The sequence below is a fragment of the Marinomonas sp. ABL3_031 genome, from assembly GCF_056161265.1.
On sequence record NZ_JBSWYU010000003.1, the window covers coordinates 1 to 57,671 of the forward strand.

General features: G+C 43.2%; 60 protein-coding genes (1 of these 60 running past the window's edge). 10 read left to right on the forward strand and 50 right to left on the reverse strand.

Going from position 1 to position 57,671, the window contains the following annotated elements; all coding sequences use genetic code 11:
* From ACXAH2_RS04430 to ACXAH2_RS04470, 9 genes are all read right to left on the reverse strand, one after another.
* Positions 1–218: hypothetical protein (locus ACXAH2_RS04430; protein WP_475076967.1), on the reverse strand; the 218-nt coding region annotated here is incomplete at its 3' end.
* A 110-nt stretch (positions 219–328) separates the two neighbouring features.
* On the reverse strand, positions 329–2,008 hold the full coding sequence (locus tag ACXAH2_RS04435) for a ShlB/FhaC/HecB family hemolysin secretion/activation protein (RefSeq protein WP_475076968.1): 1,680 nt from the start codon (positions 2,006–2,008) through the stop codon (positions 329–331).
* Between the two features lie 244 nt (positions 2,009–2,252).
* On the reverse strand, positions 2,253–3,701 hold the full coding sequence (locus ACXAH2_RS04440; protein WP_475076969.1) for a hypothetical protein: 1,449 nt from the start codon (positions 3,699–3,701) through the stop codon (positions 2,253–2,255).
* 193 nt (positions 3,702–3,894) lie between these two features.
* Entirely contained in the window at positions 3,895–6,528 is a 2,634-nt protein-coding gene (gene pepN / locus ACXAH2_RS04445) for an aminopeptidase N (RefSeq protein WP_475076970.1), read from the reverse strand.
* 10 nt (positions 6,529–6,538) lie between these two features.
* Positions 6,539–7,363, reverse strand: a complete 825-nt coding sequence (locus tag ACXAH2_RS04450) for a DUF2797 domain-containing protein (RefSeq protein ID WP_475076971.1) — start codon at positions 7,361–7,363, stop codon at positions 6,539–6,541.
* Entirely contained in the window at positions 7,363–7,644 is a 282-nt protein-coding gene (locus ACXAH2_RS04455; RefSeq protein WP_475076972.1) for a YeaC family protein, read from the reverse strand. The genes ACXAH2_RS04450 and ACXAH2_RS04455 overlap by 1 nt, the downstream gene beginning before the upstream one ends.
* Before the next feature lie 77 nt (positions 7,645–7,721).
* On the reverse strand, positions 7,722–8,594 hold the full coding sequence (locus ACXAH2_RS04460) for a rhomboid family intramembrane serine protease (RefSeq protein ID WP_475076973.1): 873 nt from the start codon (positions 8,592–8,594) through the stop codon (positions 7,722–7,724).
* Between the two features lie 49 nt (positions 8,595–8,643).
* On the reverse strand, positions 8,644–9,525 hold the full coding sequence (locus ACXAH2_RS04465; protein WP_475076974.1) for an NAD(+) kinase: 882 nt from the start codon (positions 9,523–9,525) through the stop codon (positions 8,644–8,646).
* A 162-nt stretch (positions 9,526–9,687) separates the two neighbouring features.
* On the reverse strand, positions 9,688–10,551 hold the full coding sequence (locus tag ACXAH2_RS04470) for a 1-aminocyclopropane-1-carboxylate deaminase/D-cysteine desulfhydrase (RefSeq protein WP_475076975.1): 864 nt from the start codon (positions 10,549–10,551) through the stop codon (positions 9,688–9,690).
* 224 nt (positions 10,552–10,775) lie between these two features.
* Here ACXAH2_RS04470 and ACXAH2_RS04475 point away from each other — a divergent pair, with 224 nt between their 5' ends.
* The gene (locus ACXAH2_RS04475) at positions 10,776–11,516 is read left to right on the forward strand and encodes a spermidine synthase (RefSeq protein ID WP_475076976.1); all 741 of its coding nucleotides are present in this window, start codon (positions 10,776–10,778) and stop codon (positions 11,514–11,516) included.
* Between the two features lie 126 nt (positions 11,517–11,642).
* Here the strand turns inward: ACXAH2_RS04475 and pgm are convergent, their stop codons facing one another.
* Both pgm and ACXAH2_RS04485 read right to left on the reverse strand, forming a co-directional pair.
* On the reverse strand, positions 11,643–13,286 hold the full coding sequence (gene pgm, locus ACXAH2_RS04480) for a phosphoglucomutase (alpha-D-glucose-1,6-bisphosphate-dependent) (protein ID WP_475076977.1): 1,644 nt from the start codon (positions 13,284–13,286) through the stop codon (positions 11,643–11,645).
* A 135-nt stretch (positions 13,287–13,421) separates the two neighbouring features.
* Positions 13,422–14,546 (reverse strand): beta-ketoacyl-ACP synthase III, encoded by a 1,125-nt coding sequence (locus tag ACXAH2_RS04485; RefSeq protein WP_475076978.1) that lies wholly within the window; start codon positions 14,544–14,546, stop codon positions 13,422–13,424.
* 198 nt (positions 14,547–14,744) lie between these two features.
* Here ACXAH2_RS04485 and ACXAH2_RS04490 point away from each other — a divergent pair, with 198 nt between their 5' ends.
* Positions 14,745–15,896, forward strand: a complete 1,152-nt coding sequence (locus ACXAH2_RS04490) for a patatin-like phospholipase family protein (protein WP_475076979.1) — start codon at positions 14,745–14,747, stop codon at positions 15,894–15,896.
* A 29-nt stretch (positions 15,897–15,925) separates the two neighbouring features.
* Here ACXAH2_RS04490 and murI read toward each other — a convergent pair whose 3' ends face one another.
* Genes murI through ACXAH2_RS04530 form a run of 8 tightly spaced genes read right to left on the reverse strand, consistent with a single transcriptional unit; the run spans position 15,926 to position 22,541 of the window.
* Entirely contained in the window at positions 15,926–16,726 is an 801-nt protein-coding gene (gene murI / locus ACXAH2_RS04495; protein ID WP_475076980.1) for a glutamate racemase, read from the reverse strand.
* The gene (murB, locus tag ACXAH2_RS04500) at positions 16,723–17,790 is read right to left on the reverse strand and encodes a UDP-N-acetylmuramate dehydrogenase (protein WP_475076981.1); all 1,068 of its coding nucleotides are present in this window, start codon (positions 17,788–17,790) and stop codon (positions 16,723–16,725) included. The genes murI and murB overlap by 4 nt, the downstream gene beginning before the upstream one ends.
* Before the next feature lie 26 nt (positions 17,791–17,816).
* Positions 17,817–18,299 (reverse strand): low molecular weight protein-tyrosine-phosphatase, encoded by a 483-nt coding sequence (locus tag ACXAH2_RS04505; protein WP_475076982.1) that lies wholly within the window; start codon positions 18,297–18,299, stop codon positions 17,817–17,819.
* Positions 18,296–18,493 (reverse strand): Trm112 family protein, encoded by a 198-nt coding sequence (locus ACXAH2_RS04510; RefSeq protein WP_475076983.1) that lies wholly within the window; start codon positions 18,491–18,493, stop codon positions 18,296–18,298. The genes ACXAH2_RS04505 and ACXAH2_RS04510 overlap by 4 nt, the downstream gene beginning before the upstream one ends.
* A gap of 22 nt (positions 18,494–18,515) precedes the next feature.
* Complete coding sequence (lpxK, locus tag ACXAH2_RS04515; RefSeq protein ID WP_475076984.1) at positions 18,516–19,538, reverse strand: tetraacyldisaccharide 4'-kinase; 1,023 nt, start codon at positions 19,536–19,538, stop codon at positions 18,516–18,518.
* Positions 19,535–19,957: an ExbD/TolR family protein gene (locus tag ACXAH2_RS04520; protein WP_475076985.1), complete on the reverse strand. Its 423-nt coding sequence runs from the start codon at positions 19,955–19,957 to the stop codon at positions 19,535–19,537. Before ACXAH2_RS04520 ends, lpxK begins: the two co-directional genes overlap by 4 nt.
* Complete coding sequence (locus ACXAH2_RS04525) at positions 19,954–20,580, reverse strand: MotA/TolQ/ExbB proton channel family protein (protein WP_475076986.1); 627 nt, start codon at positions 20,578–20,580, stop codon at positions 19,954–19,956. The genes ACXAH2_RS04520 and ACXAH2_RS04525 overlap by 4 nt, the downstream gene beginning before the upstream one ends.
* Positions 20,581–20,606: 26 nt before the next feature.
* A complete protein-coding gene (locus ACXAH2_RS04530) occupies positions 20,607–22,541 on the reverse strand; it encodes a ComEC/Rec2 family competence protein (RefSeq protein ID WP_475076987.1) in 1,935 nt (644 codons plus the stop codon).
* A gap of 44 nt (positions 22,542–22,585) precedes the next feature.
* Here ACXAH2_RS04530 and ACXAH2_RS04535 point away from each other — a divergent pair, with 44 nt between their 5' ends.
* On the forward strand, positions 22,586–23,098 hold the full coding sequence (locus ACXAH2_RS04535) for a DUF2062 domain-containing protein (protein WP_475076988.1): 513 nt from the start codon (positions 22,586–22,588) through the stop codon (positions 23,096–23,098).
* A gap of 118 nt (positions 23,099–23,216) precedes the next feature.
* Here ACXAH2_RS04535 and ACXAH2_RS04540 read toward each other — a convergent pair whose 3' ends face one another.
* From ACXAH2_RS04540 to dapA, 5 genes are all read right to left on the reverse strand, one after another.
* Positions 23,217–23,900: an ABC transporter ATP-binding protein gene (locus ACXAH2_RS04540; RefSeq protein ID WP_475076989.1), complete on the reverse strand. Its 684-nt coding sequence runs from the start codon at positions 23,898–23,900 to the stop codon at positions 23,217–23,219.
* Positions 23,893–25,137 carry a lipoprotein-releasing ABC transporter permease subunit gene (locus ACXAH2_RS04545; protein ID WP_475076990.1) on the reverse strand — a complete coding sequence of 415 codons (1,245 nt, stop codon included), beginning with the start codon at positions 25,135–25,137 and terminating at the stop codon, positions 23,893–23,895. The genes ACXAH2_RS04540 and ACXAH2_RS04545 overlap by 8 nt, the downstream gene beginning before the upstream one ends.
* A gap of 62 nt (positions 25,138–25,199) precedes the next feature.
* A complete protein-coding gene (purC, locus tag ACXAH2_RS04550) occupies positions 25,200–25,916 on the reverse strand; it encodes a phosphoribosylaminoimidazolesuccinocarboxamide synthase (protein WP_475076991.1) in 717 nt (238 codons plus the stop codon).
* 40 nt (positions 25,917–25,956) lie between these two features.
* The gene (locus ACXAH2_RS04555; RefSeq protein ID WP_475076992.1) at positions 25,957–27,039 is read right to left on the reverse strand and encodes a hypothetical protein; all 1,083 of its coding nucleotides are present in this window, start codon (positions 27,037–27,039) and stop codon (positions 25,957–25,959) included.
* Positions 27,036–27,917, reverse strand: a complete 882-nt coding sequence (gene dapA, locus ACXAH2_RS04560; RefSeq protein ID WP_475076993.1) for a 4-hydroxy-tetrahydrodipicolinate synthase — start codon at positions 27,915–27,917, stop codon at positions 27,036–27,038. The genes ACXAH2_RS04555 and dapA overlap by 4 nt, the downstream gene beginning before the upstream one ends.
* A 175-nt stretch (positions 27,918–28,092) precedes the next feature.
* Between dapA and bcp the strand changes: the two genes are divergently transcribed.
* Entirely contained in the window at positions 28,093–28,542 is a 450-nt protein-coding gene (gene bcp / locus ACXAH2_RS04565) for a thioredoxin-dependent thiol peroxidase (RefSeq protein WP_475076994.1), read from the forward strand.
* Positions 28,543–28,604: 62 nt separating this feature from the next.
* On the opposite strand, the gene ACXAH2_RS04570 is transcribed toward bcp, so the two are convergent.
* A complete protein-coding gene (locus ACXAH2_RS04570) occupies positions 28,605–29,585 on the reverse strand; it encodes an aldo/keto reductase (RefSeq protein ID WP_475076995.1) in 981 nt (326 codons plus the stop codon).
* A gap of 146 nt (positions 29,586–29,731) precedes the next feature.
* Here ACXAH2_RS04570 and ACXAH2_RS04575 point away from each other — a divergent pair, with 146 nt between their 5' ends.
* Complete coding sequence (locus ACXAH2_RS04575; protein WP_475077279.1) at positions 29,732–30,526, forward strand: AEC family transporter; 795 nt, start codon at positions 29,732–29,734, stop codon at positions 30,524–30,526.
* A gap of 65 nt (positions 30,527–30,591) precedes the next feature.
* Here the strand turns inward: ACXAH2_RS04575 and queF are convergent, their stop codons facing one another.
* Genes queF through ACXAH2_RS04590 form a run of 3 tightly spaced genes read right to left on the reverse strand, consistent with a single transcriptional unit; the run spans position 30,592 to position 33,110 of the window.
* Entirely contained in the window at positions 30,592–31,410 is an 819-nt protein-coding gene (queF, locus tag ACXAH2_RS04580) for an NADPH-dependent 7-cyano-7-deazaguanine reductase QueF (RefSeq protein WP_475076996.1), read from the reverse strand.
* 8 nt (positions 31,411–31,418) lie between these two features.
* Positions 31,419–32,192, reverse strand: coding sequence for an ABC transporter permease (locus ACXAH2_RS04585; RefSeq protein ID WP_475076997.1), 774 nt, complete (start codon positions 32,190–32,192; stop codon positions 31,419–31,421).
* Positions 32,193–32,195: 3 nt separating this feature from the next.
* A complete protein-coding gene (locus ACXAH2_RS04590; RefSeq protein WP_475076998.1) occupies positions 32,196–33,110 on the reverse strand; it encodes an ABC transporter ATP-binding protein in 915 nt (304 codons plus the stop codon).
* 60 nt (positions 33,111–33,170) lie between these two features.
* Between ACXAH2_RS04590 and ACXAH2_RS04595 the strand changes: the two genes are divergently transcribed.
* Complete coding sequence (locus ACXAH2_RS04595; RefSeq protein WP_475076999.1) at positions 33,171–33,578, forward strand: PA2817 family protein; 408 nt, start codon at positions 33,171–33,173, stop codon at positions 33,576–33,578.
* Between the two features lie 88 nt (positions 33,579–33,666).
* Here ACXAH2_RS04595 and fabF read toward each other — a convergent pair whose 3' ends face one another.
* The 7 genes from fabF to ACXAH2_RS04630 all read right to left on the reverse strand — a co-directional run bounded on the left by fabF (position 33,667) and on the right by ACXAH2_RS04630 (position 38,784).
* Positions 33,667–34,905, reverse strand: a complete 1,239-nt coding sequence (gene fabF, locus ACXAH2_RS04600) for a beta-ketoacyl-ACP synthase II (RefSeq protein WP_475077000.1) — start codon at positions 34,903–34,905, stop codon at positions 33,667–33,669.
* A 104-nt stretch (positions 34,906–35,009) separates the two neighbouring features.
* Positions 35,010–35,243 carry an acyl carrier protein gene (gene acpP / locus ACXAH2_RS04605; protein WP_067017871.1) on the reverse strand — a complete coding sequence of 78 codons (234 nt, stop codon included), beginning with the start codon at positions 35,241–35,243 and terminating at the stop codon, positions 35,010–35,012.
* A gap of 131 nt (positions 35,244–35,374) precedes the next feature.
* On the reverse strand, positions 35,375–36,109 hold the full coding sequence (gene fabG, locus ACXAH2_RS04610; RefSeq protein WP_475077001.1) for a 3-oxoacyl-ACP reductase FabG: 735 nt from the start codon (positions 36,107–36,109) through the stop codon (positions 35,375–35,377).
* Between the two features lie 56 nt (positions 36,110–36,165).
* Positions 36,166–37,089: an ACP S-malonyltransferase gene (gene fabD, locus ACXAH2_RS04615; RefSeq protein WP_475077002.1), complete on the reverse strand. Its 924-nt coding sequence runs from the start codon at positions 37,087–37,089 to the stop codon at positions 36,166–36,168.
* Complete coding sequence (locus ACXAH2_RS04620) at positions 37,086–38,033, reverse strand: fatty acid synthesis protein (RefSeq protein ID WP_475077003.1); 948 nt, start codon at positions 38,031–38,033, stop codon at positions 37,086–37,088. The genes fabD and ACXAH2_RS04620 overlap by 4 nt, the downstream gene beginning before the upstream one ends.
* Positions 38,034–38,044: 11 nt before the next feature.
* A complete protein-coding gene (gene rpmF / locus ACXAH2_RS04625; protein WP_353668312.1) occupies positions 38,045–38,224 on the reverse strand; it encodes a 50S ribosomal protein L32 in 180 nt (59 codons plus the stop codon).
* Between the two features lie 11 nt (positions 38,225–38,235).
* Positions 38,236–38,784 carry a YceD family protein gene (locus ACXAH2_RS04630; RefSeq protein WP_475077004.1) on the reverse strand — a complete coding sequence of 183 codons (549 nt, stop codon included), beginning with the start codon at positions 38,782–38,784 and terminating at the stop codon, positions 38,236–38,238.
* Between the two features lie 117 nt (positions 38,785–38,901).
* On the opposite strand from ACXAH2_RS04630, the gene ACXAH2_RS04635 reads away from it, so the two are divergent.
* The gene (locus ACXAH2_RS04635) at positions 38,902–39,525 is read left to right on the forward strand and encodes a Maf family protein (RefSeq protein WP_475077005.1); all 624 of its coding nucleotides are present in this window, start codon (positions 38,902–38,904) and stop codon (positions 39,523–39,525) included.
* On the opposite strand, the gene ACXAH2_RS04640 is transcribed toward ACXAH2_RS04635, so the two are convergent.
* From ACXAH2_RS04640 to dinG, 9 genes are all read right to left on the reverse strand, one after another.
* Complete coding sequence (locus tag ACXAH2_RS04640) at positions 39,488–40,417, reverse strand: patatin-like phospholipase family protein (RefSeq protein WP_475077006.1); 930 nt, start codon at positions 40,415–40,417, stop codon at positions 39,488–39,490. The two genes, ACXAH2_RS04635 and ACXAH2_RS04640, sit on opposite strands and share 38 nt — an antisense overlap.
* Positions 40,418–40,432: 15 nt before the next feature.
* Positions 40,433–41,215 carry a DUF4892 domain-containing protein gene (locus tag ACXAH2_RS04645; protein WP_475077007.1) on the reverse strand — a complete coding sequence of 261 codons (783 nt, stop codon included), beginning with the start codon at positions 41,213–41,215 and terminating at the stop codon, positions 40,433–40,435.
* 33 nt (positions 41,216–41,248) lie between these two features.
* Positions 41,249–42,112: an alpha/beta fold hydrolase gene (locus tag ACXAH2_RS04650; RefSeq protein ID WP_475077008.1), complete on the reverse strand. Its 864-nt coding sequence runs from the start codon at positions 42,110–42,112 to the stop codon at positions 41,249–41,251.
* Between the two features lie 35 nt (positions 42,113–42,147).
* Entirely contained in the window at positions 42,148–42,624 is a 477-nt protein-coding gene (sixA, locus tag ACXAH2_RS04655; RefSeq protein ID WP_475077009.1) for a phosphohistidine phosphatase SixA, read from the reverse strand.
* Positions 42,614–42,898 (reverse strand): DUF4389 domain-containing protein, encoded by a 285-nt coding sequence (locus ACXAH2_RS04660; RefSeq protein ID WP_475077010.1) that lies wholly within the window; start codon positions 42,896–42,898, stop codon positions 42,614–42,616. The genes sixA and ACXAH2_RS04660 overlap by 11 nt, the downstream gene beginning before the upstream one ends.
* Complete coding sequence (locus tag ACXAH2_RS04665; RefSeq protein ID WP_475077011.1) at positions 42,891–43,919, reverse strand: NAD(P)H-dependent glycerol-3-phosphate dehydrogenase; 1,029 nt, start codon at positions 43,917–43,919, stop codon at positions 42,891–42,893. The genes ACXAH2_RS04660 and ACXAH2_RS04665 overlap by 8 nt, the downstream gene beginning before the upstream one ends.
* 26 nt (positions 43,920–43,945) lie before the next feature.
* Positions 43,946–45,367: a protein adenylyltransferase SelO gene (locus ACXAH2_RS04670; RefSeq protein WP_475077012.1), complete on the reverse strand. Its 1,422-nt coding sequence runs from the start codon at positions 45,365–45,367 to the stop codon at positions 43,946–43,948.
* Positions 45,368–45,391: 24 nt separating this feature from the next.
* Complete coding sequence (locus ACXAH2_RS04675) at positions 45,392–46,723, reverse strand: DEAD/DEAH box helicase (RefSeq protein ID WP_475077013.1); 1,332 nt, start codon at positions 46,721–46,723, stop codon at positions 45,392–45,394.
* Between the two features lie 131 nt (positions 46,724–46,854).
* The gene (gene dinG / locus ACXAH2_RS04680) at positions 46,855–48,978 is read right to left on the reverse strand and encodes an ATP-dependent DNA helicase DinG (RefSeq protein WP_475077014.1); all 2,124 of its coding nucleotides are present in this window, start codon (positions 48,976–48,978) and stop codon (positions 46,855–46,857) included.
* Between the two features lie 70 nt (positions 48,979–49,048).
* Between dinG and lexA the strand changes: the two genes are divergently transcribed.
* Complete coding sequence (gene lexA, locus ACXAH2_RS04685; protein WP_475077015.1) at positions 49,049–49,672, forward strand: transcriptional repressor LexA; 624 nt, start codon at positions 49,049–49,051, stop codon at positions 49,670–49,672.
* An 80-nt stretch (positions 49,673–49,752) separates the two neighbouring features.
* On the opposite strand, the gene ACXAH2_RS04690 is transcribed toward lexA, so the two are convergent.
* Genes ACXAH2_RS04690 through topA form a run of 3 tightly spaced genes read right to left on the reverse strand, consistent with a single transcriptional unit; the run spans position 49,753 to position 53,115 of the window.
* Positions 49,753–50,016 carry a hypothetical protein gene (locus tag ACXAH2_RS04690; protein ID WP_475077016.1) on the reverse strand — a complete coding sequence of 88 codons (264 nt, stop codon included), beginning with the start codon at positions 50,014–50,016 and terminating at the stop codon, positions 49,753–49,755.
* Between the two features lies 1 nt (position 50,017).
* The gene (locus ACXAH2_RS04695) at positions 50,018–50,485 is read right to left on the reverse strand and encodes a DUF6586 family protein (protein ID WP_475077017.1); all 468 of its coding nucleotides are present in this window, start codon (positions 50,483–50,485) and stop codon (positions 50,018–50,020) included.
* Positions 50,482–53,115 (reverse strand): type I DNA topoisomerase, encoded by a 2,634-nt coding sequence (gene topA, locus ACXAH2_RS04700; RefSeq protein WP_475077018.1) that lies wholly within the window; start codon positions 53,113–53,115, stop codon positions 50,482–50,484. The genes ACXAH2_RS04695 and topA overlap by 4 nt, the downstream gene beginning before the upstream one ends.
* Before the next feature lie 187 nt (positions 53,116–53,302).
* Between topA and ACXAH2_RS04705 the strand changes: the two genes are divergently transcribed.
* Positions 53,303–54,067, forward strand: coding sequence for a DNA topoisomerase I (locus tag ACXAH2_RS04705; RefSeq protein WP_475077019.1), 765 nt, complete (start codon positions 53,303–53,305; stop codon positions 54,065–54,067).
* 1 nt (position 54,068) lies between these two features.
* Here ACXAH2_RS04705 and ACXAH2_RS04710 read toward each other — a convergent pair whose 3' ends face one another.
* Positions 54,069–54,566 (reverse strand): hypothetical protein, encoded by a 498-nt coding sequence (locus tag ACXAH2_RS04710; protein WP_475077020.1) that lies wholly within the window; start codon positions 54,564–54,566, stop codon positions 54,069–54,071.
* Positions 54,567–54,630: 64 nt separating this feature from the next.
* Here ACXAH2_RS04710 and ACXAH2_RS04715 point away from each other — a divergent pair, with 64 nt between their 5' ends.
* On the forward strand, positions 54,631–55,062 hold the full coding sequence (locus ACXAH2_RS04715) for a universal stress protein (RefSeq protein ID WP_475077021.1): 432 nt from the start codon (positions 54,631–54,633) through the stop codon (positions 55,060–55,062).
* Positions 55,063–55,148: 86 nt separating this feature from the next.
* On the opposite strand, the gene cysS is transcribed toward ACXAH2_RS04715, so the two are convergent.
* Positions 55,149–56,531 (reverse strand): cysteine--tRNA ligase, encoded by a 1,383-nt coding sequence (cysS, locus tag ACXAH2_RS04720; protein WP_475077022.1) that lies wholly within the window; start codon positions 56,529–56,531, stop codon positions 55,149–55,151.
* Between the two features lie 5 nt (positions 56,532–56,536).
* Positions 56,537–57,671 carry the 3' portion of a glutamine--tRNA ligase/YqeY domain fusion protein gene (locus ACXAH2_RS04725; protein ID WP_475077023.1) on the reverse strand. The gene runs 539 nt beyond the window's last position, so only the last 1,135 of its 1,674 coding nucleotides appear in the window; its start codon lies off the right edge, out of view; its stop codon occupies positions 56,537–56,539.

Sequence of the window (57,671 nt, forward strand, 5' to 3'; positions counted from 1 at the left end):
GCCAACAACACCCCCGGCGCGGACAAATAGGCCGACAACATAATCTGCGCTATGTATTTTTGATGGCGACGACAAGGGGCCAAAAGAGAAATGGGGGATGAAGAATGCGCCGGTTTGATTGGCTGTACAGAATACGATAACACCGAATTCGTCGGCTTTTTATGCCATAGAGCAATAGCAGAAAAATAAGATTGGATGGATCGCAATAAGGTCAACATTCGACTCTTCCCTAAGTTTTTGTTTACTTCAATAGTTAAACAACAATGGCTTTAATGCCTGTTGAATCAAAAGCATTATGTATCCATTGATATTCGTGTTTTTTCCCAACTCAAAATTGAGCAGATATCATGACACTCACTTTATAATCATGGGCTTCAGCATAAGGGCCATATTCAATAAAGGGTTCTGAAACAGAGAGATCATAATTCATTCCCATAAACTCACCTTTCATCCCAAGAGTAAGTCCCATCAAGGTGCGACTGGATTCTTCTTCCGCACCGTCCCCAAAGACTTGCCCAATATCCACACCGAAATAAGGAGAATAGGATGATCCCAATATCTCCAAAGGTAGGGTTAAGTCATTCTTCAACCGCCAACCGTGTTCGGCACTTAACGACTCATCACTGTCAAACCCTCGAACGGTGTAACGTCCGCCGTTGGAAAACCAATCCAACGAGTAAATGGCCGTCTCCGCATACTGAGCAAACAAGCGCCCGGTATAATTCATGGATTGCCCGAACAGACTAAAAGGACTGTTCAAGGAAACGGATAATGAGTAAAAACGGTAATCTGGCTGTGCTGAATCTTCCTCGGCCTCATCATCCACCTCATCGGCTCCCATTTTTCCCGCAAGTCCTTGCTGAACATCCATGGAAACATCAAATATGTTACGACCAATAAAACGGCGATAGCTCAACCCTAAAGACAATTCGGTTAAATTGCGCCGCTGCTGTTCTAACTCGACATCCTCCATATAGCTGCGCCTTCTTCTGGTTTTTAACGCACCATTAAACGCCAGCTTGCCTTTATTATTTCGAGTCAGTACATAAGTTAAGCTCAATGTATCATCCCGACTGTTGCCACTTAGCTCAAAGATTCTCACATCCCCTTCAGTTATTTGGCGATAATCCGAACGACTGATTGAATAGCCCCACAATCCATAGCCCCAAGGCAAATTCCAAGAAAAAGATTCACTGTTTGACTCGCCTATGGCTTCTCCTCTCGCGGCAGACAAAGAGACATTGAATGCATCTTGGGCGCCAACAAAATTATCTACGGTGGCATTAAACGACAGCGGATATTTACCGGTCGATGCACCACCACTGTCGTCTACCGAGGTACTTATTGACCAAGGTTTTGTCTGTTTCAATTCCGCTACCAAAATACTAGCGTTAGGATAAGTACCTGGTTCAATCTTAAATTCCACCTGCTGGGACTGAAGACGACTCAACTGCTCAACCGCTTGTTCCATGTCCCGTAAATTTAGGACTTTACCCTCTTTTATGGGCAAAGCATTGCGCCAAAAAAAGCGGTAATTTTCTGGAAAGACAATGCGCTCAACCACACCTTCTGAAACAACAATAGTTAACTTATGGTCGGCAATGTTCTGCTCCGGTAAAACGGCCTTGGACGTCACAAAACCTTCCGATAAAAGTTTTTGATTAATCAAACGTACATAGGCCTGAATGGTTTGAAAGCCAACACATTCCCCTATGTATTTTTGTCCTTGAGACAAGGCCCAGTCTGATAGCAAGCCCTCTATTTCAATATGATCAATAACAAAACAAACATCTTCGTCATCCTGCTCTGCTGGATATTGAGGCTCGGGAAGTTGCAGAGGCTGCTCCGCTTCTTTAAGACTCCTATTCAAAGCTTCTTCAGTGGCTTTGTCTCTAAGACGCCAATCTGTCTGATTACGAATCGTGTCTTCTTGTGCAGCAAAGGAAAAATTAGAAAAGCATGATAAACACAATGCACATGAGTAAGTAACGAAATTCCTTTTTAGCACTTAAATTTCCATACAAATTACTTAAATTTACACTAGACTACTTAAAAGAAATCCAGATAACAATCACTTTTTGCCAGTAATTTCAAATTAAAAAGTGAAACAATCAGCATAAAGCCAATATTTATTTATAAAACAATATTTTATAAAATTTCTTTTGGCAAAAAAAAAAGCCAACTCTCGTTAGAGAGTTGGCTAAAGATGTGTAACCTAAGAATAAAAGTCTACTTAAGTCAATTTAACTCACTTATGCAGGCGCTTTTCCTTTGCCAATACGGCCAATTAAGAAACCACCAAGCAAACCAAGCAAAATGGCGATGGTCCAATAGCCGTATTTTTCAAATAAGTTGGTATTAATTAAGGCTAAACTCTGACTGTCTTGGTACACCAATCTTTGTAGAGTTTGATTTTTAAAACTCATTTGTTGTCGTATCAAGAGGTTCATTTCCGCTTCAGGCTTTTCGTTTAAGCCAGCCAAACGCCAACGCCATTGTAGTTGTCCTGCTTGTACGTTGGCTCTGACTTTGGCATTACTGATCATTTGGATTTCGCTATCAGTGATCAATTCTGCTTCGTAACTTTGCCCTAATACTGGTTGGGCAACAATGGCAGTAACCAGTATTTCAAAGGTGTCGTTTAACGCCATTTCACTCGGCAGTTGCCAATTCACAGTGCGGATTGTCGAGGTTAGCTGCAAATCCAATGATTGACTTTCTGCTTGTAAAGAAATGGTGTCATTTTCTAACACACCAAGGTCATTTTTAAGTTTTGCTAAAGCAGCATTAAGGTCCGTCACTTGCTGATTTTTCTCATTCAAACTGGCTTGCACAGTCGCCAACTCTTGAGCAAGGCCGGTATTGTTTGCTTGCGCAGTGGCTAATTTTTGATCCATTGCCAACCAGCGAGCTTCCAAGTCGGCATGACCATCAATGGCCCCTTCTAAGGCTATAACTTGTGATCGATAATCCGCTAATGCCCTTTCCTGCTGACGAATTTTTTCTTGATAACCGCTAATACTCGTCTGTAGAGATGAAATCTGTTTGGCTTGTACTTGCTCTAAAATATTGGAGTCTGACGGGGCAGCAGACAACTCATTATATTCTTCTCTAAGGGATTGATGTTCTTCACGAGCAGCCGCTAATTGACTCGCTAGGACACTATTTTGCTGACGCAATTGTGACACTTGCTGCTGTAAGGTGCGTTTTTCATCCAATGCCGAAAGGTAGTTTTGCTGCCATTCTTCATTTTGACTGGATTGGCTTGCTAACTTTATCAATTGGCCATTCAGCGCCGTATTCTCTGAGGCTAACGCCTGAATGTTGTCTTTTAGCTGATTATTTTCAAGCTGCAATGCTTGATATTGATCTTCTAAATCAGTTCGCTGCGCCTTTTCATTCTCCAGTGCCATCAAGATTTCTGCATTGCTTTCGGAGGACTGTAACCCGGCTATCTGTCGGTCTTTTTCGTCCAATAAACTGCTAAGTCGCTGTAATTCTGCTTCATTGTCCGCCAGCGTTTGGTTAAGACGCAATATTTCTGAATTGGATTGAGATGAGGATGTTTGGGAAGGATTGGAAACTTGGCTCGACACTTCTTCACTGCTGGCTTGGTCACTCGTACTGGTACTTTGACTGCTGCACCCTGATAACAATACGCCAATGGCAACCGGAACCCATAACGCCGTACGTGCTTTCATTATTCGCTCCTACACTCTTTAGGTTATTTAACCCAATCGATACACAAGGTGTGTTAAACCTTATGCCAGATTTAAGTATAGAATGCAAAAAAGACGTAAAGAGCATTATTGCAAAAAGTATAAAAAAGCCAGTCAGTTAATGCAGGATACAATACTGACTGGCTTTTTATCTGATAAAGCTGTCCTATAAAGACTAAGCGAGGCTTTTTGAAATCACTTCGTAAACGTCTTTGGATAAATCTTCCGACATAATACGTTCGAGTTCAGCTTTCATTTTTGCGCTCAATTCCGGTGCCATTTTCTTCCAACGAGTTAATGGTGTACAAAGACGCGAGGCAATTTGCGGATTGCGCTTATCCAACACCAATATCTGATCGGCTAGGAAGCGGTAACCACTACCGTCAAGATGGTGGAAAGCGGCAATATTTTGACCAAATCCCCCCAAAAGTGAACGCACTTTATTGGGGTTTTTAAGGTCAAATGCTTGGTGTTCCATGAGCGCAGAAACGTTAGCAATAGCACCTTCCTGCTCTCGGCTAGCGCACAACATTAGCCATTTATTAACGACCAAAGGCTCATTACGCCATTGCTGGTAAAAAGCATCCAACATGCTATCGGCTTTGTCATGACCATGATTCACAGCAATCGACAAGGCAGCAAATTGGTCTGTCATGTTATCCGCCGATTCAAACTGAGCAACAATAGCGTGTTTTGCGGCATCATCGCCACTTTCTAACCAATAAGACAAGGCAAGATTTTTCAATGAACGACTGGCAATGTCTTTCGCTTCGGCCTGATAAGGGCCGGTAATTTGATGCTCTTGATAGGCTTGTGCAAACTCAGCTTGCAAGGCTTCTGCAATTTGCTGCTTCAAGTATTGACGAGCTTGTTTGATGGCATTCGGGTGAATTACCTCAGCCAATTCGGACAAATACGCCTGACTTGGCAGGTTTAAGATTAAAGCCACCATGGCTGGATCCAAACTCGCATCTTCTAATAAGGCTTTGTAGCCTTCAACCAAGTTGGAACGTAAAGACAGGGCTTCCCCTGCCACGGCTTGCTCAATCAAACTATTGAGTTCATTTACCGCGAGTTGTTGCCCTGCGTTCCAACGATTGAAACCGTCTTGATCAGCAGACAAGAGCAATAAAAGATCCGCAGCAGTATAATCATAAGACAGTTTCACCGGCGCCGAGAAACCTCTTAACAGAGAAGGTACAGGTTTGCTCTCAACTTGGGAGAATTCAAATACCTGTTCGGCATCCGTTAATTCAAGTAAATGTTCATCCGCTGACTGACCATTCAATTCAGCGACTAATGCTTTACCAGATTGATCCAATAAGCCCACGCGCACAGGAATGTGCAAAGGCAACTTGGTTGGTTGGCCTGGGGTGGCTGGCGTCTCTTGCTGCAAGGTCAGACGATAGGTTTGCTTTTGCCCATCGTATTCGCCTGTCACACGAATGTGCGGCGTGCCTGCTTGCGAGTACCAACGTTTAAATTGCGTCAGATCCACTCCGGATGCATCTTGCATGGCAGCGACGAAATCATCGCAAGTCACCGCTTGGCCGTCGTGACGCTCAAAGTACAAATCTGAGCCTTTGCGGAAGTTTTCTGCGCCAAGCAAGGTATGAATCATGCGCACTATCTCTGCGCCCTTCTCATACACGGTTAAGGTGTAAAAGTTGGAGATTTCAATAAAAGAGGCTGGACGAACAGGATGCGCCATGGGGCCTGCGTCCTCGGCAAATTGCGCGGTTTTCAAGAAAGACACGTCTTCTACACGTTTTACCGTAGCAGAATGCATATCCGCTGAGAAACTTTGGTCACGGAATACGGTAAAGCCTTCTTTCAAACTTAACTGAAACCAATCACGACAGGTCACGCGGTTGCCAGACCAGTTATGAAAGTATTCATGCGCCACAATGGCTTCAACACGCAAATAGGTATCGTCCGTGGTGGTTTTAGGACTGGCTAACAGACAAGAGGAATTAAAGATATTCAAGCCCTTGTTTTCCATTGCCCCCATATTGAAGTCATCCACTGCCACTATCATAAAGATATCGAGATCATACTCTCGGCCGTACACTTCTTCGTCCCAACGCATGGATCGCTTCAAGGCTTCCATTGCGTAATCCACTTTATCTATGTTGTGTGCTTCGGTGAAAATCTGCAGTGTGACTTCACGCTGACTCTGGGTCACAAAGGTGTCGTTTTTGACTTGCAAGTCACCTGCTACGAGAGCAAACAAGTAGGCTGGCTTCGGGAAGGGATCGTGCCATACCACAGAAGTTTTACCGTCTTCTTGAATGTCACGGGAAATTTCATTGCCGTTAGACAGCATGACTGGGTATTTTTCCGCGTCAGCTATAATCCGCGTGGTAAACACGGACATCACATCAGGACGATCTAGATAATAGGTGATATGACGGAAGCCTTCGGCTTCACACTGAGTGCAGAACATAGCAGAAGAACGATACAGCCCTTCTAAACGTGTGTTGTTTTGCGGCTCAATCAGGGTTTCACAGGTCAACACAAAACAGTCCGCTGTGGCGGTGATAATAAGCTGGTTGTCCACCAGCTGATATTCACCAGATGGCAGTACATAATCGTCCATGGCTAGCGCCACCAATTTCACTTCTTCACCACCATCCAGTACCAGAGGAGCGGTATTTTCTTTTGAGTCTGGATTGCGTCGCATGTGCAACTTGGATGTCACCACAGTTGTGGCTTCGTCTAACTCAAAGGTTAATTCCGTCTTATCAATTAAAAATGGAGGGACTTTGTAGTCTTTCAGATAAATCGCTGACGGTTGACTCTCTTTCATAATCGCTCTCCTAAAAACTGAGACTGGCTTGGTAACCTGTGTATTTGCGTAAATTGATGACACCTGTGTCGAGGATCAAATACTGACCTTTAATACCCATTAACACCCCTTCAATGGTGGGCGTTTTTTCCGCATTCAAACTGGTGATCTTGGTGGGGTATTCCAACACAGGGTAGGTGAATTCATGAGTATGATTTTGATCGGATAAATCGATAATGGCCTGCAGTCCGAATTCTTGCTGCAGGGCGTCTAAGCCTTCGTATAGCTGGCCAATCAAACGCTCTTGCTCTGCTTCAAGGTCCAACACCAAATCAGAACCTTTTAGCATGTTACGCCAGTTGGTTTTATCCGCCACTAGTGATTTAAATAGGGTTTCCACTAGCCCGGATAAACGACGATTCTCAACACGGAAAATAGGTCTGGCTTGCGTCGCGCCTTGGTCTATCCAACGAATGGGTAATTGATCGCCACGTGTAATACCCACTTTCAGAGCAGATGAGTTCGCCAAGTAAACATAATGGCTTTGCATACAATATTGCTCTGCCCATTCCGGCTCGCGACAGGTTCCCAAATGAAAGTGGCATTTTTCCGGACTCATGATGCAGGTGTCGCATGCGGCCAGCTTACGAAAACAGTTAAAGCAATAACCTTGGCTGAATGACTTTTTGGTTTTCTTGTGACAATGAATACAATGAATGTCACCACTAAAATCCAAGCGTATTTTTTGCCCTAATAAATCATTCATTTGCTGGATTTGATCGTTTAAATTGAGTTGGTATTGAACCTTGCCTTCAATGGACTCAACCTTCATTTTGCGAATTTGACCTTGCAGCATTAAGACTGGCCTTCTGCCGAATCATCCACCCATTTGATGGTTTCATGCTCATTGGTCGATTGCTTGCTATCACAACCTTGATGAACTTGAGTATCAATGTAACCCACACGCTGATCTGCCGATTTGTTGCTGTAGTCATAGGTAATCACAGCTTGCAAACACAATTCTTTTTGCTCTGCTGTTAGACGTACACCATTTGGCCACTTACCGAGCTCTACCGCCTGCTTCAGGCTGGCGTAAACTTCGGGCGACATATTGTCGATCATTTCTTTGAAATTCATCTTAATACTCTTCATGAAATAGCAAGCTAATGTTATAAAATATCCAGCTAAGGCTAATGGACATACACTTGATGTCATTAAACTTTTGGTGTGTGCCCTTTGGTGGCGGTCAATTTGGTCATTATGTAAAAACAAAGGCATAACACCAGCCCTGACAAGAGTCCAATAGTATAGGCAGTATTGGCAATACGACCTAAACCAATCGCCTCTGGTAATGAAGTATAACCAAAGGCAAGCCAAATCATGAAGAAGGCCATCAAGGTTTTATTCACCATCACAGGAAAGGCAGGCAAAAGTATTGGTAATAACCACGCAAACCCAATCAAGCCATACACAACGCCCGATAAGCCACCAAAAACGGGATAACCACTAAAATAATACTGCAATAAATTACTGGCGATCGCGGTGACCAAAATACAAACCAGCCATACCAACTTGCCAAGTAAATATTCTAACTTGCGGCCAATCTCCCATACCCAAAGGCTATTAAAGACGATATGCATCATGCTGAAATGCAATAAGGCTGGTGTAAATACACGCCACCACTGCCCCGCACTTAATACATCCGCAAGTGTCTGGAAATACAAATGACCATTAACCACCTGAAAAGGGCTAATAGTAAACCAGCTGACAACAGCCAGGTTACTCCCCAATTCCGTGATAACAGATACCAACACACTCATTAATAACAAAATAAGGGTTAACGGCGCCGCTTTCAGCTGGGCAGATAAAGGAGGACGTGTCGTTTGATGTCTGGGATTTTCTTCGGGTCTAATAGTGGAATTTTGCAGTAATGAAGGGTCTTCTTTCCAAATTGAAATGAGTTGTTGCACTGTCGCTTGTTGTGATGGGTCCAATAGCCACAACTCTTGCGCTCCCTGATTCACCACTATTTGATGAGCGACCTTGTGGTGCCATAAAGCATTCGCTAATAGTTGGGGATCTTCCATGGATTCAAATCGATATACAAATAGCATGTAGGTTTAACGCTAGCCCTTGTTATTGACGGTAACCAGATTGCCAGCCAAGCTTATCTCGGCAGACATTATAAAAATCATGATCTTTCGGGTGTATCATACGAATCCCCCCCTGCTTCTTGGTTATGTGAATTTCATCCCCAGGGGCAGCGGTTATATTCAATTGCCCATCACAACTTACGCTTGGATAAGTTAAATTGGATTCACACACTACGATACGAATCTTCGCATTGGCATCGATGACAATAGGACGGTTACTTAAGGTATGTGGGTGCATTGGCACCAAGACTAATGCGTCCAACTTAGGCAACATAATTGGGCCGCCTGCCGACAAAGCATAAGCCGTAGATCCTGTCGGTGTTGCCACAATCAAACCATCGGATTTTTGGTTCATAACGAATTGATCATCAATGAACAAATCAAAACGAATCATACGTGCCGATTTGCCAGGGTGAAGCACCAAATCATTCAGGGCAATACCGTCGCCACTGGGACGATTTTGACGTTTAATTTTGGCTTCTATCATGAAGCGTTTCTCTTCGTGATATTCACCCGCCAAAATCGGATCCAGCTCTTGTTGTAAATGCTGTGGGGAAATATCCGTTAAGAAACCAAGTGTCCCCCGGTTAATACCCAAAACGGGGATGTCATAATGGCAAATGGCTCTGGCGGCACCAAGAAAACTGCCATCGCCACCGACCACCATGACCATGTCACAGTGATCGCCTAATTCTTTAAGTGGCGCCTGTGAAACTTTAATACCAGGCAGCATGGCTGCAAGCTGACTTTCGAGAACGGGCTGAATCTCTTTTTCTGCAAGGTAATCCATTAACTTCTTAACGGTATCCAGAATTTGAGATTTATCCAATCGAGCAATAATACCAACACGTTTAAAAAGACTCATGGGGCCTTCTCTATCCACCTTTAAATGACAACCAATATTATGAAGTCTATTAATAACTTAGAATACGGCTTAAACAGTACCTACATAATTTGCGAACTTTAACATGAACGCAGGATCGACGCCATGTAAGCGCAAGATTATAACGTTTGTAAACGCTTCTTTTTATTCATTATCATTCACAAAAGGGTTACCTTCTTGTGGATAGCCGCGCCATCCTTGCATGCCACCCGTATGGATCAACAAGGTTTTTTGGTGAGGCCAACTGCCAGTCAACATAGCTTGATACATGGCATAAAGACTCTTACATGTGTATATAGGGTCTAACATAACGTCGGGGTTAACCTGCGCAAAGTTGCGCAAAAAAGACGTTAATGCCGCAGAGTGTTTAGCATAGCCACCTTGATGGCAATCACTATGAAAAACCATGGATTGATATTGACCAGCAGGGTTCACAATCTTCGCCATCTCTATGATATTAGAGGCGTGTTGTTGTGCTCCTTTTAACGCGCTAAACACATGCAAGTGAGGACACGCTGTGGATGCTAAAAAACCCGTTGCCGTCGTTCCTGTTCCAGCAGACAGGGCCCAAGCATCATAACCTTGTGCATTATTGGCAATCTCTTGCGCCCAGTCCATGCACCCCATCGCCCCCAATTTTCCACCACCACCTTCTGGCACCCAATAGATATTTGGGTACTGCTCCGTTATCTGTTTTACCACCGTTGCTTGTAAGCCCAGACGATAATCTTGACGAGTTGAAGGCCACAACAAGGCACCTTGTTTTACCGCATCTTGTAAGGTGGGCGTTAAATGAGGCTGCAATTCCCCACGTACCACCAACAAAGCTTGCTCATTTCGATCAGCAAGGGTTGCAGCAACAGCATGTAGATGATTCGAAAATGGGCCACCAAACGTACCAATATGCTTTGCACCTAATGCTTTTGCCGCTTTAAGATGATGCTTTAGCTTATGCCACTTATTACCCGGAGCGCTCACATGCTCTAAGTCCCCACGATAAATATGCAACTGATAAGTCTCATTTAAGGGTTTAGCCTTTGTTAAATTGAGATTAAGAACTTGAACCTGTGACACACTCTACCTAATAGGTTGGTAAATTTATCGCTATTATACTCATTTACTACATTTAACTCATTTTTTAGCCCTGAATTCTGCTAGCATAGCCACCAATTTTAACAGCCGTGAAAGAGTGTTCATGAAGACTAGATGGCTGATACTTTTCGAGGAAATCCATGAGCCAATATAATCTTCTTCACGACAGCAGTGATGAATTCGGCCCTATTCGTGTGTTTGATGATGGTCAATTCCGTATTTTATCTTTTGCTGATGGCGACGAACAAAGTCGAATGCGTCTCTCCACACCACACATTCTTCAGCATGAATACACCCAAGCCATGATGCTGTCGCTATTATTTTGCCAACCTAAGCGTATCTGTCTATTAGGATTGGGCGGTGGCACATTAATTCATGCTTTGTATCACGCCATTGCTGGCGTTCATATACATGCGGTGGAGCTCAGACAAGAAGTATTAGACGCTGCCGAGATGTATTTTAAATTACCCAAAAGCAAGCGTATTAGTTTAGCGCTGGACAATGCCGTTGATCACATTGCCACGGGGTTAGATCGTAAAGTCGATTTATTACTCACTGACATTTACAACACGCAGGGCATGGACATTAGCGTATTGGCACCAAGTTTTATTGCCGATTGCGCCAATAACATCAAAGAAAAAGGCTGTTTAGTATTAAATTGCTGGCTTGATCAAAAACATAACGATGAACTCACTAGGTTAATCAAACAACATTTCGGTTACGTGAGCGCCTTGGATACGGGGACGGGAAATTGGGTCATTATTGCTCTTAAAAAAGCACCAGATCAAACCGGCAAAGCACTCAAAAATACCGCCCAAAAACTCAGTCATGAATTGGGCTTCTCACTTAGTAAATGGCTGACCAGACTCATAGAGTTATAATCAAAAACCAAGCAGCAACTCATGGTTCATTCGTTGATATCAAGTCAGCTGACATCAAGCAACAGAAAAGCCAGCCGATCACGGCTGGCTTTGATGATTCAGCGCTCTATTAGTAACACTTATCTATCACTGGCCAAGAACGCTATCAACCAAGGCTTTAGCCTCTTGCTCCAGTTCCGCAAGGTGCTGCTCCGAAATAAAGCTTTCTAGATAAATCTTGTAGACGTTTTCAGTACCAGATGGACGCGCCGCAAACCAACCATTGGCCGTGCAGACTTTTAGGCCACCAATCGCCGCATCGTTTCCAGGTGCGTGGGTTAACACCGCCGTGATGTCTTCTCCTGCTAAAGACATTTGTTTAACATTATCCGCCTGTAACGCAGCCAACAAACGTTTTTGCGCAGGGGTTGCTGCCACATCAATGCGTTTGTAGTAAGGCTTGCCATACCGCGCCACTTGCGCTTCATACAGACTCTGCGGATCTTTACCCGTTACCGCTAAAATTTCTGCTGCCAATAACGCCATAATGATGCCGTCTTTGTCTGTCGTCCAAACACTGGCATCTTTACGTAAGAAGGATGCTCCGGCACTTTCTTCACCACCAAATCCCATGATGCCTTGATACATGCCTTCTACATACCACTTGAAGCCCACCGGCACCTCACACAAAGTTTTGTCTAAGCCCTTTACCACACGATCAATCATGCCACTGGACACTAGGGTTTTACCAAACATAGTCTCTGCAGGCCAATTGGGTCTGTGCTGAGACAAATATTCGATGGCAACCGCTAAATAGGCATTTGGGTTCATCAAGCCTGACTGAGCGCAGACAATGCCATGACGATCATAGTCTGGATCATTGCCGACTGCGATATCAAAGTCGTCTTTCAGTGCCAGAAGTGAGCTCATTGAATAAGGTGATGAGCAATCCATTCGAATGCGACCATCTTTATCTAATGGTACAAAACGAAAGGTCGGATCTACTTCTGTATTGACCACACTAATGTCTAAACCGTATTTTTCCGCAATGGGCTGCCAGTAATGGATTCCAGAGCCCCCCATTGGATCCACACCAATACGAATCTTCGCTTTGGCAATGGCTTGCATATCGATGACATTTTCTAGGTCATCAACATAATGAGAAATATAGTCAAAGTCTTCGATTAAATCGGATTGATTCACCTCAGCTTGTTGAGCCAACTTCACTTCTTGCAAGCCTGCCGCTAATAAGTCATTCGCACGATTGGCTACCCAATCCGTAATGTCTTTGTCGGCTGGACCGCCTTTGATGGAATTGTATTTTATGCCCCCATCTTCTGGAGGATTATGCGAAGGGGTGATCACGATACCATCACTTAATGCAGATGCTGTTGCGTTGTGGGTTAACACTGCATGAGAAACCACTGGTGTTGGTGTAAAACCACCGCCCGCTTGCACACGAACCTTAACATTATTTGCTACTAAAACACTTAATACCGTGTGGAACGCCGCCTCAGACAAAGCGTGAGTGTCTTTCGCTAAATACACAGGACCTGTGATATTCTGCTTCAACCGATACTCTGCAATTGCCTGTGTAATGGCCAATATGTGATCTTGATTGAATGTGTTGTGTAAAGCGCTACCACGATGACCTGACGTACCAAAGCTAACTTTTTCATCTGGATGCTTCGCAACGTCTGGTTTATTGAGATAGTAGGCTGTCATGAGTTGCGGTAAATTCACCAAAGAATCGTGATGTGCAAGCTGTCCTGCTTGGGGATGAATTGCCATATTTAGTGAGTCCTATTGAATGTATTTACAATAAAGTCTCGCCTAAAATCATCAAACTTTCAATGAGTTATCTCAAGAGTTAAATGGGCTTAACAGATCAAGAATGTCCTCTATTAAAGCCCAAACGCTCCGTTTTTAACGTTTCTTCAAAATTAGACTACCAATAGAATAACCTGCACCAAACGAGCAAATTACTCCTATGTCTCCCGCTTTAAGATCTTCATGATATTTTGCAAAAGCGATAATGGAACCCGCTGACGCTGTATTTGCATATTCATCCAGTACCACAGGCGCCTCTTCCAATGTGGCATCACGACCTAATAAACGCTTGCTGATGAGTAAGTTCATATTGATGTTAGCCTGATGTAACCACCAGCGTTTCAGTTGCGATACTTGGATGCCTTCACTGTGCAAATGACTTTCAATGTGATCGGCGGCCATAGGGCAAACTTCTTTAAAGACTTTGCGACCATTTTGATGAAACAGCTTATCTGCACCATAAGGATCTTCGTCTGTGACTCGGGTCAGATAACCAAAATTCGAACGAATATTATTAGAGTAAGAGGTCACACATTTGGTGCCCAGTACTGCAAAGGAATGCTCAGATTGACAGGTTTCAGCTAACTCAACCACCGTTGCGGTCGCCACATCACCAAAAATAAAATGGGAATCACGATCCATATAATTCACTTGCGCTGAAGTCAGTTCAGGGTTGATGACTAACACGCCTTTTGCTGTACCCGCTTTTACCGCATCCACTGCACGTTGCAAACCGAAAGTGGCAGCCGAACAAGCCACCAACATATCAAAGGCAAAACCGTCAATTCCTAGGGCAGCTTGAACTTCGATGGCAATAGCAGGGTAAGAGCGCTGAGTATAGGCACAAGATACAATGACCATATCAATATCTTGCGGGGTTTTGTTGGCCGCTGTTAATGCTTTTTCTGCCGCTGCAATGGCCATCTCAGCTTGATGAGAAACCACATCGTCACCACGAGGTGCCAGCAAAGGTCGCATTCGATCAATGTCTAACGCCCCTTCTTTCGAGTAGATATATCGACTTTTAATACCGGATGCTTTTTCAATAAAAGCAGCACTGGATAAGGGTTTGGCTTCCATTTCACCCTGTTCAATCGCTTCGGCATGGGTCGCGTTATATTTTTCCGCCCAGGCGTTATAGCTATCGACGAGTTCTTCATTGGTAATGGAATGAGCAGGAGTCCATAAACCAACTCCGCTAATGACAACAGAAGAATTCATTTCATTCGTCCTTTTTATTGTTATGTTAATAAAGAAAGTATAGGAGAGATTGTGAACGACAAACGCTTCTCAGTCTATAAAAAAGTAATATCATCAATTAGATGAAATAAACACCAAGCATAATGCTCATGGCATTTTGATAAAATTTTAGCCATACTCAAGTGTAATTGATTCCTTTCATTAAAAGTTGATGGCGGTATGGATCAAATAACCAATCAAAATGCTCTGATCTTATCAGGTGGCGGTGCGCGAGCAGCCTACCAAGTTGGTGTGCTGTCTGCCATGGGTAAAATGCTGCCGAAAAAAACTCCTCTGCCCTTTCCCATTCTCTGTGGTACTTCCGCAGGTGCACTCAATTCCACCATGTTGGCCTGTTATGCTGATAATTTTTCCAAAGCGGTTTCCACACTGGCTTTTGTATGGCGCCATTTAAGCCCAGAGCAAATTTACACCCTAGGACGTTGGCCCTTAGCGACTTCCGTCACCAAAACTCTGTTGTCTTTGTTTCATTTACACAATCACTCTGCCTCCATGGCCATCATGGACAATCAGCCGTTACGAGAATTGCTTAGCAAACACTTGGATTTTTCGCGCATTCAGCAGGCGATTGATAACAAATTGGTCTCGGCTTTAGCTGTCACGGCAATGAGTTACAGTACAGGCGAATCCACCACTTTTTTTCAAGGTAATAAGATACCGCAAAATTGGCAAGGGCATCGTCGTAAAGGGGTGAGAGCGGAATTAGGTGTCGAGCATTTATTAGCATCCAGTGCGATTCCGGTGATTTTTCCAGCCCATAAAATTGCCAGTCATTATTATGGGGATGGCGCCATCCGCCAAAAATCCGCTATTTATCCGGCATTAAAATTGGGGGCTAATAAGCTGTTTATCGTTGGGGTAAGTGGTAATCGCAGTCCGCGTAAATGGGCATTACAGAAAAATACGTTAGCCAACAGCGCCCCCAGTATGGCACAGATCTTAGGTCAGCTATTAAACAGCGCTTTTATTGACAATCTTGAAGACGACATCAATCAACTGGAATTGATGAATGCATTAATACGAGATCTGCCTGATGACAAAAAACAAAAATATTCAGACCTTCCCACAGAAACCTTGATCATCTCACCCTCAGAAGAACTCAATGAAATAGCCCATCATTATTTGTACACTTTGCCAAAAAACATTCGTGTTCTATTAAAGTCTGTGGGCGGATCCACAACGGAAAAAGTCAGTTCAGCCGCCAGTTATCTACTTTTTACACCGCAATACTGCCGAGCATTAATGGCGTTAGGTTATCAAGATGCCATGTGGGAGAAAGATAAGATTTTAGCTTTTCTAATGGATGATTAAGCCAGTCAAAACAGGTGTTTACATCTTTCTTATATACTGACTGTGCGCTCGCCTTCTATCCTGCTTTGTTGGTTCACCCAAGTTCGTAAACGCTGCGCTCCTGCCAAAGACAAGCTACTGCATAAAGTAATTTGTCCTTGCTCTGATCCCCCCACTGGCTCAATAAACTCTGGATAAGCCGCTACCAAGCGCCTTATTAATTGTGAAGAAACCCCTTCACTTGGTTCAATAATGTCACAATCCGCTCCCAAATACTCTGCAAACATATGCCGCACCAAAGGGTAATGGGTACAAGCAAGCACCAATGTGTCTACCTCATCTTTAAGCATTTGCTGACACAATGACGCCACCGTATGTTGAATAGTCGCTTGTGTTTCAGGCCAGCCATCAATGTCAAACGCCAAGCTTGCACTGGACACAATTTGTACTTTACTGTCCGCCTGCCAAAGACGGATAAGATCTTTCAATCGACGACTATTCGCGGTGACAGGTGTCGCTAATACAGCAACATGGCGCTTTTTGCCAAGGCGAAAAGCGGGTTTCACTGCAGGTTCAACGCCAATCACGGGCAATTGAGTGTGCGCACGCAATACCTCAATGCCTACTACGGTAGCAGTATTACACGCCACCACAATGGCTTGCACCCCTTCCTTTTCAAAGAATTGAGCAATGTCGATTAAACGCTGCTGTAATGCTTGATCTGTCTTATCACCATAAGGCGCAAAGGCATCGTCCGCTAAATACAAAAGATCCAAGTGCGGTTGTTTTTTTTGAATGGCATTGACTATGGTTAAACCACCAGCTCCCGAGTCCATGATGCCTATTTTCAACTCTGTGATTCCTCAGACGTTTGATTGGTATACCACTCGGGTAACAAGACAGGTTCTCTTTCCAAACAGATCCCATATTTGTGTTGAATCGCTCTTTGAATCTCTGCTTCAAGGGTCAATAAGGCTTCTGCTTTATTCGCTTCATGGTTTACCAGTACTAAAGCTTGCTTTTCATAAACCCCCACGCCCTGCTGACTTTTACCTTTAAAGCCAGCCTGATCTATCAGCCAACCCGCCGCCAACTTAAAGTCATCCCCATGAGGGAAAGACACTAAATCAGGAAACGCTTGTTTGAGCCTAGTATGCTGTTCGGCACTGATGATTGGGTTTTTAAAAAAACTGCCTGCATTGGCAATGACTTGTGGATCTGGCAGCTTACTGGCGCGAACACGACATACGGCATCGAATACTTTTCGCAAACTCGGTTCACCTTCAATCTGGCTGTGCAATCCACCATAGGATAAACAAAGTTCACCGCGTTTTTTTAAATTGAGTTCCACTCCTGTGATGAAATATTGCTTTTTCCATTTGCCTTTGAAATGGCTGTCTCGATAAGCAAAGCCACATTCTTTAGCATTAATCCAAAAAACATCTAATGTCTGTCGATCTATCACTTGAACTCGCGCTAAGACATCTTTGATTTCGATGCCATACGCACCGATATTTTGTACCGGAGCCGCACCAACCGTACCAGGTATCAAAGCTAGATTCTCAATGCCAAACCAATTATTTTCTACTGAATAAGTGACGACACGGTGCCAATTTTCTCCTGCACCCAACACCAAATGCACCTGGTTGTATTTGCCTTCAATGACTTGCTTACCCTTGATGCAGTTGATCAAGACCAGTCCCTTGATGTCACTGCGAAGCAACAAATTACTACCACCACCCAGCATGGTGACTGACAACCGCTCTTGTTGTGCCCAACTAAGCAGCGGTTTTAATTCATCCAAGCTATGGACTTCAGCAAAAAATTCGGCCTGATAATCGAAACGAAAAGTATTATATGCCTTAAGGGAGACTTGATGAGAAATGGCGTTAGGTAAAGGACGAGAAGTTTGCATTGGCTTAGCTTGCTGCATTGTCTTGGTTATGAGTCTGTTTGGTTAAGCGTCGCGAGATGATCAAGAAATACCTGACTGATGTCCATTAAATGCTGGCGCATGATGATGAAACCTTGCTCACCACCATAATACGGATCGTCTACTTCTCCATAGGCTTGATCTTCAGTAAATTCACCAAACATGACCACTTTAGCACGACACTTGGCAGGTTTGATCTTCTCCAATTTGCGCAGATTGTCTCGGTCCATTGCCAGTATCCAATCAAACTCATCAAAGTCAGATTCAGACACTTGTCGTGCTCTTTGATCAGTAATATCAATACCAATTTGTTTTAACGCTGCAATAGAACGTGTGTCAGGCGATTTCCCAATATGGTAGGCCGCTGTCCCCGCTGAATCCAGTGTTAAATTCATGCCTCTTTTCGCCGCTTCTGATGCCAAAATCCCTTGTGCCGCAGGTGAACGACAAATGTTACCCAGACAAACGGTTAACACTCGAGTCTCGTTCATTTTTTGCTGCCCGAATCCAAACGTTCATCTGCTGTTAGGGTACGAGCTTCCGTTTCCAATAAAACAGGAATACCGTCACGAATTGGGTAAGCAACCCCGCCCATTTTACTAATAAGCTCAGTGCCCTCTTTGCTAAGGGTTAGACTGGATTTGGTAATGGGGCAAACCAAGATATCAAGTAGAGATTTATTCATAACATGTCTTCTTTAATGCGATTTAATCTTTAATATCATTTAACTTAGCTAAAAAAGCCTGTCTAAAGGCTTCAGATAAATTCAGTGTGACAGGTAAATACCACACGGCTTGATTGTCTATCTCCAAATGGCGACATTTCACAGCATCTTTTTCTGTCATAATGACTGCTCGATCTCTGACAATATCCTTAGCGGTAAAAACATGATGATCCGAGAACCAATGATGCGTGTATCCTTCGGCTGGCAGGCCTAACGATAACAAGGTATGTTCAAAACGTTGCGGATTACCTATCCCAGCCATCACATGCCAATCTTGAGTTTCCATAAAGGCTTGCTGGCAGCTTACACTACGCAGCCCATCTAAAGAAGATAAAGTCGAGCTACTCAAAGAAAAATAATGGATAGACAAGGCCAATTGCTGCAAAGCAGGGGTTAATTGCTCCGTAATGCTTACCACGAAATCTACCGTCTCTAAACGCGAACTTGGTTCCCGCAAAGGCCCTACTGGCAAAAGCTGACCATTGCCTAAACCTCTTTGTGCATCGACCATAGCAATTTCTATATCTCGCGCCATAGCGTAGTGCTGCATCCCATCATCACTGATGATGATGTCAATATCATGGTTCGTCAACAAGGTCTCAATAGCAAGTTTACGCTCTGCAAACACAGCCATAGGGCAACCCGTTCTTTGTACCAGCATAACAGGTTCATCACCCACTTCACTGGCCAAGCTTGCAGAAGTCACAAGGACTGGGGTGTTAAGTTGCACACCGTGACCACGTGAAATCAGGCCAACCCGATACCCTTGTGAGGTCAGCCATTGGCTTAGTGCAATGACCATTGGAGATTTTCCTGTTCCCCCCACACTGATGTTGCCCACAACCACAACAGGCACAGGCGCACGGTATTGATCATTTTTATGCGCGAGAAAATCCTGTCTTTTCTTTTTAACAATGTGTCTCACCAAGGGTTGTAGAGGTCGGAAAACTTGTGTCCAACCTAAACGACGATACCAAGACTTAGTAAAACAACTTTCTAAACTCACTGATTGGTCTCTTTCTGTGCTGTGTGAGCCAATTTAGTAATGCCGAGTTTAGCCGCTGCATCATACACGCGCATGACCATTTCATAGGACGAATTGGCATCGGCGGTAATGATCAAGGGACGAGTATTATCTCCTTGAGTGATCTCTTCTAAACCTTGCACTAAAGTGGCAACATTTTCATTGATAAGAGTTTGGCCATTAATCACATATTGACCGTCAGCAGTAATCACCAGTTCAACCGTTTTGTCTCTATCACTGGCGGGAGCATCCGCAGTAGCCGTTGGCAAATCAATCGTAAGCTCAGTGCTTTGATTGAAGGTGGTGCTGACCATGAAGAAAATCAACAACAAAAAAACTACGTCAATTAATGGCGTTAGATTGATTTGTACGTCGTCTATTTTTTGACGGCGAAATTTCACTGTGCCACTCCTGATTTTTCACGATCACCGTGTAAAGCATCGACTAATTTGGTCGCTTGCTGCTCCATTGTGACCACCAATTCATCGATGCGACGAGCAAAAAAACGATGAAAGATCAAAGCAGGAATGGCCACTCCCAAACCAGCGGCGGTGGTCAGCAAGGCTTCTGAAATACCACCCGCCAATAACGCTGTATTACCAGCACCATTTTCCATTAACACAGAGAAGACCTTGATCATACCCACAACAGTACCCAGTAGACCAAGCAAAGGGGAAATTGCGGCTATGGTTCCCAAGGTATTCATAAAACGCTCAAGTTCGTGGATAACATGACTGGCAGCTTCTTGAACACTTTCTTTCATAGCACTGCGACCGTGTTTAGAAGCAACTAGACCCGCAGCAAAAATTGACGCCAACCCCGTTTTGGATTGCATACTGCGAATATATTCCAACGTCATTTTATCGTCTCGTAGACGCATCATAACATCGGTTAATAAGCCTTTTGGAGCGACACTGTTTTTGCGTAATGTCCAAAATCGTTCGAGGATAATAGCCAGGGTTAAAATCGAACACGCAAGCAGTGGCCACATAAAAAAACCACCAGATTGAATAAAGCTTAACAAGGTCTCTCTCCATATTAGGTTTGTCGCTAATTTAACATACTCTCTAACTTTTCTGCACGCATGCAAGTGTCAGATTTAAAGAGAAAAAATGCATATTGACATCGACTGTGCTTAACACGCAACCTGGTCTCTTCAAAATACAAGAAGAGGCTCTCATTTTGATCAATATCCAACCAATTTATTGATAATCCTGTCCATAAATCTTGCTGATCTGAAACCCGCTCGGTCGGCACAATTAACCAATCGACATCAAGCGCTAAAAGATGCTTAGCAGAATAACTTTGATCGTTTTCAGCCACCAATAATAAGGTATTATCCTTGGTGATCTGATTATCACCTAAAAATAACTGACGTTGTGACTCGTCCAACCATTTCAACGCAAGCCTTTCATCGGCTCTTTCAATAAACCAACCACCATCACTATGAGCGATTTGTACATCGGCTGTATTTTGCCAACCAATTTCATCATAAAACAAAACACACCAAATACAGACTAAGGCCAACCAACCTCGACGTAATGGTGATTGGAAAACCCAAAACATCAAGGTCAATAGCAAAAGCCACTGTGTGACAAAAGTGTATGATGTGACAAAGAAAAGTAAAGGAAACTCAAACGCCAAGCGCTCTAACAAGCCCCATAAAGGCTTCAGCATCCGTTCCAAAACAACATAGAGCCAATCATTGGATAACAATAAAACTTCTATTGATGCCAACAACCCCAACGGAAACCAAACCATGGCTGCAAAAGGTATCAATACAAGATTGATAGCAATGGACGCAACAGAGATGGCTTCTTGCCAACCCAAAATCAATACCATGGAGGCGGTACTGAGCATCAGTTGACTGGCTAGTAAACGGCGCCATTTGAACCTTGCGATAGAATAAAAACCGATTAACAAATACACCATGCTGAACGAAAGCCATAAACCAGGACTTAAAATTTGTCTCGGATTGATCAGCAGCACCATCCATAATGTCAGGGCAAGAATCTGCAATGCTGAGCAGCGCATTTGCAAGCATCGACACATTAAATACAAAGTTAACATTATGCTGGCACGAACGACGGGCTCTCCCCATTGTGTCAAATAACCGTATAAGATCAATAAAGGGACAATACAAAGCAGTTCAACATGATGCCTAGTTAGGCCCCTTAATAACCATCTGGCGGGCAAAAACCACCATAAGGCTTTAGCGATCATTAAACCAATGAGAAACATAAAACCTGCGTGTAACCCTGACACGACAAATAAATGCGCCAACCCTAAGGTTCTCACTACCCACAAGTCTCGCTGGCTCCAATCTTCATCTTGGCCAAACAGCAATGCTTTAGAGAATCGCCAAGAAGCAAACTCTTGTAATGGCTTATCTAGCCTTTCCATCAGGCTGCGACGCAAGGAAAAAGGCAGGTCTATGTTTTCAATAACCGCCAAATCTAATAGAGCAGTTTGTCGTTCAATATAAAGTTGCTTTAACCACCAAGCACCATAGCGATCCGCCAAGGCATAACGCATGAGACTGACTTCGTGATAATGGTTAGGGATGTGCGTACTATAAATCAAGTTAACATCATTAAATAACAAGTCGTCTTTTGGTAACTTGGCCGTAGACTGTTTCTCTCGACTCTTACTGTCTCCTAACATTTGAGGAAAGTGCAAGCGAACAGCAGCAGAGTGGGTCAATTCTTGACCATGCAAGCTATGGTCAGTTGTTAATATGAGTAAAGTTTGTTGATGAAGATTAATGAAATATCGATCTTGTTCACTTAATGTCACCTTTAGTTCGGCTTGCGTTTCAGAAAACCACACAGCAAATAATGAAATTAGCGTGAAAAACAAAACTAATACACGCTTTGTTCGTATTAGATAGAGACAGACTAAAGTGATATGCGTAAAATACAGCCACAAATACGAATTCGGCACCAAAATGGCGCCAATCATACTAGACAAACTAGTAAGTAACATAAGACCTCCCTGTCTTATGACGGCTAAATGACTGTTATTTAATTATGCCTAAGAATTATCTAAAGAAGTACATCCCGAATCCAGAAAAGCTAAAAGAGAACAAAGCTTTAGCTCTTCTTGGATCACAGATTTATGAGGCAAATTTATGGCATCTTAATCGTCGTTCTGTCGCAAGAGCATTTTTTAATGGTCTGTTTTGGGCCTTTATCCCAATGCCCTTTCAAATGCTAGCCGCCGCCATGTTTTCCATCCCATTGCGTGCCAATATTCCCTTGTCCATTGCCCTAGTATGGATTACTAATCCAATCACTATGCCTTTTGTGTTCTACTTCAATTACAAAGTAGGCAGTATGATCCTCGGCATTGAAAGCGGCAAAAATTTCCAACTGTCAGTGGAGTGGATCTGGAATAAACTTGAGCATATCTGGTTACCACTTTATACCGGATCCATTGTATCTGGATTGGTTATCGGAGCCATTAGTTATGTGACAATTACTGTCTTATGGCGTTTGCATGTGATTAAGCGCTGGCAGGAACGCAAATTGAGAAACAAATAGAAAAATAACAATCTGTCTGAGTTAAATGCCATCTTGAAGTGACAACGACTGATCGCTTTTTACCAATCAGTAGCAATTCCACATCCCTCTCTTCACCGCCCCCTATCCCTAGCTAGCTTTATTTCAGTGAGGTCAACTCACCTTGCGATAGTCGATACGCAGAATCCATCCAGCCCAGCATCTTTTCATCATGAGTGACAATTAAAAAAGCCATCTGGTATTTCACTTTAAGCTCATTAATTAGATTCTGTACTTCCAACGAGGTCGATTCGTCTAAGTTGCCTGTAGGCTCATCCATCAACACACAAGCTGGTCGATTGGCTAACGCTCGTGCAATGGCAACCCGTTGTCGCTCACCACCAGACAGTTGCGATGGTTTATGATCTAAACGCTCGGCTAAGCCAACTTGGTTAAGTAACTCAACACCACGTTGTTTCGCATCAAATTTATTGATACCCGCAATCCACATAGGCATTAAAACGTTTTCCAAAGCCGTAAATTCTGGTAACAAATGATGGAATTGATAAACAAATCCCATCTGCTGATTGCGCACTTTAGCTCGCTTTGCATCACTCAAACTGGACCAAGAAATCTGCGCGAGCTTTACTTCACCTGACGTCGCCAAATCCAAACCTGCCAGCAGGTTAAGAAGGGTTGTTTTGCCTGATCCTGATGCCCCAACAATGGCACAAGCTTGGCCTTTATTTAGGGAAAAATTGATACCTTTGAACACCTCAACAGTTTGTTTACCATCTTGATATTGCTTGGATAACGCCTGACATTCTAGAACCAACTCATTCATAACGTAATGCCTCCGCTGGCTCTACTTTCGATGCTCGCCATGCAGGATAAATCGTCGCTGCCACCGTCATAATAAAGGCACTGGTAACAATCAATTCCACATCAGACCATTCCAATTGTGAAGGCAAATAATTAATAAAATACACATCAGCATTAAGAAACTGCACACCCAATAAATGTTGAATACCTGCAATCATATCACTGACATTAAGAGCCAAACTTACCCCTAAAAAAACGCCAATCAAGGTACCTAACATACCAATAAAAATACCTTGCACTATGAAGACCCACATTACCTGAACTGACGTCAGGCCCATGGTGCGCAAAATCGCAATGTCGTTACGCTTATCCGTCACGACCATGACCAATGTGGACACTATATTGAATGCCGCTACCGCGACAATTAATAATAACAAAAGACCTATCATGGTCTTTTCCATTTGAATGGCTTGGAATAAATTTCCATGCGTTCGTGTCCAATCGCTAACGCGATTTTGCCCCGGTACAGCACGCGCAATGTCCCAAATCTCTTTAGGCGCAACAAATAAATCATCAAAGGATATACGCAAGGCTTCTACACTGTCTGGCGCATAACGTTTAAGTTTTGCCGCATCTTTGATATTGATATAAGCAAGGCTACTGTCCAGCTCAGCACCCACTTCAAAGGTTCCGACTAAGGTAAAACGCTTAAGGACAGGAGCAATACCTGCAATAGAAACAGACGCTTTGGGTAAAATGGCAGTCACTTTATCACCAATGTTGACGCGCAGTTGGCGAGCCAATTGCGCCCCTAACACGATACCAAAACTCTGATCATTCAAAGCATCCAGCGAACCAGACGCCATATTATCGTCAATAATGGATACCTTTTTTTCCATGTCAGGATTGATACCATTGAGTATGGCACCGTGGACGCTCTCACCTGACTGAAACATAACTTGTGCTTGAATATGAGGCGCTACCGCGATCACATCGGGCATTTTTTCGACTAACTTTGCTGTTTCCCGCCAATCCTCTAGCAAAGGATTTCCCCATAATGTGGCATGGGGAACCATGCCTAAAATTCGTTCACGCAATTCACGATCAAAACCATTCATAACAGACAATACGGTAATCAGTACCATAACGCCCAGCGCCAAGCCTGCAATAGAAGAAAAGCTAATAAAAGAAATGAAATGGTTAGAACGCTTTGCTCTGGCGTAGCGCAAACCAATAATAACTGGAAGGAAGTTAATCAAAGTATATCCTTACATGGCAAAATGGAGGTTTTCACCTCCATTTACAAACACTGCCAAGACGTTTAAGCGTCAAAATCGATACCAATACGACGTCCAATGCTTTCGTATGATTCGATTACGTTACCCAAACCTTGACGGAAACGATCTTTATCGAGTTTTTCTTTGGTTTCAGCATCCCATAGACGGCAACCATCTGGAGAAAACTCATCACCCAATACCACTTCACCTTTGTATAGGCCAAATTCCAGTTTGTAATCCACTAGAATCATGCCACCTTTAGCAAACAAATCTTTTAACACTGTGTTTACTTGGTAAGTTAGCTCTTTGGCCTTTGCCAAATGCTCTGCTTTCGCCCAACCAAATGCTTCAACATGGGACTCATTGATCATAGGGTCGCCTAGAGCGTCGTTTTTCAAGAAAAGTTCGAATGTTGGAGGCGTCAAAGTGGCGCCCTCTTCCACTCCCAAACGACGACACAAGCTACCTGCTGCTACATTACGTACCACACACTCTACCGGCATCATATCCAAGCATTTTACCAAAGACTCCGTATCGCTAAGTAATGTTTCAAAATGCGTTGGAATGCCAGCTTGTTGAAGTTTGGTCATAATAAAGGCATTGAACTTATTGTTGACCATGCCTTTGCGATCAAGCTGCTCCATCTTTTTGCCATCAAATGCTGAGGTATCATCACGAAATACGAGAACCATCTTGTCAGGATCATCTGTACGAAATACAGATTTTGCCTTACCTGCATACAGCTCTTGTCGTTTTTCCATTGGAGAGTCTCCGGTTTTAGTTACGAGGGGTTAATCTTATTTAGGGTATGAATCGTTGCGCGATTCTAAAAGATGCGATTTCTGGATTGTCCATCGCAGAAACATCCACTACCAAAAAGTCACCGGCTTTTTGATGGCTTATTTGATACGGATACTCCCTTTCCTGCCAACTGACATCATCTAAATCACGACGATAAACATTGAATAATTTTTGCTCTTGCCCATCAGCTCCTATCGGCAAAGTGAAGTCAATAATGTCACCGACTCGAGCCACTTTATCAGCTGGTACGGGGGCCAACAACTTGTCATCACCTGGCATTAAGTAGATACCAGCTGCATTGAGTTTTGTCTCAAACTCATTATCAGAAAGATCCTTGCCTAGATAAATAGCATACATTCCTTGATGATCAACCCAGACAGGAAATGCTGCAGTCACATCTTTAGTATTAGATAAATAGGCAGAAGACTGATTCAGCTGGAGACCAAAGGTTCCCCAAAGTCGAACAGCAATCGACTCAGCGTCAGATTGCATCATTGGCGATGCCCACTCTGTTGACTTAGCAGGATCTTGATTGACTTCACGGTATTGCAGTTTCACCAAAGTAACATCATCTTGTTGCTCGAAGGAAAAGGCAAATACCATCTTTGAAGGGTACAAACGTGTGATGTCGCTCCACAAAGATGCCCACCAGCCTTGTGGATGAAAATCAAATGCAATGGAAACAATTTGATCATCTGTTTGCGTTTCAATAGACTGGCCTGCACCATGGATGGAGGTTAAGAAATCCCCAACAACCTTCTTCGCTTCCGCTGCAGAGGTGTTAAGACTGTACTGCACGGAATCATCCATTTCAGCAAAGCCTATTATTTCCATGGGATAATAAACAAATGGCGCTCGAGGCGTTACAAATGGCTGTGGATTGTCTAAATTAGCAATCTCATGTTCGTTTGGAATCACTAACGCGTCTTGAGACTTGATTGATCCTTCCGGCACTTTTAACTTGCTATGAACACCTACTTCCTGTTGATAGTCATTCGAGTGGTCAGGAAAAAAGGTGCTACAAGCAGACAAGCTCATTGCAACGCTTGTCACACCAAGCAATTTCACCATTGCCTTCATCATACTAATAATACTCCTGCTTCGACCATAGCCTGTCGCACAGCAGCATGATACTGCTCCGCAAGCGGCGTTAATGGTAAACGAATCCCTTCTTGGCACAATCCTAATTGACTTACCGCCCATTTCACTGGGATAGGATTGGACTCAAGAAATAAATTCTTATGTAATGAAGAAATTGAAGAATCGAGGGCATGTGCTTTATCTGCCTGACCTGCAATAGCAAATTCAGCAGCTTGTGCTACCATTTTGGGAGCCACGTTCGCAGTAACTGAAATATTGCCTTTGCCGCCCAATAACATCAAGGAAACAGCGGTTGGATCATCTCCGGAATACACAGCAAAATCAGTCGACACCATTTCCAGCAAAGCTTGACCGCGCTCTAGATCCCCTGTCGCATCTTTGATACCAACAATATTATCTATACTCGACAAACGAACCACTGTGTCGTTTTGCATATCGCAGCCAGTACGCCCCGGAACATTATAAAGAATTTGTGGAATATCAACGGCTTGTGCAACCATTTTGAAATGCTGATACAAGCCTTCTTGTGTGGGTTTATTGTAATAAGGCGTGACTAATAAACACGCATCTGCACCGGCTTCTTTCGCACTACGAGTTAAATCAATGGCTTCATGGGTCGAATTCGCTCCGGTACCCGCAATAACATGTACGCGACCATCTACTTTTTCAACCACTTGTCGAATCACATTCGCATGTTCTTCATGGGTTAAAGTAGAAGCTTCCCCTGTGGTCCCAACGGCCACAATACCGTGAGTTCCTTCGTTAATATGAAACTCGATTAGATCATCCAACTTCTCAGTGTCTACAGCGCCATCCGCCAGCATGGGAGTAATAAGCGCAACTAAACTACCCGTGATCATTTTGAGTCTCCGTTAAAATTATAAGCGCGCCTATAGTAACGCTCAGGCTGTTTATAAACAATAATTGACAAGAGTAAAGCCTGTGTAATTTTGACATATTTGTACATAGCAGAGATTTTTTGCAAAGCTCTTGTTAAGCTTGCTTTTTTCATCTGATTCATTCGAGAGAAATACTATGACTATTGAAGTAGGACAAATTGCCCCAGATTTCAGTTCCAAAGACCAAAATGGCGACACCATTACCCTTAGTCAGTTCAAAGGTAAAAAGGTGGTGCTGTATTTTTACCCGAAAGACAACACGCCAGGCTGCACCGCCCAAGCTTGTGACTTACGCGATAACTATCAAGCCTTGTTAGATCAAGGTTATGTTGTATTAGGAATCAGTCCTGACACAGAGAAAAAACACCAAAACTTCATTGAGAAATACCAACTGCCCTTCCCTTTGATTGCAGACACTGAAAAGGAAGTGCACGAATTGTATGGCACATGGCAACTGAAAAAGTTCATGGGCAAGGAATACATGGGAACGGTACGCACCACGTTCATCATTGATGAAGAGGGCAAAATTGCTGACATCATTGCCAAGGTAAAAACCAAAGCGCACGCCGAGCAAATTCTAAATTAATACGCCTGCCCCTGAGTCATCAGGGGCAAGTTTTTCAGCTTGCCTGAAACTCTTATAACAAATCAAATGCCGCCGCGAATTTTCTGTCTCACACTTTCTAGATAAAAAGCGTTTAATGTATGGTGCAACTCTGTCGATAAGGGTGCAAGATCGCTGGCCTTAGCATTTCGCACCACCTGATCGGCACGACTCGCTCCAGCAATAATGGTCGACACCTGAGGCTGATCCAAAATCCACCTTAAAGCCACATCCAATATATTCTGCTCGTCAGACAGCAACTGACTGACTCGCTCCACTAAATCAATGCCTGTCTCAAATGGAATACCATTAAAGGTTTCACCCACATGAAAAGCCGCACCGTCTTTGTTGTAGTGTCGATGGTCGCTTGTATCAAATTGATAGCCCTTAAACATCTTTCCTGTTAGCAAACCGCTAGCCAAAGGCAAGCGCACAATGACACCTATGTTTTTCTCTGCAACCAATGGGAACAATTGATCGACCGCGTCCTGTCGAAACACATTGAACAAAATTTGCAGTGTGGCAAGTTGATCCTGTTGGCAACAGAATACCGCCTCATCAATCATTTCCACACTGGCACCAAAGTGCTCAATCAGACCTTCCTGTTGAAAGTCTTCCATCCAAGCCAGTACATCACCAGCAAACAACACATCACGCGGAACACAATGTAATTGAGCCAAGTCTAGCCGATCCACACCAAGGCGCTTGGCAGACGACTGAAGGCTCTGCTTCATCTTAGTCTTAGTATAACCATCTGGGTATAATTCCCCATTGCGACCCACTTTCGTGGCGATTTTAGGCTGCCAACTGCTCCGCTTTAACCAATGACCAATTCGCTCTTCACTGAGTCCTGCCCCATAGACATCTGCCGTATCAAAAAAACTAATACCTTGTTCCTTGGCGGAATCCAATACTGCTAGGGCCTGTTTATCTTCAATGGGGCCAAAGTCGTTACCCAACTGCCAACACCCTAATCCCATCTCAGAAATTGACCAACCTGTCTTACCTAGTATTCTCGATTTCATCTGTTATCCTTATTTTTTGATTTTAATCATTTAGTTAAGAGGCATTTATGCTTTCCTCGATTTCCCTTGCATTAACTCCCATTCTTCTTATCGCTGGTTTAGGGTTTATTTTAGGGAAATGAACCGATTATTTAGATGCCCCTCAAATCGGCAGTTTAGTATCCAATGTCGGTATGCCAGCTCTATTGTTAAGCTCAGTTTTGTCAATGGATATGGAAATCTATTCCATGACAAAAATCATCTTGGCAAGCATGCTGATATTAGCCTGCATGTCGTTTATCACTCTAGCGCTTCTGAAGATCACAGGTCAATCCATCCGTTTTTACCTATCTCCTTTGGTCAATCCCAATGCAGGCAATCTCGGTATTCCTATTATTTATGCTTTATTTGGTGAGGCAGGACTGGCCATTGCCGTTGTCGTATCATCTGTCGTTCAAATTAGTCACTTTAGTCTTGGTGTGGGCATCATGTCAGGTCAATATCACCCGAAACAACTACTGAAAAATGGGCCTATTATTGCCTTGCTAATTGGCGTCATTATTCTTTCTCTGCCTACCCAACTACCAGATGCCATCATGAAAACCTTATCTATAATAAGCCAAATGACGTTACCCATGATGCTGTTATTACTCGGCTATTCATTAAGCAAATTGACGATCAAAGACAAAGGCAAACTTAAAAGTGCCGTTCTTTATTCGTTTTATCGCCCAGTGATGGGCTGCTTGGTCGCTTTTGCCATTGCTTGTTTATTGCCTTTAACACCACTTGAAAAAATGGTACTCATCATACTAAACACCATGCCTGTGGCCGTAATCAGCCATATATTGGTTACAAAATATAAGGGGCCAAAAGAAGAAATGGCGTTGATGATTCTACTGTCTCTGCCCATTTCATTGATTATAAGTGGGTTACTCGGTTGGCTAGCTTTACAGGCGACATAAGATATCTAAGCAAGGTAATAAAATAAAAAAACCGCAACTTAGTGCGGTTTTTCATAACATTTGATTTACTGCCTACTCAGTCTATCGTTCCCTAACACCAAACCTTCTTGCGAAGTGCGGTACGGATTGATGTCCAAACCACCACGGCGAACATAACGCGCATAGACAGTGAGAAACTCTGGTTGGCACTGACGCATGATGTCAATAAAGATGCGTTCAACACACTGCTCATGAAAATCCGTATGCTCTCGAAATGACACTATGTACTTAAGCAAGGATTCATGTTGAATTTTTGGTCCGTAATAATCAATAAATACTGACCCCCAATCTGGCTGATTGGTCACCGGGCAGTTGGATTTTAATAAGTGACTAACCAAACGTTCTTCCACCTGACCTATGCTTGGATCAGTAGCAAGTAATTCACTATTTGGGTGGTAGTCAACAATATCCACATCCAAATGATCTATACAATAATCCGGCGTCAAAATCACCAAAGATTGCATAGCATCAAGGTCACGCAACACCACGGAAACCTTAGCTCCAGCAGCAGCGGATAGATCTTTTTCCAGAATAGCTTGGACCTGTTCGCTGGACTCGTAACGCATTTGATTAAGTGAATTTAAATATAATTTAAACGACTTAGACTCAATAATATTAGGAGAATCACAAGGCAACCGGAATTCTGCAATCATAACGATCGGTTTGCCCTTCGAGTCCAACCAAGACACTTCATAAGCATTCCACACATCTTCACCGTAAAAAGGCAAACGCTCAGAAGCAATTCCCATGTCTGACCACTTATCCACTCGTGCAATGGGATAAAGCAACCCTGCATCGTACTCAGAAACATACTCTGTTTGCTGACCTAAGGGTAAAAAGCCCATATCTTACCTCAATTTCTAATGCCCTTGCCTTTATTTAACAAGTGCAATCCGTAACAAAACAAAACCACAATAAACACACTGACCATGACCAATGCCCAGTAAATATTAATGTCAGAAACACCAAGAATGCCATATCGAAATGCATTCACCATATATAACACAGGATTGAGTAATGAAATCGATTGCCAAAAATTCGACAGCAAATCAATCGAATAAAAGACCCCACCTAAATAAGTCAAAGGCGTTAATATGAAAGTCGGTACGATTGACACATCATCAAAATTACGTGCATAAATGGCATTCACAAAACCACCTAAGGAAAACATCACAGCTGTTAGAAACACCACAAGAATGGTCAGAAACAAGTTTTCTAATGCCAGATGAGTAAAAAACAATGACAGTAAGGTAACAATAAAACCTACGCTCAATCCGCGCGCGACACCGCCCAGCACGTAACCCAACAAAATCACCCAATTAGGTGTTGGTGAGACTAACAACTCTTGAATACTGTGCTGAAACTTAGCCGAAAAAAAAGACGATGATACGTTAGAATAAGAATTGGTAATCACCGACATCATGATTAAACCAGGCACTATGTATTGCATGTAACTAAAGCCACCCATTTCACCAATTCGATCACCAATTAGGTTACCAAAAATAGCGAAATACAAGGTCATAGTAATGGCAGGTGGTAATAAAGTTTGTGCCCAAATTCGTGTAAAGCGACGAATCTCACGGGCTAAGATAGTATAAAACGCAATCCAGATTTCAGAATTTTTCATACTCTAGCCTTTAATTAATTTTACAAACAATTCTTCAAGTCGATTTGACTTATTGCGCATACTCACTACATTTACCGATACTTTATCCAGCGCACTGAAGATATGGTTGATCGATTGCCCTTTGATAATCTCAACTTCCAAGCTAGAACCATCTACACCGATTGTGACACTATAATCTTCTACTGACCAATCGGTTGGTAATGGTCTATCCAGATCCAAAATAAAAGTTTCTTGATTCAGGGTTTTAAGTAGCGCTTTTACACTGGTGTTTTCAACAATTTCACCCGCATTGATAATGGCTATATTTCGACACAACTGCTCTGCTTCTTCTAAATAATGGGTGGTTAGTATGATGGTCGTACCACGCGCATTTAATCCCTTGATGAATTCCCACATGGAACGACGTAATTCAATGTCTACACCAGCGGTTGGCTCGTCTAAAATCAGTACTTCTGGTTCATGAATCAGAGCCCGTGCAATCATCAAGCGCCGCTTCATGCCCCCCGATAACATACGCGACTGAACGTCTTTTTTGTCCCATAGATCCAACTCTTTGAGATATTTTTCAGCTCGCTCGGCTGCGACGTCGCGATCAATCCCATAGAAACCAGCCTGAGTAACGACAACGTTAAAAACCGTTTCAAAGACATTAAAATTGAACTCTTGTGGCACCACACCCAAGTATTGCTTCGCCTTCGCAAAATCTTGATCTATATCTTGCCCAAAGATAGACACCTTACCAGACGACTTGTTAACCAATGAACATAGAATGCCAATGGTAGTCGATTTCCCTGCACCATTTGGTCCCAATAAGGCAAAGAAATCGCCTTTCTCAACCGTTAAATTCACCCCTTTTAATGCTTCAAATCCGCTTTCATAGCGTTTTTTGAGGTCACTAATTTCGATCGCATATGTCATAATTAGGTTTCTCGTACGGCACTGGCCGACTCAATCGTTACTTATTTAATAGGGTTTTACGTGGAATCACGCACACAATACATTCTTAACGCTTTTGCAGATCTACGTCAGCGATTCGCTGAGCACGATCCATTTAACACTGCGGATTTAGCAGAAGAAGAAATGGATTTTCTTCAGAAATGGGATCTTCTTAGCCAGCAGATCGAAAATAACGAAGCGGATTACAGTTTCAATGCTCAAGAAATTCTTGCGCGTTTTATTCGCTGCTACCCAAATCTAGTCCCATTAATCAAACGGGAATTACTCTGGTTTATTGGTGGTGAATGCCTGCATTATCTAGGTGATGAAGAAATCGCCTTTTATCAACAATTGGAAGACCAACTCTATGAATTAGACAATCAACAAATTGCTTACGATATGCACGATGAAATCAGTAAATTTCGTTCTCATACCAAGCAGTTACACTGATTGCTGCCATAAAGTAACACTGCAGATAAAGAGAAACTTTATATTCTGCAAACGCTAATTTCTTGGGCGACACAGATCGCCCCAGAAACTACACCTTTTTAAACACCAATGTGCCGTTCGTTCCACCGAAACCAAATGAGTTATTTAATACCACATCAATTTTGCGCTTCTGCGGGGTAAATGGCACATAATTTAAATCACAACCTTCACCCACTTCTTCAAGGTTAATGGTTGGCGGGGCGACTTGGTCGCGTATCGCTAAGATAGAGAAAATTGACTCAACGGCTCCTGAGGCCCCCAGAAGATGACCTATCATGGATTTTGTTGAGCTAATTGCCACATCAGAAGCATCCTCACCCATAACCGCTTTAACAGCTTGAGTTTCCGCCAAATCACCGGCAGGCGTCGAAGTACCATGGGCATTAATATAATCAATTTCTATTGGTGAAATCCCGGCATCCTTCAATGCAGAACTCATCGCCACAGCAGCACCTTTACCACCTTCTGACGGCGCTGTCATATGATGAGCATCATCACTCATGCCAAAACCTGCTAATTCAGCATAGATGGTCGCACCACGAGCAACAGCATGATCATATTCTTCTAATACCAAAATACCTGAACCATCCCCCATCACAAAACCATCACGGTCTTTGTCCCACGGGCGACTTGCCGTTTTCGGATCATCATTACGGGTTGATAACGCTCTTGCGGCTCCAAAACCACCAATCCCAAGTGGTGTAATCGCCATTTCAGCACCACCCGCTATCATTACATCCGCATCACCGTAAGCAATCATCCTACTCGCCATACCAATATTATGAGTACCTGTGGTACAAGCCGTAACAATGGAAATATTAGGTCCTTTAAAGCCAAAGCGAATGGCTACATGACCAGAAATCATATTAATAATCGCGCCTGGGACAAAGAAAGGCGATATACGTTTTGGCCCAGACTCATTCAATAACTCTAGGTTCTTTTCAATCATTGGTAAGCCACCAATACCTGAACCAATAGCACAACCAACACGAGCCAAATCTACGGTTTCTTCACGAATATCCGCATCTTCTAAAGCTTGTACAGCCGCTGCAATACCATATTGAATGAAAATATCCATTTTGCGAGCTTCTTTGACACTCATATACTGAGTTGCATCAAAGTCAGTCACTTGCGCCGCAAATCTCGTGGAAAATTGGCTCGACTCAAAAGAAGTGATCTCACTGACACCACTTTTGCCTTCCAAAATGTTATCCCACGTGTCTTTTACATTATTGCCAAGGGGTGTCACCATTCCCATTCCTGTGACTACAACCCGACGACGAGACATATGATTCCTCCAAAAATCGCCACCACAACTTAAATGGCTATTAATAAGAAAAGCCGCTGTAGCAATTACGAGCGGCTTTTCGGAAAACTCAGTTCACCAAACGATTACAAGTTAGCGTTGATGTAGTCATTCGCTGCTTGTACGGTAGTGATTTTTTCAGCTTCTTCATCAGGAATCTCAGTATCAAATTCCTCTTCAAGAGCCATAACTAACTCAACCGTATCTAGGGAATCTGCACCTAGGTCATCTACAAAAGATGCTGAAGGGACAACCTCTTCCTCTTTAACACCTAGTTGTTCACAAACGATTTTTTTTACGCGTTCTTCAATGCTACTCATTAGAAGTTCCTACTCTACTCATTAACAGCTCATTGTGAGCATATTATAATATTCAATCGCCTAAAAGGCATGATTCTCAACATGAACCGGAGACGTATTTTCGTTGAATTAATTATAAAATTCAACTCAAATTATGACATATACATGCCACCATTGACATGCAAAGTCTCACCGGTAATGTAGGCAGCGCCTTGCGACGCCAAAAATGCGACAGCTGACGCAATTTCTTCAGGTTGACCAAGACGCGCTGAAGGCACTTTTTCCACCAACTTGGCTTTGTGATCTTCTGGCAAGACCTTGGTCATGTCTGTTTCAATAAAGCCTGGGGCAACACAATTCACTGTAATACCACGAGAGGCGATTTCTGCCGCTAGTGAACGACTAAAACCTTCTAGACCCGCTTTGGCAGCCGAATAGTTTGTCTGGCCACCATTGCCCATGGAACCTACGACAGAACTAATACTGATGACACGACCAAATTTGGCTTTGGTCATACCACGTAAGCAAGCCTTGGTGACACGATATACTGAAGTTAGGTTAGTGTTAAGCACTTGATCCCACTCATCTTCTTTCATACGCATCATTAGGTTATCACGAGTGATGCCAGCGTTATTCACCAAGATAGTAGGTGCACCAAACTCTGCGGTTACTTCTTTAACAACACTGTCAACCGATTCGCTGGATGATACATCCAACACCCAACCTTTACCATTTTCACCTAGGTATTCACTGATACTTTGTGCGCCAGACTCACTGGTCGCTGTACCAATAACGGTTGCACCCTGCTCAACTAAAGCCGTTGCAATCGCTTTACCTATACCTCGTGTCGCTCCTGTCACTAGGGCAATTTTTCCTTCAAGACTCATGCCTGTCTCCAACAATTAACAAAAAAACAAAAGCTAAAGTAAGGCTCACACCTTACCTAATTAGCTAATGCCGATTCAAAACCTGCCAAATCTCCAAGAGAAGATGCTGCCAAGCCTTTTACAATTCGCTTATTCAAACCACTTAACACTTTGCCGGGACCACACTCTAGCGAGGCAGTAACACCCAAATCAGCAAGCAAAGCAATCGATTGCGTCCATAATACAGGCTCACTCAATTGAGCAACCAAGTTAGACTTTATCAACTCAGGATCGGACACAGCCTGCGCAGATACGTTTTGTACCAATATACAAGTCGGCACTTTAAACTCAATAGAGTTCAATTCTTTGGCCAATCTTTCACCTGCCGGAATCATCAATTCGCAGTGAGATGGTACACTAACAGGAAGGGGTAAAGCACGCTTTGCACCCGCTTCTTTAGCATTTTCCATGGCAGCCTCTACCGCCGCCACATGACCTGCAATCACCACTTGACCTGGTGAGTTAAAATTCACCGCGCTGACGATTCCTTGCGCAGCATCACACGCTGCAACGACCTTATCATCATCTAAGCCGATAATAGCCGCCATCGCACCTTCACCAGCTGGTACAGCTTGCTGCATATACTCACCGCGTAACTTCACCAACTTCACAGCATCAGCAAATTCAATCACGCCAGCACAAACTAAAGCAGAGTATTCTCCTAAACTGTGACCAGCAACATACGCCGGCTTTTCACCGCCTTGCTGCTCCCAAAGACGCCATAAGGCAACACTCGACGTTAATAATGCTGGCTGAGTTTTATCTGTTTGACTCAATCCTTCTGCATCATTTTGCACTAGATCCCAGAGATCGTAGCCCAAAGCCTCAGAAGCTTCTGCAAAGGTTTGCTTTATGATGTCATGTTTTTCAGCCAAGTCAGCAAGCATCCCTAATTGCTGAGATCCCTGACCTGGAAAAACAAAGGCGGTTGTTGTGCTCATTTTATTTCCTCTTTAACAATATGCGTCTCTATCACCTGCGATAAATTGGCTCGCGCGATATCCATTCCATATTCAATCGCCCCAATCATTGCAGGCACATCGGAGCGACCATGACCTTTTACCAAATTGCCGCGCACTCCCACAAGGCAAGCCCCATGACGTCGCTCAGTTTGGTAAAAAGACTCAAAAACAGAAGACGCTTGTGTGATGCTAGTCATTTTTTTCTGAATAAAAGACAATAAGCCTTCGGATGCTTTTAACACCGCATTACCCACCATGCCATCACAAACAATGACGTTTTTTTCGCCTTCAAACAATTCACTCCCTTCTGCATAGCCTTGATAATTGGGCCACTCTTGGCCAATTAAAAGGCCATCAGCTTCTTTGATAACCGCACTGCCCTTCGAACTTTCTACCCCTACGTTCAATAAACCTACTTTTGGTTCTTCATCACTCAAAGCCTCTACATAAGCTGCGCCCAGTTGCGCAAAGCCCACTAACATTGAAGCGGGGCAATGAACATTTGCCCCTAAATCCACTAAACAACGTAAGGGTTTGGATTGGATTTCACGCATTAAAGCAGGATACAATTTTGGACGAATCAAACCAAGAATATGACGTGCTAAGGCCACCATCACGCCAGTATTACCTAAGGTAACGACAACATCAGATTGTTGTACAAATAAACTGTGAATAGCCTGATATATGGAAGTTTGTTGACGACGAAATAAGGACAAACGAATCTCTTCATCAGGCAATATGACATCATCACAAGCTACCAAAGAAAGTCTTTCGTGGGGCGCAGGCAAATCAAGCCCAGCATTGGGGGTATAAAACAGAGTAATTGCTACATCAGGGTTGTTGTCCAGAATTTGGACCGCTCCCTGAAAAGCAATGCGGGGACCTAAGTCCCCGCCCATAGCGTCTAAAGCTACCCTGATCATGGGTGTCTTAATTACTCACCTTTTGGGGCGATAACTTGACGGCCACGGTAAAAGCCGTCTGCAGAAATGTGGTGACGACGGTGAATTTCACCCGTTGTCTTTTCTACAGATAGAGTTGCGCTAGTCAAAGCATCGTGTGAACGACGCTGACCGCGACGTGAACGAGTTACTTTACTTTTTTGTACTGCCATTTTTGGAGCTCCTAACTTTTCTTAGCCTTTAATTGGGCTAATACACTAAATGGATTCGGTTTTTCGTCATCCGGTGCGTCATCGGTAGACGAGGCATACTTTTGAGTTGTTGGGTTGCAACCACTTTCTTCGTGATAAGCGACAATAGGCAAAGCAAGTATGATTTCTTGTTCGACCATATCTGCCAAAATTACTTCACCATCGGTCATGACAACAGGATCGTAATTGTTCGGAAGATTTTTAGCATGATCTTCGTCATAAACAAAGCCCAGTGCTAAATCCACCGCCAGATCATACTCAACTGGCCCCATGCAACGCTGACAAACAACCTGCACTTTGGCAGTCAATGATCCAGTAGCAATATATCGCCTATCCTCATCAACTCTAAAGTCTAAATGTATAAATGCATCGCCCTCATCTGAGGCTAAAATAGCACATAGCTCCTTAAATTGATTAAGGGGCAATTTCCCTTCAAACGCCAACTCATTGTTAGCGTACTTGCGTGGGTCAAAATATTTGGGCAATGTGTCATTTAACATGGCGGCAAATGATATTGCCAAGCACCTCTATTGTCAAAGTCTAACTGCAGTTAAACGGCTTTTTTTCACTTTATTTTGAACCAGATAGAGAAAAACGAGTAAAATTCTCACAATCCCTCACCTTTGATTGGAAAAATGATGCCAACAAAACTCATTTTAGGCTCCTCATCCCCTTATCGAAAGGCGCTTTTACAACGCCTTAATCTATCATTCGAATGCATTTCGCCCAACATTAATGAACAAGCCTGGGACAATGAATCACCTGAATCGCTTGTCGAACGCTTAACCATTGCCAAAGCCCATGCCGTGGCTGAGCAATGGCAAAACACACCAAGCAAAGACACCGCGATCATTATTGCATCCGATCAAGTTGCTGTATTAGAGGAAGAAATTCTTGGTAAACCTCACATACATGAAAAAGCCGTGGCACAACTCGTTCGATTTAGTGGTAAAAAAGTCAGCTTTTTAACTGGCTTGAGTGTTTTAAATACCGCAACGCAAAAATACGATTACAGTTTAGTGCCATATCACGTGTATTTTCGCCAGTTGAGTGAACAAGAAATTGTGAATTACGTTAGACTAGAACAACCTTTGGATTGCGCTGGTAGCTTTAAATGTGAAGGCTTAGGCATAAGCCTATTTGAAAAAATGGCAGGTGATGATCCAAATGCACTCATCGGACTGCCATTAATTGAGTTGTGTCGCTTATTACGTAAGCAAGACATTAGCCCTTTGGAAATGAATGATAAATTGAATTATTAGACTCAAGATCTGTAATGGCTTTTTGCGCCACTTCATAACCGAATTTAATCAATTCTTCTGCCCGCCAAAATTCATAAAACGCGGCAATATCTTTAGGGACGGAGATCAACAAATCCGGTGGATAACCCGCCAACTTATATTGGGTTAATGACTCCTGCATGGTTTCAAACATCATGTTGATGGTTTCTAAACGTCCCCAGCTCTCCTCATTATAACCCCCTCCGTTTCCTTCATTTTTATTTTTGGAGAATAAACTTTTGGCATTATTCCACCAGGCTGGGCCATCTCCTTGCTCTGCTATTTTTTCTCGCTCATGATGAATATTGTCCGCAGGACCATTAAGATCCACAGCAATAATATAATCCGCTCCCGCTGGTACGGAAGGTATAATCGGTAAAGGATTGAGTACACCACCATCAACGTATTTGCGATCATTTATTGCCACAGGTGAGACAATCGAAGGAATAGCGGAAGAAGCACGCATCGCGCTGACAAGACCTCCGCGCTGAAACCAAAACTCTTTTTGATTAAGTAGATCCACTGTTACCGCAGTAAAGTCTATGCTCAGATCTTCTATTTGTGGCGTGCCAATCATTTCTTCGATTTTTTCGAAAAATTTATCGCCTTTAATATAACCACCATTAAAAATAGACATGTCCAATAGACGCAGAACACTCATCTTATCGAGAGACAAAGCCCAATCTTCATATTCTTTAAGTTTACCTGCGGCATAAACACCGCCAACAATTGCACCTATCGAACAACCTGAAACACTGACAATATCATAACCCGCTTCTGCAACCGCTTTGATGACACCAATATGCGCATGCCCTCTTGCAGCCCCGCTCCCCAGCACTAAAGAAGCGGTCTTTCTACTTTCTAAATCTTCCATAAATGCCCTAGCGCATTAATCCAATCTTACAAAGGTAATCCGATTCACCCCCAAACTGTCTTTTCCCATGTCCGCAAGATTGATAAACCTTATCTTGCTCGCCAACCTTTCTCCTAACGCTGAGATGAGATTATCAATTTGCCGATCTCCAACCACAATAGCTGTTTCGCCATTTTGCACTTCACTGGTGACAAAGCCTACCACCTCTTGCCCTGCTGATAGATCATTTAAGAAACGACGAATCCTTGGCACATCATTAACCTCTAATTGAGCTAGAAAATTACGATTGGTCTCGCCCGACGATAAAGACAATTGATCTAGACGTATCATCACATCGCCCGCGCCGCGCCGATTTACGTACAAAACTTGATAAATATTATTGGAAGATTGCACAACCAACAAAGATTGGCTCTGCTCTGAACCATATAATAAGTATTCACCAAAAAAGTCATTTGCCCAAGCATTACTGCTACCACAATTACGACTTGAACACTCGAATAACAAAGCTTGATCAGAAGTGGTTAACTGATCACGATAATGCTGATAAACCGCCTCTAATGAGGCATTACGATCAATTTTGTAAAGTGAAGTGGTCAGATCACCAGTAAGTCGTAACACGTTTTCTGGCTCCCAGCCCCTTCCAGAACGCTGAATCTTAGCCAATGGAACTTCAACAGAGACACCTTTATCAGAACGACTCTTGATTAACTGAGCATCACGAAAATCTTCAATACCGAGCGGCGCTGCACTAAGCGCAAAGCTTGATAAAATCGTCAACAAACTCATTGTCAATTTCATACAGTCGATTCCTCGTTTGTGAGTCTTGCTTAGTTAGTTTTGATCAATAAACTGTTTAATTTGAGTCGCTAGCGCAAAACAAGTATCAGGCTCTAAATGAAAATGATGATTTCCTTCTAGCCACTGTAATTTTATCCATGGAAAGTGTTGTTTACGTTGTTCAACAAAATCTGGATTGTTTTTATAAATCCCCTCACTGGCCATTAACGCCAAAGTTGGGCATTTAATTTCCTGAATAAAAGCGGCCACACTTTCCTCATCCATTCGAAAGGGAGAAGGGAATGTCAGCTTAGTATCATGTCGCCATGACCAACCACCTTGCTCATCAACATGAGCGCCACGCTCCACCAATAGTTTTGATGCGGACCTAGAAAGCTTAGTAAAACCCTCCATTCTCGCAAGCACCATGGCTTCTTTGTCCTCATATTGAGAAGTGCGAGAAGGCTTTAACTTAGCCATTTTATTAATCGCTCGCTGTAAAGTCACAAGCCTATCTTCTGAAGACCCCGTTAAGGGCCCCATATTATCAAGCAACACCAATCCACGAACCTTGTCTGGCGCGATGGCAGCAACCAACATAGCCACTGCGCCGCCCATGCTATGACCAAGCAACCAAACACTTTGTTTGGACTGATTTAAAATAGACACTATGTCGAGAACATAATCCCACAAATGATAAAAACTACCTGCTGGCCTATGTTGTGACAAACCATGCCCAGCCAAGTCCAACGCGGTATGAGAGAAATCACTCAGATAAGGCGCTAGATGTGTAAAACTGGCCGCGTTATCTAACCAACCATGTAAAGACAATACTTTGACTGCAGAAGCATCTTGCGCTAGCCACTGCAAAGCTGCCAACTCAGTATGAGGCAGCTTAAAAACAATTTCATTTCCCATATTTGAACTACCATTCTATGAGAGGGATTGAAGATTTATTTGGGAGTGATGTACCAACGCATTTGACAACAAGCAGCGGCAAAATACTCCGCCTCGATACAGACTAAAGTGCCAGTGGTCATAACAAAATTCAACGGCAAGGCTTGATCTGTCAGATATTCCACCAAATCTTGCGCAAATGGCTGATGAGTAACCAACAAAATAGAGTCACTTTCTTGTTGTTCAAGCCAATCCGTAACTTGCGATACTCGACCAGCAGGTGTAATCAAATCACTCGTAAAAAATTGATTCACACTTCCTAATTCTGCCAAGAAAGTTTTTGCCGTCTGTTGAGCTCTAACATAAGGGCTCACCACCACAGCATCCAGCTTACCTTGTTGAGCTTTAAAGGATTGAGCGGCCGATTTAGCCTCAGCAACGCCAAGTTCAGTCAGTTCGCGACCAGCATCACCCGCTTGACTATAAGGACTGGCATTGCCATGACGTAAAATATAGAGATGCTTAGACGTCATCTTCAGACGTCACTTGTGGCCAGGGCTGGAATGGAAAAGGCTTTTCTTCCTCGGCAAAAGAAAGGTAAGAAAAGATCTGACCAATAAAAGCCGTCACATTCGTTAGCCAAGAAGACAAGGTCACTGGTTCTTGCTTAGAACCTAATTTCACTAAACTCACCACGACAAGCAAAATACCGAATACTGTGATCGCCAGATTCAACACAAACCAATACAACAACATAAAGATCAAACGAAACCAAAACTCTTGTTTGGCATAGCCTGGTTTAGACATTTTTTGCCTCCTCATTTGTAGCAAATTCGACATCCCATTTCTGCTCTCCCGTCATCATAGATCCAACTAGAGAATCAATCGATGCTCCTGCAAATATTAGTTTAAACAAACCTTCTGCTAAAGGCATATAAAGTTGATGCTTGTGAGCTTCTTCTACCACCATTTTAAGCGTATTAACCCCTTCAGCCACCTCTCCAATGGAACCTATGGCTTCTTCCAAATCCTGGCCAGAACCTATAGCAAAACCAACACGATAATTTCGACTCAATGGCGAAGTACAAGTGGCGATCAAATCCCCCATACCAGCCAAACCTAGAAAGGTCATAGGGTTGGCACCAAAATGCACAGCAAATCGACTCATCTCAGCCAAGCTACGGGTCATAATCATTGACATGGTGTTCTCACCCACTTTCAATGCTTTGGCTAGACCACAAACAATGGCGTAAATATTTTTCAAAGCACCTGCTAACTCTACCCCCTTACTGTCGCGGTTTTCATAAACGCGAAAAGTCGGTGACTTGAGTAACTCTATCACTCGCTGACGAACCAAGTCATCTGCACTAGCAATCACAGACCCGGTCATTTGCCCAGCAGCAATTTCCTTGGCCAAGTTTGGTCCACTTAGCACACCAATTTTTTGCGTTACTGCATTACGGCGCAATACATCACTCATTAGCTCAAAACGATTTGGGTTAAAGCCTTTCGTCGTGCTAATAAGAATTTTATCGGACGTCAATAAGGGCTCAATGCGCTCCATCACTTGTTCAAAAGATTTCGATGGTATGGATACAAATACCGTATCACTGTCACGTATTGCCTGCTCTAGATTACTGGTTGCCAGCAATTCCTGATGCAACGGCGCATTGGGTAAATAACGACTGTTCAATCCTGTTAAATTAATTTCTTCTACTTGCTGCTCATTACGCATCCATTGACTGACCTGATGCCCATTCTTAGCCATTATATTGGCCAGAGCAGTACCAAAACTTCCGCCACCCAACACACATACAGAATGCTTCATTTATTAATTCCTATTGCGATCATCCATTATGATGAACAACTGACTTCCAATGATTTCGCCCATTCTGGCGCACGTTGCACCAAGTCATTCGCAGCGTCATGATCCGCAAATGGGGAGTTTAAAACATTTAACAAACGTCGAAACGGTATATAATCACCTCGCTCCGCAGCCTGTATGACCTCATGAGCCAAATAATTACGTAAAATAAATTTCGGGTTAACCGCCAACATGGCGTCCGAGACTGATGACCAACCCTCATCTTTTTTTAACCTTACCGTTTGATACTCATTAAGCCAATCACGCATGGCTTCGCGATCAATTACTTCATCGAGTATGGGCTCAAAGTCATGTCGCTCAAGACCGGATAACAAGCGAAAAAACAGGCTGTAATCCATTTTTTCCTTACTCATTAGCTGCAATAGCGGTGGCAAAAGTGCATGCAAATCTTGCTGCTTTTGCAAACCCATTTTGGTCATCATAAGAGCATCATAATGTGTTTGCAGTTGTGTTTCATAAGTCTGCAATATGGCAACCAGCTGATCTCGTGACAAATACTCAGAAAAACAACGCATTAAGCAATTTAGATTCCATAAACCCACACCTGGTTGACGGGAAAAAGCATAACGACCTTCATAATCCGAATGATTGCACACCCAATGTTCATCAAAATCTTCCATAAAACCATAAGGGCCATAATCAATAGTCTCTCCGGTAATGGAAAAATTATCTGTGTTCATTACACCATGTTGAAAGCCTACCGACTGCCACTTAGCAATCATTTGTGCAGTACTCTTTACTACTTCTAAAAGCATTACTACTAATGGCTGCTCGGCGGCCAACGCCTCTGGAAAATAATGTTCCAGACAGTAATCGATAAGCTGTTGTAACTCTTCCTGTTTACCTTGATAAAAGAAATACTCAAAATGACCAAAACGTATATGACCGTGTGCACTTCTAAGCAACATAGCACCGGGCTCAGGAATTTCTCGATAAACCGCTTCACGACTATCAAATAAGGCTAATGCACGGGACGTTGGTATTTGTAAAGCAGCCATGGCTTCACTGGCCAAATATTCACGAATGCAAGAACGTAATACTGCCCGACCATCACCACGACGAGAATAGGGTGTTAATCCAGCACCTTTCATATGAAGGTCATATAATCGTCCATCGGAGGCCTTAATCTCCCCTAATAAAACACCTCGACCATCTCCCAACTGAGGTGAGAAGCCGCCAAATTGATGACCTGCATAAACCATACTCAAACTATTTGGCACAGCTTTTTCACCCAATAAAATGGCTCGAGTCCCTGGGGATTTAAAATCAATCTCTAGAAAGGTTGCCAGCGTTTGGTTACATTCAACCAAACGCTGTTCATGTAGTGGCTGAATCGCCACAGGAGAGGAAAAAGCATCACCTAGAGCTGCATAATGATGTTCTAACTTCATTTTTGCTCACTCAATATATTGGGCTTACTTAGAGGAATCTACCATGTATTCGCAACGAATACTTTCGCCCACAGTTTTTTCTATTTCGGGAATCATGAAAGCATCATCTTCACTCGCGAAGCTCACCGATTTACCACTTTCACCACCACGACCTGTACGACCAATGCGGTGCACATAATCTTCTGGGTCTTCTGGTAAAGCGTAGTTCACCACTAACTCAACATTGTCGACGTGAATGCCTCGACCAGCAACATCGGTTGCTACCAGAACTTGAATCTTACCATCTTTAAAATTTTTCAGTGTTTTAACACGTTTATCCTGAGACACCTCACCGGACAAGATAGCACAGTTGATCTTTTCCATCTTCAGACGCTCAAACAAGTCGCGGGTTTCGTCTCGACGGTTAGCAAAAATAATGGTTCTTTGCTCACCATTATCTTCTATTAGTTGCTTCAATACTGGCCATTTTTGCTCAGCTTCGACGGTATAAATAATCTGCTCAATATTTTTATTGGTGGTTTCTTTCGGCACCACGGATACCTCTTTCGGGAAGAAGGTCCATTGTTTCGCTAAAGCTTGAATGTCTTTCGGGAAAGTGGCACTGAACAACATAGTCTGACGAGACTCTTTATGCGGTGTCATACGGATAATGCTTTTCACATCAGGTATAAAGCCCATAGACAACATACGATCTGCCTCATCTAGCACCAAGCATTCCACTTTATTAAGCAATACTTTACGACTACGGGCAAAATCTAACAAGCGCCCAGGTGTTGCGACGAGAATATCGACATTTTCCGTTTGTAATGCTTGTTTTTGCCTTTCGTAGCTCAAGCCGCCTACCAATGAAACGACGTTGAGATGGCAATTAGCCGTCAGTTTTACCGCTTCATCAGCAATTTGCAAAGCCAATTCACGTGTAGGCGCAATAATCAAGCCACGCGCCAAGTTGTTGGCTCTATCCTCTTCTACAGGGTAGTCCAAGAAATCACTGATCATAGCAATCAAAAACGCGGCCGTTTTGCCCGTACCGGTTTGCGCTTGACCTATGATGTCATAGCCTTGCAAAGTTGTAGGTAATGTTTCTGCCTGAATTTCGCTGCAATACTCAAACCCCATTTCGGCAATGGATTTCAAAACACGATCAGGTAAATTCAAGTCATGGAAGCGCAATTTACCCTCCAGTTCTGGCACCTGAAAATCTTCAATAGACCATACACCTTGCGCCGCTTTAGCCGTATCCTTACTTGTGTTGCTCGTCTTACCTTGAGCCTTTCTTGGTCGTTTGCTTGGACGACGATTACGTTTCGGTTTCGCGTTACTGTCTGGTGTTACATCTTGATTTTGGTTTTCCATAATGGAACTTTGCACTTCTTCTGTTTAAGGTTAATTATCCGAGCAGGCAGTGTACCTAATTGCTATGGCTTTATCATCTTTTCATTTGCAATCGACCTCAGCTAACCACGTAATTATCTATTTTTTACGAGTTAAACCTGCCGATAAGGAGGCAAACTTTGAATCAATTGGCTACCATAACGTTTGGTTTTGAGACGTTTATCTAATATATGAATATCACCTGAATCCTTCTCGCTACGCAGCAATCGCCCTGTCGCTTGTACTAAGCGTAATGAAGCATCTGGTATGGTAATTTCCATAAAAGGATTGCCACCACGTTTTTGAATCCACTCAGCTAAAGTCGCTTCCACTGGATCGTCTGGCACGGCAAACGGAATCTTGGCAATGTAGACAGACGTTAAGTAATTTCCAGGCAAATCCACGCCTTCCGCAAAACTCGCCAAACCAAATAACAAACTGCCCTTATTCTCATCCACTCGTGCCTTATGAGAGTCCAATATCACACGTTTCGACTGCTCTCCTTGAATGAGCATAATGTCTTTCAATGATTCATTGACGGCTTGCGCTACCTCTTCCATCTGACGACGAGAAGAAAACAGCACCAAACTGGCCTCGTCCACATCAATGTTGTCATTCAAGTAGGTAACGATTTCTTTGGTATGCTGTTCAACTTGATTCGGCTCAGAGACCATATCAGGAATCCGCAAGCGGCCTTTATTTTGAAAATCAAAAGGGCTCATTACTCGCAAATATTCACTCTCACGAGGCACACCTGAACGCATATTAAAGCGATGAAATTGATTCAAGGCTGTCAGAGTGGCCGAGGTCACCACAGCACCAAAACATTTGTCCCATAACTGTTGATGCAGCGTGTTAGCAGCCAAAATGGGGGACGCGCCAAGCTCAATATCTTGCTCCATCCCCTGTCCGGAGAGAATCAGCCATCTTGCATTCGGTGGATATTGTTCATCATCGGCTGAAGAGTAAAGCTGCCATAGGCCAATACTTTGTTCTATACGACCTAAAATTGCCCCTAGAATTGGCTGCCAAGTTTCAGCCACTTCAGGCGTCACACCCATGCCTTCATTCTGTTTGGCTTTTTTGCATTCGTCTTGAATGCTTTCGACACTATTAAATAACTTTTGATAACTGGTACTCAAACTGTAGGCAAGTTGGCGTAATTCATCTGGCACCACACCAAATTCAAATCTGTGTTGATTGTTATCCTGATCCAAGCCCAAGCCATTAATATAGGGCGATAAGCCTTGCTGCGCGTATTGAATAAAATTGACTATGGTTTGAATTTGCTGAGGAATTTTAATCAATAGCTGCCCAGTCAAACTCACTTCGTCGCTTAAATCTTGCTTAAGATTCACCAAATTCTTTTCCAGCTGACGAAGCCAACTGATGCTTTGTTGCAATCGAACGTCATGACGAAAATGCCCAATGGCTTTATCGGGTAAATGATGACCTTCATCAAACACATAAATGGTTTCTTTCGGTGGCGTCAAAATCGCACCGCCACCAAGGGACAAATCTGCTAAGACTAAATCGTGGTTGGCAACAATCACATCCGCCACCTCAATTTCTGCACGGGCTTTGAAAAAAGGACACGCTGAATAGTTGGCACAATTTCGGTTGGTACATTGCTGGTGATCTGTGGTCAAGCGGCGCCAATCTTGCTCGCGAATAATACCTTCCCAATTATCCTTATCACCATCCCATTTACCTCTGCTTAGGGCCTCATCCATCTCCTGATACAAGAGAGTATTCACATCATCCGATTGCAAATGCTGTTCAAATAAACCTGCGAACATATCGTCCATGCTTTGCTCTTCAGCACTCAGATACCCCTCCAGATTATTAAGGCAGAGATAGCGGCCTCGCCCCTTTGCCAATGTGTATTTAAAACTTATTTCTGTATGCTGCAAAATATCTGGCAGGTCTTTGTGCAAAATCTGCTCTTGCAATGCGACAGTTGCCGTAGAGATAATGAGCTTAGCACCTCGCGCCTTAGCAATCGGAATCGCAGCCAAACAATAAGACAAGGTTTTACCCGTCCCCGTACCAGCTTCCACTACCGCAACGTGCTTTTCACCTAAGCGCTCACCTTCACTGCCCTGTTTAATGTTTCCCAAAGTGCGAGCAATTGCCCCTATCATTTGGCGCTGTCCTACCCGAGGTTTATGAGATTTGGCATCCAGCATATTTCGGTAAGCGGATTGGATTTTATTTTTTAATTCGTCTGAAAGCATTTATTTTATTGAGAATCGTTAAGAATGCTGTATATAATAACAGTTACTGTATAAACAACCAGAAAAAGCCATGATTAAATTAACCAAAAGACAATCTGATGTACTCGATACCATTCGCGAATTTATCAATGAAACCGGATTCCCACCAACACGTGCGGAAATCGCGAATAGACTTGGCTTCAAATCACCCAATGCCGCAGAAGAACACCTAAAAGCCCTTTGCAAAAAAGGTGCAATCGAAATGCTGTCAGGCGCTTCTCGTGGAATTCGCTTAATCGAATCAAACGAAAGTGCCAATCAAGAAGACGATCTGGGTCTACCTGTCATTGGTAAAGTGGCGGCAGGATACCCTATCTTGGCACAAGAAAACATAGATACTCATGTTACTGTGCCAGCCAATATGTTTTCCCCCAAAGCGGATTACTTTTTATCCGTCTCCGGTACCAGTATGAAAAACATCGGCATCATGGAAGGAGATTTGCTCGCGGTACACAAAACCAATACCGTCCGTAACGGTCAAATTGTGGTGGCAAGAATTGGCGATGAAGTGACGGTAAAACGCTTTGAACAAAAAGGTCGTATCGTTCGTCTGATTCCAGAAAACGAGGATTATCAAGACATAGTAGTAGACTTAGAGAGCGAAGAGTTTGCTATTGAAGGCTTATCTGTGGGCGTCATCCGTCAGGGTCTATAACTCTTCCTCACTTAAATAACTTGTAAAAAAAGGTGGCCATGGCCACCTTTTTTTTATCGCTATCTCTTTCTAACAACAGACTAATGAAGAATTTTTGGACGCAGATCTTCTTCTAGATACTCTACACCTTCGTCCATCACTGATTCGTCTGAATAGACATAATCAATACCCGCATGGAACATGCATTTTGCCAATTCAAAATATCGGTCTTGCAGGTAAGACTTGGTTTTATCGGAGATTTTTAAGGTCGCCAACGGCTCTGTTTCCTCGCCATTGCCACTGGCTGGGCGCAAAACAATGTCGCCGTTATCCAGCTCAACAATTTCAAGGTAAGATTCTTTCATACTAATACTCTGAGGATTCTTCTCTAAAACGTAACACCAAGTCTGTTAGCTTAGACAAATACAAAGTTAATGATGCACTGTCATCACTGCCCACGCCAATCAAATTTGTACGATCAACCGCGCTTTGATTCATACGGCAATCAAGCTGTTGCTGATAAAGTGATATTAATTGACTGCACCAAGAAGACGATTGCTGCAACAAATCGTTTAGCTCTAATAGCACAGGCACCAAAGATTGTTTGGCTTGCGCCTCAGCCAATAAGCCAGACGCATCTAGCTTGCCTGTTAAACGATAAGCCAATTTCACCTCCTGCAACAAACCGTTTAAGGCACTGCGCAATTGAAACATGGCGGAACTTTCTAAACTCGAGACCAGCCAAGTTTCTTCACTTGACTGGGCTAATTGTATAAGGCGACGCGCCGCGTCTAACCTTTGATTGGTAGTACTGGCACTACTGGCAAGACTCATTTTTTCTTCTTGCCCTCTTCAATCTTCCATTTACCACCATCATAGAACGCCTTCCATCCAGTTGGCTTGCCTTCTTCGGTTTCCGTCATTATGTATTGCTCTTTGGTTTTACGACTGTAACGAATTAGAGTCGGACGCCCTTCTGAATCCTTCACTGGCGCAGCGGCAAAGAAGTGATATTTAGGGTCAATCTGATCCATGTACGGCAATAACTCTTTCACATAAGGTGCGCGAGTTTCACGCTTACGAGGAAACTGACTGGCCGCAAGAAATAACCCCGTTGCACCATCGCGCAATACATAGTGGTCTTCCACTTTTTGACAAGCCAAGTCCGGCATAGGGACAGGATCCATTTTCGGCGGCGCCACTTCACCATTCTTTAATAGCTTACGGGTGTTTTTACACTCTTCATTGGTACAACCAAAATACTTACCAAAGCGGCCAGTTTTTAGCTGCATTTCAGAAGAACATTTATCACACTCAATGACAGGGCCATCGTAACCTTTAATTTTGAAGCTGCCCTCTTCCACTTCATAGCCTGGACACGAAGGGTTATTACCACAAACATGCAGTTTACGATGCTCATCCATCAAGTAGCTGTCCATCGCTGAACCACAAATCTTACAGCGATGTTTATTGATCAATGCCTTAGATTCGCCTTCTTCATCATCAACCGCAACCGCCTCATCACCGCGAATCAGGTTAATCGTCGCCTTACAACGCTCCTTTGGTGGTAAAGCGTAACCAGAACAAGACATGAAGACCCCCGTACTGGCGGTACGGATCTGCATAGGGCGACCACAGGTCGGACAATCCACATCCGTTGGAGTTGGCTCATTCAACATCATGCCATCATCCGGCGACTCTGCTCGTGCCAGCACATTACTAAAGTCTCGATAGAAAGCATTCAAGGTTTGAATCCAATCTTTGTCACCTTCAGCAATTTCATCTAATCGTTCTTCCATTTGTGCGGTAAAACTGAAATCCATCAAAGAGGTAAAACTATCAACCAGACGGTCAGTGACGATGTCACCCATTTTTTCCGCATAAAAACGACGATTCTCCACCCGCACATAACCACGATCTTGAATCGTAGAAATGATAGATGCGTAGGTAGAAGGACGGCCAATACCGCGTTTTTCCAGTTCTTTCACCAAACTGGCTTCACTAAAACGTGCCACCGGCTTGGTAAAATGTTGCTCAGGCAAAAGTTCATTAAGATCAAGATATTCGCCTTGCGTCACGTCAGGCAGGATATTGTCTTCACCTTTTTTCGCGACAGTTTGCATAGCACGAGTATAACCATCGAAACGTAAAATGCGTCCTTTGGCTTTTAGCTCATAATCGTCTGCTGTTACGGTAATCGTTGTTGAAGTGTATTCCGCTGGTGTCATTTGACACGCCATGAATTGACTGCGAATCAGGTCATATAAACGATGGGCATCTTTTTCCATGCCCAACAAATCGTCTACACGAACATTTACATCAGAAGGACGAATCGCCTCGTGGGCCTCTTGCGCGCCCTCTTTACTAGAATAACGGATTGGCTCTGCAGGCAGATAAGCTTCACCAAATTGCTCGAGAATATAGTTACGCAAAGACTCAACGGCTTCTATACTCAAGTTGGTCGAGTCAGTACGCATATAGGTAATGTAACCCGCTTCGTATAGACGCTGTGCCAACATCATAGTTTTCTTAACGCCATAACCTAAACGGGTGCTGGCCGCTTGCTGCAAAGTAGAAGTAATAAATGGTGCAGAGGGTTTGCTCTTGGTCGGTTTGTCTTCACGGTTTTTGACCAAATACTTTGCCGATTGTAATCGCATTACATGATCATCGGACTGAGCCTGATTAACTGGACGATATTCTTTATCTTGGTATTTGGTGGTTTCAAATTTAATCACCTCTTTACTAGAGGTGGCTAACATGGCGTCCAATTCCCAAAATTCTTCAGGAACAAAAGCTCGGATTTCGCGTTCACGCTCGACAATCAAACGTACCGCAACAGATTGCACACGACCAGCAGACAAACCTCGTGCCACTTTCGCCCACAGCAAAGGCGACACCATAAAACCCACAACACGATCAAGAAAACGTCGCGCTTGCTGAGCATTCACTCGGTTCATATCCAAGTCTGATGGTGTTTCAAATGCAGACTGAATGGCTTTTTTGGTAATCTCGTTAAACACCACTCGCTTATAACGGCTGTCGTCACCGCCAATGGCTTCACGCAAATGCCATGCGATAGCTTCTCCCTCTCTATCCAAATCGGTTGCCAGATAGATAGTGTCAGCATTCTTAGCAAGGCGTTTGAGTTCGTCAACCACCTTTTCTTTCCCCGGCAGCACTTCGTAATTGGCATGCCAGTTGTCTTCAGGATCGACTCCCATACGAGCAATAAGCTGTTTACGAGCTTTGCGACTTTTATACTCAAGCTTTTCTTCAGGACTCATTTTACGAGTCAAGGCTGCTTGCTTCGCCCTTTCCTGTGGCGTAGAGGTAGCAGTTTTTCCTGAAGGCAAGTCACGAATGTGACCGACACTCGACTTGACGACATAGTCATTGCCTAAGTACTTATTAATTGTTTTCGCCTTAGCTGGCGATTCCACGATTACCAGTGATTTTCCCATTGAACTGTGTAAGCCTTATATAAAGTCGATCTGCAAATGTGTATTGCTCGAAGTTTAATCTTTCGGGCGCTGATATTAAGCAAACACCTTTTATATGACAAGCGATCCCTGTATTGTTTCAATAATAATTCTTGCTGAACTTGGTATTTCTTATTTAACATACTGAATTCATTGCTAAAGGACAATCATGGCCACTCTGCAAATTTTAACCATCGCGGTTTTAATCATCATAGTACTGTTATCTGTCATTGTTGGTTCGCGTGCTCATCAAAAAGAAAAGGAAATCACGGAACGCCGCGTTAAACAGTTACAGCTATCTAATCGTGCTGATCGGGTTGAATCTCACATTCGCGGTCTTAAGGACATTAATACCGATAGTATTGCCTCTGATGCACTATATGACTTCTATCTAGACACACTTCGCGAGCTTCTGCAATACACAGACGATCCAGAAAAAATTGAAATTCGCATTGCCACGGCAGAAGAAAGTCGCAACATGGAGCCTATTGAATTCAGCCCTGAACCTGAAATGTTAAGCTTTCAAGAGAAGAGCAATTATAAAGAAAGATTAACCAAACTGGCCAAAATGCTACTCTATTTACGCCGCAAAGGTCGCATAAGTAACGCTCACTATCAAGCCTGCTACGACTATTTACGCTGGCTCAATCTATGGATTCAGCTAAACCGTCAGATCGTTCAAGCCAACAAAAATTTTGACAGCGGTGACACTCGTGTTGCACAAACCTTATATGGCGTCATTCTTTCTCATCTCAAATCTGACTCCATTGAGCGACCTGAAAAGAAAACACTTAAAACCTTTGTAACCGATCGTATGAAAGAAATTCTTGCGCCGCAAATAGAAGCCATGAAAGACAGTGAGAATCCTGAAGAAGTGTTGGCTAAATTGATGCAAAGTGTCGAATCACCCGATGCACCAATGAAGCCCAAATAAATCAATTGCTATTAATGGCATGAACTTTCACTTCTTTTAGAGATTGCAGTAACTCGGCAATATCATCCACACTCGACTCATCGCCCTGCTCTTGCCAATAAAAATCAATACAAGATGATTGAATTTTAATCCCCTCTAAACGCCCAGCGAATTCAGCTAGCAGCTGCTTTTGCCTATCGTTGAGTGATAAAGGCACATTACTCCACCAGCCTTTGGCTACTTCATCATATTTCCATACTTGGTAGGACAACAACCAAGCAGCTTGAGACATAGTATCTAATGGTTTTGGGTGGTACAGAGCATAATTCACGACTTTTTTACGAATCATTGACTTATCCCATTTGTCTGGGAAGTCAATTGAGGTAAGCTGAACCGTAAGGTTTCGCTGGCGCGCATGCAAACGCAGAGCCATTCGTTGACGCTCTTTTTTTGGTGGCATAATCCACAATGCTGATCCCATTAAAGACAAAGCGATAAAAATAACAATTAGAGCCGTCATAATAATGTCTCTTTTGATTTAAACTATAATAAATATATCTAGCCAACTCTGGAGGTTTTCTAGGATGTATAACAGAATTCTACTCGCTGTTGATCTAACGGATGAAAGTATCAAGGTGGCCAATGAGGCCGTCGGCTTATGTAAAGCCACAGGCGCAGAGCTAACTATCCTTCACGTTATCGAATCCCTTAATTACGCTTATGGTGGCGATGTACCTATCGATATCACTGACATCCAGGCACAACTTCAAGACACAGCCAAAGAACGCATCGACATTCTAAAGGATCAAATCGAGATTCCTGTTAAAGAGTGCTGCATTACTCAAGGTGGTATCGAAAGTGAAATCCATCGTATCGCAGAAGAAAAGCAAGTCGACTTGATTGTGGTTGGCAGTCATTGTCGGCATGGTTTAGCTTTGCTACTTGGCTCAACATCAAATGGTGTTTTACATGGCTCCCCTTGCGACGTATTAGCTGTGAAAGTTAACAAAGAGTAATTTCACTCAATTAACTTCCTGTCTCACCCTAAAATAAAGGCGATGCTGTATAAGCACCGCCTTTATTATATCTGGTCATTACAAAGTTAACTGCGTGTCCAGGTCGTGCCTTCACGACTGTCAAGCAAGTCAATGCCTTGAGCCGCCAACTCATCGCGAATTTCATCACTGCGGGCAAAGTTTTTGTCTTTACGCGCCTGCGTGCGTTCATCAATTAAGGCTTGAATAGCGGCTTCGTCCAGCCCTTCACTCAAGGTACTGTTTTGCAAGAAATACTCAGGTTTTTGATGCAAAAGCCCCAACAATTCCGCTAAGGATTTCAATTCAGCTGCCAGAGTTTCCGCTTTTGCTGGCGCTTCTGTTTTGGCCTTATTCAATTCACGAACCAATTCAAACAACACAGATACCGCCACCGGCGTATTAAAGTCATCACTCATGGCTTCTTCGAAACGTTTGCTATACTCAGTTGCTTGATAAACTTCAGCCACTTTCTGTTGACGTAACGCCGTATACAAACGCTCTAAGCCAACTTTCGCTTCGTTCAGACTTTGATCTGAATAGTCAATTGGACTACGGTACTGACTAGACACCATTAAATAACGAATGACTTCCGCGTTGTATTTTTTCAACACATCACGCACGGTGAAAAAATTCCCTAAGGATTTGGACATTTTTTCATTGTTTACACGCACCGCACCACAATGCATCCAATAGTTCACATAGTCTTTGCCTGTCGCGGCTTCAGATTGCGCAATCTCATTTTCGTGATGAGGAAATTTCAGATCCGGACCACCACCATGAATATCAAAATGACTGCCAAGGCAGTTAGTAGACATGGCAGAACATTCAATGTGCCAGCCTGGACGACCATCTCCCCAAGGAGAAGACCAAGACACCTCGCCTTCTTTGGCTTGTTTCCACAACACAAAATCCGCTGGGTGTTCTTTCGCCGCTTCCACATCAATACGAGCACCGGCCAGCATTTCATCTAGTTTACGGTTATTTAATTTCCCGTACTCTTTAAACGCCGTGGCGCGATAATACACATCGCCCGAGGATCCTTGGTAAGCAAAACCTTTATCAATCAGAATTTGCACCATATCAATGATTTCTTGCATAAATTCCGTGGCTTTCGGCTCACGGTCAGGCATTTTATTCCCTAATCGCAATTCGTCTTCACGTTGTGCCGCAATCATTCGCTCCGTTAACGCTTGAGTCGATTCTTGATTCTCTTCAGCACGTTTAATGATTTTATCGTCTACATCTGTGATATTACGTACATAATTCAGCTCGTAACCTAGGTGTCGAATAAAACGTGAAATGACATCAAAAGAAATCATGGCGCGAGCATGACCAATGTGGCAGTAGTCATATACTGTGTTACCACAAACGTACATGCCAACTTTACCTTCTTCAATTGGTTTGAAAATTTCTTTTTTCCCACTCAGGGTATTATAAATCTTCAACATCTCGCTTACTTTCCTTTTGCTTCAATTTTTGCCCATGAATCTCTTAATGTAACAGTACGATTAAATACCAAACCTTCCTCCTTAGCATCACGACAGAAGTAACCTTCGCGTTCAAATTGGAAAGCTTGACCTTTTGCTGAGTCAGACAAAGAAGGCTCAACCTTCGCACCCGTCAATACCGTTAAAGAATCTGGATTAATGAAGTCCAAGAAGGTTTTATCTTCATAGTTTGCATCTGGGGCTTCATTATTAAACAAACGGTCATACAAATTCACCGTCGCATCCATAGCATGTTGCGCACTTACCCAATGAATAACGCCTTTGGGTTTATAACCTTCTGGATTAACCCCTAAGGTGTTTTCATCATAACGACAACGCAATTCAATCACTTCACCAGCATCGTTCTTTATGGCTTCATCACAGGTAATAACATAGCCACCTCGTAAACGAACAGCCCCCTCTAGGGTTAATCGTTTCCACTTACGCGGTGGCACTTCAGCAAAATCTGCAGCGTCTATGTACAACTCTTTGCTGAACGGCACTTGACGTTGACCCGCGGCATCATTTTTAGGGTGATTACTGACCGCGAAGATTTCTTCTTTATCTTCTGGATAGTTAGTCAACACAACTTTAATAGGATTTAATACCGCCATTGCTCGGTTCGCATTGGCATCTAAGTCTTCACGAATGGCATGCTCTAGCATGCCCACATCTACTACGCTATCAGACTTAGTCACGCCAATACGCTCACAAAAATTACGTATTGATGCTGCTGTATAACCACGACGACGCATGCCAGAAATGGTTGGCATACGTGGATCATCCCAACCACTCACATGTTTTTCATCCACCAGCTGCTTCAATTTACGTTTACTGGTGACGGTATAATTTAAATTTAAACGGGCAAATTCAATTTGTTGCGGGTGAAAGGTCCCTAGAGATTCTAATATCCAATCATATAGGGGGCGATGATCTTGAAACTCTAGCGTACAAATAGAATGTGTCACCCCTTCAATCGCATCGGATAAACCATGAGTAAAATCATACATAGGATAAACGCACCATTTATCCCCAGTTTGATGATGATGCACATGACGAACACGATAAATAATCGGATCACGCAAATTAATATTGGGGCTC

Excerpts from the sequence above, each read along its gene's own strand:
- ACXAH2_RS04640 (WP_475077006.1), bottom strand. The coding sequence starts at position 40,417 with ATGGAAGATTTAGAAAGTAGAAAGACCGCTTCTTTAGTGCTGGGGAGC.
- topA (WP_475077018.1), bottom strand. The coding sequence starts at position 53,115 with ATGGGAAAATCACTGGTAATCGTGGAATCGCCAGCTAAGGCGAAAACA.
- ACXAH2_RS04650 (WP_475077008.1), bottom strand. The coding sequence starts at position 42,112 with ATGGGAAATGAAATTGTTTTTAAGCTGCCTCATACTGAGTTGGCAGCT.
- ACXAH2_RS04710 (WP_475077020.1), bottom strand. The coding sequence starts at position 54,566 with ATGACGGCTCTAATTGTTATTTTTATCGCTTTGTCTTTAATGGGATCA.
- ACXAH2_RS04675 (WP_475077013.1), bottom strand. The coding sequence starts at position 46,723 with ATGGAAAACCAAAATCAAGATGTAACACCAGACAGTAACGCGAAACCG.
- dinG (WP_475077014.1), bottom strand. The coding sequence starts at position 48,978 with ATGCTTTCAGACGAATTAAAAAATAAAATCCAATCCGCTTACCGAAAT.
- ACXAH2_RS04635 (WP_475077005.1), top strand. The coding sequence starts at position 38,902 with ATGCCAACAAAACTCATTTTAGGCTCCTCATCCCCTTATCGAAAGGCG.
- bcp (WP_475076994.1), top strand. The coding sequence starts at position 28,093 with ATGACTATTGAAGTAGGACAAATTGCCCCAGATTTCAGTTCCAAAGAC.
- ACXAH2_RS04590 (WP_475076998.1), bottom strand. The coding sequence starts at position 33,110 with ATGACATATGCGATCGAAATTAGTGACCTCAAAAAACGCTATGAAAGC.
- sixA (WP_475077009.1), bottom strand. The coding sequence starts at position 42,624 with ATGACGTCTAAGCATCTCTATATTTTACGTCATGGCAATGCCAGTCCT.
- fabF (WP_475077000.1), bottom strand. The coding sequence starts at position 34,905 with ATGTCTCGTCGTCGGGTTGTAGTCACAGGAATGGGAATGGTGACACCC.
- ACXAH2_RS04530 (WP_475076987.1), bottom strand. The coding sequence starts at position 22,541 with ATGTTACTTACTAGTTTGTCTAGTATGATTGGCGCCATTTTGGTGCCG.
- dapA (WP_475076993.1), bottom strand. The coding sequence starts at position 27,917 with ATGATCACGGGTAGTTTAGTTGCGCTTATTACTCCCATGCTGGCGGAT.
- ACXAH2_RS04620 (WP_475077003.1), bottom strand. The coding sequence starts at position 38,033 with ATGATCAGGGTAGCTTTAGACGCTATGGGCGGGGACTTAGGTCCCCGC.
- pepN (WP_475076970.1), bottom strand. The coding sequence starts at position 6,528 with ATGAAAGAGAGTCAACCGTCAGCGATTTATCTGAAAGACTACAAAGTC.
- ACXAH2_RS04505 (WP_475076982.1), bottom strand. The coding sequence starts at position 18,299 with ATGAACGAGACTCGAGTGTTAACCGTTTGTCTGGGTAACATTTGTCGT.
- ACXAH2_RS04695 (WP_475077017.1), bottom strand. The coding sequence starts at position 50,485 with ATGAGTCTTGCCAGTAGTGCCAGTACTACCAATCAAAGGTTAGACGCG.
- ACXAH2_RS04555 (WP_475076992.1), bottom strand. The coding sequence starts at position 27,039 with ATGATGAAGGCAATGGTGAAATTGCTTGGTGTGACAAGCGTTGCAATG.
- ACXAH2_RS04705 (WP_475077019.1), top strand. The coding sequence starts at position 53,303 with ATGGCCACTCTGCAAATTTTAACCATCGCGGTTTTAATCATCATAGTA.
- lexA (WP_475077015.1), top strand. The coding sequence starts at position 49,049 with ATGATTAAATTAACCAAAAGACAATCTGATGTACTCGATACCATTCGC.
- ACXAH2_RS04450 (WP_475076971.1), bottom strand. The coding sequence starts at position 7,363 with ATGCTGCAAGGTCAAATTCGCAAAATGAAGGTTGAGTCCATTGAAGGC.
- ACXAH2_RS04485 (WP_475076978.1), bottom strand. The coding sequence starts at position 14,546 with ATGAATTCTTCTGTTGTCATTAGCGGAGTTGGTTTATGGACTCCTGCT.
- rpmF (WP_353668312.1), bottom strand. The coding sequence starts at position 38,224 with ATGGCAGTACAAAAAAGTAAAGTAACTCGTTCACGTCGCGGTCAGCGT.
- ACXAH2_RS04690 (WP_475077016.1), bottom strand. The coding sequence starts at position 50,016 with ATGAAAGAATCTTACCTTGAAATTGTTGAGCTGGATAACGGCGACATT.
- fabD (WP_475077002.1), bottom strand. The coding sequence starts at position 37,089 with ATGAGCACAACAACCGCCTTTGTTTTTCCAGGTCAGGGATCTCAGCAA.
- ACXAH2_RS04490 (WP_475076979.1), top strand. The coding sequence starts at position 14,745 with ATGGATCAAATAACCAATCAAAATGCTCTGATCTTATCAGGTGGCGGT.
- ACXAH2_RS04460 (WP_475076973.1), bottom strand. The coding sequence starts at position 8,594 with ATGGAAGATCCCCAACTATTAGCGAATGCTTTATGGCACCACAAGGTC.
- queF (WP_475076996.1), bottom strand. The coding sequence starts at position 31,410 with ATGGGCTTTTTACCCTTAGGTCAGCAAACAGAGTATGTTTCTGAGTAC.
- fabG (WP_475077001.1), bottom strand. The coding sequence starts at position 36,109 with ATGAGTCTTGAAGGAAAAATTGCCCTAGTGACAGGAGCGACACGAGGT.
- ACXAH2_RS04665 (WP_475077011.1), bottom strand. The coding sequence starts at position 43,919 with ATGAAGCATTCTGTATGTGTGTTGGGTGGCGGAAGTTTTGGTACTGCT.
- ACXAH2_RS04670 (WP_475077012.1), bottom strand. The coding sequence starts at position 45,367 with ATGAAGTTAGAACATCATTATGCAGCTCTAGGTGATGCTTTTTCCTCT.
- ACXAH2_RS04535 (WP_475076988.1), top strand. The coding sequence starts at position 22,586 with ATGCCTAAGAATTATCTAAAGAAGTACATCCCGAATCCAGAAAAGCTA.
- ACXAH2_RS04475 (WP_475076976.1), top strand. The coding sequence starts at position 10,776 with ATGAGCCAATATAATCTTCTTCACGACAGCAGTGATGAATTCGGCCCT.
- ACXAH2_RS04645 (WP_475077007.1), bottom strand. The coding sequence starts at position 41,215 with ATGAAATTGACAATGAGTTTGTTGACGATTTTATCAAGCTTTGCGCTT.
- pgm (WP_475076977.1), bottom strand. The coding sequence starts at position 13,286 with ATGGCAATTCATCCCCAAGCAGGACAGCTTGCACATCACGATTCTTTG.
- murB (WP_475076981.1), bottom strand. The coding sequence starts at position 17,790 with ATGCAAACTTCTCGTCCTTTACCTAACGCCATTTCTCATCAAGTCTCC.
- ACXAH2_RS04440 (WP_475076969.1), bottom strand. The coding sequence starts at position 3,701 with ATGAAAGCACGTACGGCGTTATGGGTTCCGGTTGCCATTGGCGTATTG.
- ACXAH2_RS04585 (WP_475076997.1), bottom strand. The coding sequence starts at position 32,192 with ATGAAAAATTCTGAAATCTGGATTGCGTTTTATACTATCTTAGCCCGT.
- ACXAH2_RS04660 (WP_475077010.1), bottom strand. The coding sequence starts at position 42,898 with ATGTCTAAACCAGGCTATGCCAAACAAGAGTTTTGGTTTCGTTTGATC.
- ACXAH2_RS04510 (WP_475076983.1), bottom strand. The coding sequence starts at position 18,493 with ATGAATAAATCTCTACTTGATATCTTGGTTTGCCCCATTACCAAATCC.
- purC (WP_475076991.1), bottom strand. The coding sequence starts at position 25,916 with ATGGAAAAACGACAAGAGCTGTATGCAGGTAAGGCAAAATCTGTATTT.
- cysS (WP_475077022.1), bottom strand. The coding sequence starts at position 56,531 with ATGTTGAAGATTTATAATACCCTGAGTGGGAAAAAAGAAATTTTCAAA.
- acpP (WP_067017871.1), bottom strand. The coding sequence starts at position 35,243 with ATGAGTAGCATTGAAGAACGCGTAAAAAAAATCGTTTGTGAACAACTA.
- ACXAH2_RS04570 (WP_475076995.1), bottom strand. The coding sequence starts at position 29,585 with ATGAAATCGAGAATACTAGGTAAGACAGGTTGGTCAATTTCTGAGATG.
- ACXAH2_RS04455 (WP_475076972.1), bottom strand. The coding sequence starts at position 7,644 with ATGAATTTCAAAGAAATGATCGACAATATGTCGCCCGAAGTTTACGCC.
- ACXAH2_RS04540 (WP_475076989.1), bottom strand. The coding sequence starts at position 23,900 with ATGAATGAGTTGGTTCTAGAATGTCAGGCGTTATCCAAGCAATATCAA.
- ACXAH2_RS04465 (WP_475076974.1), bottom strand. The coding sequence starts at position 9,525 with ATGAGTCTTTTTAAACGTGTTGGTATTATTGCTCGATTGGATAAATCT.
- ACXAH2_RS04715 (WP_475077021.1), top strand. The coding sequence starts at position 54,631 with ATGTATAACAGAATTCTACTCGCTGTTGATCTAACGGATGAAAGTATC.